Consider the following 56,759-nt stretch of genomic DNA (forward strand, 5'->3'; position numbering starts at 1 on the left):
AAGAATAATGCTCGTTTGCGCCATGACTACCCTTCCTTTTATGTATATTATTATTATCGGGCCTACAGTTGGCTGCCAGCATCCAATAATCATTACACTGAAATCGTATCATGACATTCTATTATTACGCAATGCATCCCTTTACAGCACCACATTAGTATATCATAAATAGAAAACGAGTACTCCCTGCACCTTTTTACAATAATTGTTGCATCAGCCTAGCGAATGTAACCAACCCATGCACGAACTGCCGGTAACGCAATAGGTTATTTACCAGGCTTAGCCTTGCCCGCCGCATTTTTGAGCATCTCCGCGTTCATCGGGCCGGGGTGCTTATCGCGAATGATCCCTTCCGCATCGATAACATACGTTGCAGGATAGGCGTTCACCCGATACTGCTTGCTGACGTCTCCCTGCTTGTCGAGCGGGATCGGAAACGTAATCGCCCACTCTTCAATCCAGGCTTTCACGACCGGTACGCTCACTTCCGTCGAAGTCGCATTGACGCCGAGAATGACGGTCCCTTCGGCCTGATGCGCGTCATAAAACTGTTGCATCTCCGGCATCTCCGCACGGCACGGCGGGCACCATGTCGCCCAAAAATTCAAAATAACCGTCTTCCCCCGATAATCGGACAGCTTCACTTGCTGTCCGCTCAGCAGCGTTAATTCAAAATCCGGAGCCTGCTGCCCTACCTTTAGCCCGGTCGCGTCTCCCGCTTGGATCGCTGCTCCCGGCTTGTCCCATAAATTGACGGCAAGCGATTGAACGAGTGCGTAGCTGATGAGCAGCATCACGGCCCATTGTGCCGGCGGCCTGAACTGAGCCGAAGGTTTCGTACGCAGCCACAGCACGATCATTACAGCCTGCACAATGGCCGTAACCCCATGCGTTAGTCGGTGATCCTCCCCAATAATTGTAAGCAAAGCCAAATAAACCGTGTACCCCCCAAAAATGGAGACAAGCACCGAATCGATATAATCGGGTACATTCATTTTTAGCTTGCGCGCGGAAAACAAGATGTACAGAGCGGCCACCAGCGCCGCTATCCAAGCGCCGCGTACGCCTCCGCTAAAATAGAGCAGCAACATGGGATTGCGAAGCACGCCGAGTCCTCCGAACAAGAGCAGACTCAGCTTCCAGCTTATGACCCACAGCAGCACGGCATTCACGATAACGGACCGAAAAGCCGATCCAAGTGCCGCCTGCTCCGACCGAATCCTCAATATGCCATAACCGGCTAGCGCCGCCACCACCGCGAATACGATATTTTTTTGCAATACCAGCGGTCCCCATATCCACGTGTCCATTCCGAATCGTTCACCGCTCTCTGTAAAAGTTATATTCCCATTGTGGGGCGACAGGAATTGTTTTGTCAAATGATGTCCTTGCTTGAGGGTTCCCGGTTGATCCCAATCGCAAAGCGCTCAGGCTTGTACATAAATACAACAAGAACTGCAGGAGGGATTCACTTGAAAAAACAGCTCGTTGCTTTGTTGCTCGCCGCTACCGTAACCGCAGGATTCACAGGTCTTCCGGCCGGGCAAGCCTATGCCGCCACGCCTACTGCCATCATTGTCAGCGGGGTCAACTTACGTGTACAGCCGGATGTCAATTCCCGCAGCTACGGTTTGCTGAAAACCGGTGAAAAGGTTACGATATTAAGCCAAGCGAACAGTTATTGGTATCAGGTTCGCGACAGCCAAGGCCGGACAGGTTATGTTTCGACCAACAGCAAATATATTAAAACGTCCGGCAGTACAAACGGCGGCAATAACAGCGGAGTGACCGATTCCAGCAGCGTACGCGCCCGAATCATTAGCGCCGGCAAAAAATATTTGGGGACCCCGTACGAATTCGGCTCTGACCGTTCGAATACGCGCACCTTCGACTGCTCCGATTTTGTAAGACAAGCATTCAAAGACGGCGCCGGCATTACGCTGCCGAGCGATTCCAGAGGTCAAGGCGCTTATGTCAAATCGATCGGCCGAACGACGACCAACTGGCGCAATTTGCAGCCCGGCGATCTGATGTTCTTCATGGCTTACAAAGGAACGAGCGCATCCGCTTATCCATCCAACACATCTGGACAAACAATTGCTCATGTCGGCATTTATTTAGGCAACGGCCAAATTTTGCATACGTATTCGAAAGACTCCGGCGGCGTCCGCATCGACAATATTGCCGGCAAGCATTGGGAAAGCCGCTTTATTTTCGGCGGAAGCGCTATAAAATAATCGTTACCCCTCGACGCATACCGCCTCTTCGGCTTCGAAGGGGCGGTTTTGATTTTTACATAAAGGGACGTGACCGGCTGAATGCGACATCGTGACGGCCGCAAATATGGTATGATGGACATGGTGCCTTTGATTACATACATATTGCATGGATGATACAAACCAATAGGGGGCGTTGCTTATGCTGATCGAATTGCTTGGGCGTATCGAAGAGGAGCCGGTGCTGGAACTTCTGTCGTGCGCCGTATTTCCCGATCCGGAGGCGATAGCGCGAACGGTCCAGCTTTATAAAACGGACGAGGCGATGGAACTGCTAGGCCTGGAAAAGGACGGCGCGCTTCTTGGCATCGCCGGATTTCAGACAGATCCGAACAACCGTCTCCGCCTGCAGCACATCGCCGTGCATCCGGAATACCGCGGACAAGGCTACGGAAGAGGTTTGCTGCTTGAGCTTATCGCTTTGAAACAGCCCGCTGCGATTGTCGCGGAAACCGACGAGGAAGCGGTCGACTTTTACCGCAATGTCGGTTTTGTCGTTACCAGCTTGGGCGAGAAGTATCCGGGCGTCGAACGATTTCACTGCATCTATGAAGCGGAGCCTGCCCAGGAAGCGGATGACCTGTAAACCATCCTGGGTGGCCAGCGCAAGTCAAAACCATTTATAGATTGGAAGGATCGCATGAATCGACCGTCAACGAACATTATGAACGTTCCGTTCTCCAAATTGACTTTTGTAGAGACGCTGGATCATTTGTCGGAGATGTTGGAGCAAAAAAACAGCGGCTCGCGGCCATATCATCTTATCACGGCAAATCCGGAAATCGTTATGAAATACCAGACGGACTCCGAACTGCGGACGATTATGGACGAGGCCGATCTGATTACGCCGGACGGCAGCGGTATCGTGCTCGCTTCCAGATGGCAGGGAGATCCGATCGCCGAGCGCGTGACAGGTTGCGATCTGCTGACGGGATTGCTGGAAGAAGGAAATGGGCGGGGCTGGTCGTTCTATTTCCTTGGCGCCGACGAGAACACAAGCCGGCTTGCCGTGGACAAAATCACAACGCAATACAGCCGGGTACGTATCGCCGGACGGCATCACGGTTTCTTTCCAGCGGATGAAGAAAAGGCTATCGTCGCCGAGATCTCGGCGGCTCGGCCGGATGTACTGGTGGTAGCATTGGGAGCGCCGGCAGCGGAAAAATGGATCTATCGGAATAAACAACAGCTGAACGCGAAGTTAGCTCTAGGCGTCGGAGGAAGCTTGGACATTATCGCCGGCAAGGTCAAACGTGCGCCGTTGATATGGCAGCATCTGCATCTGGAATGGCTGCACCGGTTATTATCGCAACCGTCGAGATGGAGAAGGCAGCTTATTTTGCCTGTATTCGCCATGAAGACGTTAATGGAGGGACGCCGTCGCGCCCGTTCCTAGCACGAGCATACAAAAAAGCCTTTCCCGAAGGAAAGGCTGAAAGATCGCTCAATAAGTGCCTAATATCGCATCGATCACCGGCTTTGTTTCACCGCCGGGATATAAAATATAGAGTAGGACGTACACGACCACACCGGTCGGCGCCGTCAGCAACCAGATTACGGCCGTGATACGGCCGATTTTTTTATGCTTGGCGAAACGCTTATTGAATGCATGAAGCAGCGTTACGATGCCGAAGACGGCAGCGACGGTCGCCAGCGTAATATGGAAAATCAAAAAGATATGATATGCCAGCTTCAAACTGTCCGGTCCGCCGAATGTCGTGTTGCCCACAAACAATGTACGGCTCATGTAAATCACGAAAAACGCCAGAGCAAAGCCTGCCCCCCACAGCATCAACTTCTGATGCGTGTCCCGATGTCCTTTAACAATATGATACCAGCCGAATGCGACGAATATCGCACTGATGACGATAAAGCTGGTACTGATCGTAGGTAATATCGTCACGATTAACACACCCATTCTTCATTTCGTTATTGGTTCTATCAAACTCCTATTAAACTACGCTCCATTGACATTGCCTGCCGCTTGCAAAAACGCCAAATCTTCCTCTTCTTCTTTTTGACGCTCTCTGTTGTACCAGCGGTAGAAGCAAAAGGCCAGCGCCACCCCGTATACGATCTCTTGAACGATCTTCATAATAACGCCGCCAAGCTGTTGATCGTCCAGCATCGGAAGCAGCAAGTACTGCTCGGAAACGGAAGCGTACATTTCGTACATTGGGTGTGAGGCAAAAATAATCAACGCGCAAGCAGGAGTCAGCAATATGCCATTAACGAAGATATACCCTATCTTCTTCAAATCGGACAACCGGTTATACTCCGGAAGCGGGCAAAAAATAAGGAACCACATTTGAAATGCGGCGAACAGGAAGACCGCTTTGTACAGCCACAGCATCAGTTCGCGAGCCATCAGCCAATCCATTACCATAGGAATATGGTACATGGAAAAAATAAAGTTAAAGAAGAAAAGCGCAAAGAGCGGATGAGTCAGCGCGCGCATCACACGTTTGCTGCCTTCGCTTTTCAACCCGGCCCGAAGCAGCCATCCCGGAAGACCGACAAGGAAAAACGGCGGCATGATCAGATACAAAATCGATTGTTGAAACATATGGACGCTGAAGAGATAGTGCATCCCATAAAAAGCAACCGGCGTTCCTTCCGCTATATACCATAGCGCAAGCCCGGTCCAAAAGTACAGCTTCTTCTTAAGTAGAACCGGTTCGCTCTCCGGAAACCGATCCCTCCACCGACCCACCGCAAATGTATATAAGACACCGACTACAACCAACAAGAGCAACAGACCCGGACTCCACAGCTGTGTGAACGTCGGAACGGCCTCATGGCCCGTATGTGAGACGTGTGAATTCATTGTTCATTGCGGCTCCTCTCTGTCAACCGGTATGGCTACCGGAAAGGTTTGTGTCGAATTCGTGAAAACTTTCGCAATCTTATGCAAAAGAGAGGGGCTTTCCTGATGAAAAGCCGCCTCTCCCCCTATAACTGCCCGCTGAGTCTTATCTCAGAAGAACAAACGTATATTACCACCATAGCCAGAAAACGGCCATCGCTACCGCGGTTAATGCGACAAAAGCTCCGAAACAAAGACCCAATATCGGAAAGAAATGCCCGCGGTCTTTCATATGCATCCAGTATGCCAATTGGAAAATGATTTGCACAATGGCCAGGCCAACCAGAAACATGATAATGAATGAACGATCCAATCCACCGTACAGTACGATGGCGAATGCCAGCATGGTCAGTACGATCGAAATGATGTAGGACAAATAGTGGTTTTTCGGTCCTTCTTGGCGGTGACGCTCATGCCCCACTGTTGTATGGTGTTGGCTGCTCATTTACGGACCCACCTTCCCCATCAGGTAAACTACTGTGAAGATAAACACCCACACGACGTCGATAAAGTGCCAGTACAGGCCGGCTACGTAAAACTTGGGCGCCGTTACAACCGTCAAGCCCTTTTTCATACTGGAGATGATCAATAGCGTAATCCACAAGACACCGAAAGCAACGTGCGCTCCGTGGAATCCGACGAGCGTATAAAAGGATGTTGCAAATGCGCTCTTACTGAAAGTATGCCCTTCATGGACGTATTCCATGAATTCATAAATTTCAAGACCAAGGAACCCCAGGCCAAGCAACACAGTGATGGCGAGCCAAAGCTGCACTTGTTTCAAGTTGTTGCGGTGCAGTGCCATTGTGGCAAATACGCTGGTCAAAGAACTCGTTAACAAGATAAAGGTGGACAGTGCTACAGTGCTCAGTACGAACAAATGCTGCGCCGTCGGGCCGTCCGGCACCTGGTTGCGAAGCGCGATGAACGATGCAAACAGCGTACCGAACAATACGCACTCGCCGCCGAGGAAGAGCCAGAAGCCCATTACTTTGTTCTTGCCTTCCAAAGTAGCCGTTTCCGCGTGAGGTGGCAGGGCGCCGCCTACTTCATGATGTGCTGCACTCATGCCTTAACCCCCTTATCATTCAACTCTTCAGGTTCGATATGGAAGCCGTGATCATCATATACCGAACGAAGGAACATGCAAATGAGTGTAATACCTATACCGATAATGCTGACGATATAGTTGTGATACATGAACCCGTAGCCCGAGATAAACAGGCCGACGGACATAACAAACGGAAGAATGGACGGCGAAGGCATATGAATCGAACCGATCGGCTCGGCCGGCGTCATTTCTTTGTTGCCTGCCATTTTCTCTTTCCAGAAAGCATCCAACCCGCGAACAAGCGGCGTTTGTTTGAAGTTGTATTCCGGAGGCGGCGAAGGAATCGTCCACTCCAGCGTACGTCCATCCCACGGATCGGCAGGCGCGTTCATCGGCTTGCTGTTCGTTGCGATCGCGTTGATCAGGAAGACGATCGTACCGATACCCATCAAGATGGCACCGATCGTACTGATAAAGTTACCTTGTTCCAGCCCTACGCCAGGCTGATACGTAAACACGCGGCGCGGCATCCCCATAAGTCCCAGGAAGTGCTGCGGGAAAAACGTCATATGGAAACCGATAAAGAAGGTCCAGAAGTGAATCTTGCCAAGCGTTTCGTTCAGCATGCGGCCGAACATTTTAGGCCACCAATAGTACATCGCCGAGAACAAGCTGAGCACTAACCCGCCGACGATAACGTAGTGAAAGTGAGCTACCACGAAATATGTATCGTGATATTGGAAGTCTGCCGCAGGAACCGCGAGCATAACCCCGGTAACGCCACCCATAACGAAAGTCGGAATAAAGGATGTTGCGAAAATGTTTGCCGTTGTGAAACGGATCTGCCCGCCCCACAGGGTGAACAGCCAGTTAAAGATTTTAACACCCGTCGGTACGGCAATCGCCATCGTCGCAACCCCGAAGATCGCATCCCCGACGGCTCCGATCCCTGTCGTAAACATATGGTGAGCCCATACCATGAAGCCCAGAAATCCGATCAGCGCCATTGCAAATACCATCGAACTATAACCGAACAGGCGCTTTCTGGAGAAGGTCGATACGACTTCGGAAACGACGCCGAATGCCGGTACGATCAAGATGTACACTTCGGGGTGACCGAAGATCCAGAAGATATGTTCCCACAATACCGGGTTACCGCCCTTCGATACATCGAAGAAGGCTCCCTCGAAAATACGGTCGAACATCAGCTCGACAAGACCTACGGTAATTGCAGGGAAAGCGAACAAAATCAGAAACGATGTAATAAAGGCCGCCCATGTGAACATCGGCATTCTCATGTAAGTCATTCCCGGCGCACGCATATTGATGATCGTTACCAGGAAGTTGATGCCCCCGATCAGCGTACCGATACCGGCAATCTGAAGACCGAGCACGTAGAAGTCCAAGCCTTTAAAAAGACCGGAGCTATCCACGATGCCGGACAGCGGCGGGTATGCCGTCCATCCCGCATTCGGTGCGCCACCCAGAAACCAGGAAGTGTTCATGAGCAAAGCTCCGAAGAAGAACAACCAGAAGCCCAGTGCGTTTACGAAAGGAAACGCAACGTCGCGCGCTCCGATCTGCAGCGGAATAACGGCGTTCATGAAGGCGAATATAACCGGCATCGCTGCGAAGAAGATCATGGTCGTACCATGCATCGTGGTCAGCTGATTAAATGTATCGCCGATAAATATTTTTTGATCCGGATACAGCAGCTGAAGCCGAATCAAAATCGCTTCGATCCCGCCCAACAAGAAGAACAGGCCGCCTGCGATAAGATAAAGTATGCCGATTTTTTTATGGTCCACCGTGGTTAGCCAATCCATTAGCCCGGTGTATCGTTTGACCTTGTGTTCGTGAGCCACCTTAGTTTAACCTCCTTTTTCCCTGATGCTCGTTACTTCAACTTCAGCGAGTTCAAGTATTTGACCAAATCGTTGAGCTGTTGATCCTGAAGCGGCTTCGGTCCAGTCGGGCCGAAGGCCGGCATCTGAGCGCCAGGCTTAACGGATTGCGGATCGGTAATCCACTCTTTCAACTTCGCATCGTTATGCGGAAGTATACCTGCAACCAGTTCGCGGGATGCAAAACCGTTCAAGTTCGGGCCAGCACCGAGCCCCTGTGCATTCACCGCATGACAGGATAAGCAGTTGTCTTTAAATACTTGCTCGCCGGCCCTGGCATCCGCCGGGATAACGGCAGGCGTTTTCATCTTGGCGACCCACTGATCGAATGCAGCCGAATCCATCGATTTCACTTTAAAATCCATCAACGAGTGGGACGCGCCGCAAAGTTCCGCACATTTTCCTTTGAACGTGTCCACTTCGTCCGCTTGTAAATAAAAAACGTTCGTGAGGCCCGGGTTTGTATCCATCTTACCGCCGAGCGAAGGCACCCAGAAGGAGTGCTTTACGTCTGCGGCAGTCAGTTCGAACGCGATTTTTTTATTCGTCGGAATGACTAGATCTTGCGCCGTCGAAATGCCGAGGCTCGGATATTCAAACTGCCACCAGAACGCATGCGCCGTTACCTTTACATGAAGTGCATCCTTGTTCTCGCGATGATCTTCGAGCGCCTTAAAGGTATACTGTACGGTTGGCACCGCCAAAATCAGCAAGAGGATAATCGGAATAACCGTCCAAATGATCTCGAGCGTATGGTTGCCTTCCACCTGCTTCGGAACGATATCTTTGTCGCCTTTTTTCTTTCTGAAGCGAACCAAGACATAGATGTAAATTAAAAATACGACCACGACGACCAGAAGCATGATCCCGAAGCTTAATTTCATCAGGAACAGCTGATCTCTGGCCACGGGACCTCTTGGCTTCAAGGCGGATATCGTCTCGTCTCCACACCCCGTTAATAGCATCATCATCAACCCGAAAAGCGGGATGAAGCGCCATAGATTTTGCCATCGATTCATCTTATCAATCCCACCTTAAAAGCTTTTTTTCGTACAAAAAAGGTCATTTCCTGTCAATGAACCTAATCACCATATTAACTATAAATTCGTGTCCGTTTTTTGTCAATGAATCTAGGGAAGTTCACAAAACGTTCGGAACTCCCGATTTCTCTAGGGTTTGCAGCCTCACGCCTCTACTTGTTTATTTCCATTAAGCGGGGTATTTATGCATGTTTTGCCCTCGTTCCATGCACCTGCATAAATCGCTTTTTGGGGCCCATCCTAAGACAAGAGTACACCAAGAAGGAGGTTACCACTGTGCGAACCATTCGTTATTTGCTTATCGCCGTCATGACAGGGGCTTCCATGCTCACAGCCGGCTGCTTCAGCTGGTACGATTACAACAGCGCGAGCAATTACGGCAGCAAAAGAGATTATCCGCGGCAAGATACATCCCGCGCTTATCAGACTCAGCAGCAGTATTCCCCGGTTTCCCACAAAGTAACCAAGCTGGAAATGAATCAAATGTTATCGGATCAGGTGGCCGCCATGAACGGCGTTAGCAGCGCCATCGTCATGATGGGCGACAATACCGCCTATACCGCGATTACGTTCGACAGCAGCGCTTTCGGAACGAGCGGCAGAAACGGCGTCTCCGGCAGAAGCACGGAAACCAACAATTACGGCCTCGTCAGAGGCTTGTACAATCCGGGCGACCCGCTGAACGATTACGCTAACCCGGACGATCTGATTTCCGGCGTCAGCGGCGCGCAGACGCAAATGCACCATGAACGTCTGTCCCACATGTTCAAGCAAAAGATCGCCGAGAAAATCCGTTCGCTCGATCCTTCCGTCAAGGACGTCTATATTACGGCAAATCGCGTCGTCGTCAACGAGTTTAACCGTTTCGCTCAGGAAAGCTGGCACGGCCGTTCGCTGGAACCTTATCGCGAGCAATTTATACAGCTGATGACCTTGACGTTCGGCACGAATCCGACTATACCGAATCAATCGGAAGCAAACGGTAGAGAATATTAGGAAATGATCCTCTGCACAAGGCGGCCGCCGCGTGCAGTTTCTTTTTGCTTGGGATTAAGGTAGAATGCAACTATTAAGTAGAAGGAATACATCTGAATAATGGTTCCAACAAGGAGATAATATAATATGAAGAAAAACGACTTTACCGCTCTCGGCGTCAGCGAACCGGTGGCGGAAACGCTGCGTGCGCTCGGGATTACCGAACCTACTCCGATTCAAAAGGAAGCGATTCCTGCCGTGTTCGCCGGCAATGATATTGTTGCACAGGCACAAACAGGTACCGGAAAGACGCTGGCTTTCGTGCTGCCGATGCTGGAGCAGATTAATCCGGAACTGCCGCACGTACAAGCATTGATCGTTACGCCCACTCGGGAGCTGGCCATTCAGATCGCCGAAGAGGTCAAACGGCTTGCGCCAATCAAGAAGCTTCGCGTCTTGTCGGCATACGGCGGCCAAGACGTCGAAAGGCAAATCCGGAAGCTCGAAGGAAACATACATATAATAGTAGCGACACCGGGTAGACTGCTGGATCATGTGCGCCGGGAAACGGTGCATTTGCACAAGCTTTCCATGCTCGTCCTCGACGAAGCGGATCAAATGCTGCATATGGGCTTTCTCCCCGAAGTGGAGCAAATCATTTCCGTAACGCCAAGCCGCAGGCAAACGCTGCTCTTCTCGGCCACGATGCCGCCGCGTATTCGCGATTTGGCCAAAGCTTATATGAAGCCGGCCGTCGAAATCGAAGTAAAAGCGAAGCGGATCACGCTGGATGAAATCGAACAGGTCATCGTCCAGACGACGGACCGCGGCAAGCTGGATGCGTTATGCAAAGCGATGGAAGAAGACCCGCCGTATTTGGCGATGATTTTTTGCCGTACGAAGCTGCGCGCGAGCAAACTGAATGACGAGTTGCTTGAGCGGGGCTATTCCTGCGATGAGCTTCACGGCGATTTGACCCAGGCGAAGCGCGAGCAGGTTATGAAGCGGTTCCGCGAAGCGAAAATCCAATTCTTGGTTGCGACGGACATTGCGGCCAGAGGGTTGGATGTGGAAGGCATAACTCATGTATACAACTACGACATTCCGCATGATGCGGAAAGCTACATTCACCGGATCGGGCGGACCGGACGGGCGGGGCAGACCGGCAAAGCGATCACGTTCGCCGCACCGCGGGACGCGCAATATCTAGAGCTGATCGAACGCGGGATCAAGATGACGCTGTCGAAGCGACCGGGACGCGGCCAGAGCGAACGCGAAGCGGAAGGCGCGGGGCAGGCATCCCGACGGACCGATGCAAGATCCGGCAAGCCAGCGCAAGGCGGCGGCAGACGCGGGCGCGGAGCAGCAGGCGCAGGTCCAGCGCGCGGGACAAGAGGCAAGACCGCCGCACCCGCATGGCAAGCGGCGGAGCAGGAGGGCGATGCATGGCGCGAGAACGCGCGAGCGAGCGCCGGGCGCGGCACGCGAAGCCGCGACGCGGCAGCGGGACGCGGGCGCAGCGCAGAGCAGCGAGGCGGACGACGCCCAGCCGGCACAGGCGCGGCTGAGCGCGAGGTACGGGGCAACGGCGCGGAGCCTGCGTGGAAGACGGAGCGAGGCGGCAGCGGGCAGCGCCGCAACGCCCACGCGGGCGGCGCTCGCGGCAACGGCGCCGTGTCGGAACGCGGCACCGGAAGGGTGCCGAGGGCAACGCAAGACGCCGATTGGTCTAATGCGTCGCCCGGCCGGCGGACTGACGGCGGCGAACGCAAGTCCGGCGGCGGCCGAGCGGCCGCCGGTCGTGGCGGTGCCCCACGCGGGCGCAGCGGCGAAACGTTCCGAGCCACCGAGCGAGGCGGTGCCCCACACGGCGGCAGCGAGACAGCCCGAGCAGCCGAGCGAGGCGGACGGGCGGGAAGCGCGGCGCGTACAGATCGCGGCAAGAGCCCGCGCGGGCAAAGCCGCGGCAGCGCAAAACCCGGCGGGCAAGGTTCCCGCGGAGCGACGAACAAGAGCGGCGGCAGACGCAAAAGATAAACCGCCGCTTCTCAAAGCGCTTTACCTCCTCTGCCAAAGCATGTAAAATAAAGGCAGGTTCATCGGCAAGGAACTGCACTTTCCCAAACGAAGGAGGTTTCCTATGTACGAGCTGAATGAGAAGGAACTTATTTTTGTTTTTACAGGCCCGAACGGCGCCGGTCGAAGGACGGTCGCGCAAATGTCGGGCAGTACGCTGGGGATCAAGCAGGTCATCTCGTACACGACGCGTCCTCCCCGCTCTTCCGAGGTGGACGGGCAAGATTACCATTTCATTACCGCTGAGCAATTTTCGGATGCCGAAGCGAATAATGCGTTTATCGAGGTTATTGAATTTGGCGGGAACCGTTACGGAATCAAGGAGCAAGACGTCGCCGACATGATCCAAAAGTTCGGCGCAGTGTATTTGGTTCTGAACCGGCATGGTGCCGAGCAGCTCAAGTCCACATACGGCGAACGCGTCGTGCGCATCTTCATCTACGCCGACCGGGAAACGGTCCGCCAGCGCGAAGAAGCCCGCGGCGATTCACCTCAGCTCATCGAACGCTATATGTCCCATTACGAAGAAGAAATGGCCTATAAAGATGCCTGTGAGCATGTTTTTGAGAATATCGATTTGGCTCATACCGTATTCGATCTGACCAAGACGCTGGACGATACGTACTTGCATCGCAATTTGCTCGATCTGGATTAACGCTCCGTACGACGACAACGCACAAAGGACCGACAGGCTCTGTAAGGAGCTGCGGTCCTTTTGTTTAAACTTACGCAGGAGGCGATTGCTATGCCTATCATATCCATTGAACCGACACCGAGCCCGAATACGATGAAAATCAATCTCACCAGCCGCCTGCCTGACGGCGTTAGACAAACGTTCACGCGGGAGCATGCCGGTCTCGCTCCGGAACCTGAGCTTCAAAAGCTTCTGGCGATTCCCGGAGTCAAAGGGCTGTACAGAGCCGCCGACTTTATCGCATTGGACCGGACAGCGAAGGGAGACTGGGAGCACATATTGGCGGAGGCGCGCGACATTTTAGGCGAATCGCAGGCAAGCACCTCCGCCCCTGGCAATGTGGCGGAGACTGCCGCTCCCTCCCCGGATGCCGGTTTCGGCGAAGTGAAAGTGCTGCTCCAGCATTTCCGCGGCATCCCGCTTCAAATTCGCGTATCGAACGGGGCCGCGGAGCAGCGGGCCGCGCTGCCGGCCCGTTTCAGCGATGCTGCGATCCGCGCCGCTTCCGCGTCTCCGAATCTCATCAAGGAGCGGACGCTGGACGATTGGGACATCCGTTACGGCGAGCTGAATGATGTGCTTGATGAGGTGCTGCAAGAGCTGGATGCTTCCTACAGCGACGAGCAGCTCGAACAATTGATCGTTCAAGCCGAGGCCGGGCCCGCAGCCGGAGATGCCAAAGAGCTCGCGGTCGCCGGACGCACCGAGCTCACTTACGAGCAAACGGAGCGCCAATTGGACGCTCCCGACTGGAAACAGCGTTACGCCGCGCTGCAGCAAATCAAACCTTCCGACGAGACGCTTCCGTTATTGCTAAAGGCGCTGGACGATGAACAATCGACCGTCCGCCGTTTGGCGGCTGTCTACATCGGCGATTTGAAAGATCCCGCAGTGCTGCCCTACCTGTACCGTGCGCTGCGCGACAGCTCCGCTTCGGTCCGCCGCACGGCGGGCGACACGCTGTCCGATCTGGGCGATCCCGCGGCACAGGAAGCGATGATCGGCGCATTAAGCGATTCGAACAAGCTTGTCCGTTGGCGGGCGGCGCGGTTTCTGTATGAAGTCGGTGACGCGCAAGCGCTCCCTGCGCTTCGCGCGGCGCAGGACGATCCGGAATTCGAAGTCCGGATGCAAATCCGAATGGCGCTGGAGCGAATCGAAGGCGGGCAGGAAGCGGAAGGCTCCGTGTGGCAGCAGATGACGCGACGCAACCGTACGAACAAAGAGTAACCGCGAAATGGTTTCGAATCCGTCGCCCCCGTTATCCATATGAACCCGGTCATTGCGATTATATCAACGTCTCCCCATGATTCAGCAAGTAAAGCCGCTCTGGCGCAAGACCGCGTCTCGACCATTCTGCAAGCAGCCGGTCAAGAGCCTCCCGCGGCGTATCGTTGGATAACCGGAATGCGCCGTAATGCATGGGGATAAACCGTTCTGCGCCGCAGTCGAGAAACCCCTGTACGGCCATTTCCGGATTTACGTGCTGCGGTGACATGAACCATTCCGGTTCATAGGCACCGATCGGCATGAGCGCCGTACGGATCGCGAATCGTTCTCCTACCATTTGAAATCCGGAAAAGTAGCCCGTATCTCCAACAAAATAGATGGCACACCGCCCTTCCCTTTGCAGCGCCGGCTGTATAACCCAGCCGCCCCAGTGCGACGTATTCGTATCGAACAGCGATCTACGGGTCCAGTGCTGCGCCGGTACAAAGTTGAGCTCCACGGCTTCCAGACGCACGCTTTCCCACCAATGAAGCTCGGTCACCGAATGAAATCCCTCCAAGCGCAGCTTCGCGCCAAGTCCGTGCGGCACATACAGCCGCAATCCTCTGTTCATCCTTTCAATCGCCCGCAAAGAAGGCAGGTGCATATGATCGTAATGACTGTGCGACAACAGCACCGCATGAATGCGAGGCAGCTCCGCAAGGTGCAGACCCGGTTCGGAAAGACGTGTGCCAAGCCCCATTCGCTTGGCCCATACCGGATCAGTAAGCAAGTTCAACCCGCCCATTTGGATGAGAAATGTGGAATGGCCGATCCAGGTGACGGAAGTCTCCGACCGGTTGGAGCGCAGCCAATCGACATTTTTAGCCGCATGCTGCGGAATGCGGAACGAATAATCCTTCACCTTGGCCCGCTTTTCCACATTCCATTTGGAGAGCTGTAGCAGCGTCTTTTTGTTGCGGAACCCGCCCAAATTTTCATAGCGCTTACGTCTTCCCTTCATTGACGCTCCTCCTCCCTCTCCATATAAACTGTGCTGTTTCCTCCATTATACCTTAACCACGGGAAAGCGCTCCGATGCGCAAAGTTGCACTCTTTTTTCATAAAAGCTGATATAATAACTTTAATACATAATGAAGACTGGAGAGAACGCTTTGTGTTGAACAAGAGGGCTTTTCTTACGATCGCCTGCACAGCTGCCGCCTTCCTGGCAATCCCCTGGAGTTCTCTGGCCGAAGAGTCCGCTGCCGCCCAAGCGAATACCGCTTATTCCGCCGCGGCTGTCGTTCCCAAGCTGGTCATCAACGGCGTCGTGTTTCGTCCGACTCCGGACATTCACGAGGAGCAACCGATCTATTTGGGCGGGCGCGACGGCCAAACGTTGTTCGTTCCGATCCGCAGTGTTCTGGAACGACTAGGATATACCGTATTTTGGGACGAGTCCGCGCAAGAACTCGATGCTTCCAAAGCAACCCAAACAATTCGGCACAAAATAGGAACAACCCTTTGGCGTATTCAAGAGAATACATTCCATCTGGACGATGTCTCCGTCATTCATAACGGCGCGTCATGGATGCCCGCGGAAGCGGTCGCCTCCTCCATTGGCTACCGTACCGCATGGAATCCGCTATCGCAAACGTTGTATTTGAAACCGAGTTTATCGGCATCGATCTCCGATACGCTAAACGGCTTGAACGGCCCGCTTACGTTGAACCTGTCCAAATCGAACGGTTCGCCTCAGCAAACAGGCGAGCTTCTGCTGAACGGCAGCGAGCTATGGTATGAAGGCGATCTGGCTGCCGCCAAGCCGGATGGCTTCGGGAAACTGTTCGAGGATGGAAGACTGGTGTATGAAGGGCGTTTCCGCAGCGGCCAGCCCGATGGGAGCGGTACTTATTATTACCCTGACGGGAGCCGGTATATCGGCCAGTGGACCAACGGTCTGCAGACCGGCGAAGGTAAACTGCTGTCCGGCAGCGGAGCATGGATTTATTCCGGCGACTGGATCAACGGAATCAAGCAAGGCTTCGGCCGTTTTTACCAAAGCAACAGCAAGCTCAACTATGAAGGCGGCGTCTCGCAAAACAAGCGAAACGGACGCGGCGTAGCCTTCGATGCCTCCGGCGTGAAAACATATGACGGCGATTGGCGAAACGGCGTTCGTGCCGGGCAGGGCAAAGCCTACGATGCCAGCGGCAAAATCGTGTATGACGGCGAATGGAGCGATGATGTGCGCAGCGGCTCCGGACGTTCGTTCCGCGTGGAAAGCCTGGAATGGATTTATACGGACGCGCAGAAAAGGGAAGTCAAGAAAAACGAACCCACTACTATGATAACGCAAGAAACGTATTATCAAGGCAAGCTGCTTACCCAAGGGACCACTTACGCCTATACCGGAGAAGTTCTGGAAGACGGCACTCCGAACGGAAAAGGCACACTGCGCGTGAAAACCGGGGATCGGTTTTCTTCTGTTTTCGGTATTAAAGATGCATTTCGCGACGCCTTCGAAGGTGAATACCAATCCGGCAAGCAGACGGGCTACGGCAAGCTGTACGATGACCAAAATCGGGTCATTTATCAAGGGGAACTCGTGGACGGCAAACGAAATGGACTCGGAAACGCGTTTGACAAAGGGATGCTGGTGTTCGAAGGCTACTGGGAGGACGACCGGGAAACGGGGATCGGTCGCCGGTATACTTACAACACTGGCATGACTGCCGCGTCGCTCGCGGGGCGATCGGAAGCGACAGTCGAGGAAGGCCGGTACCAAGATGGCAGACTGGCGGAGAAGCTCGGTCGGTACATCTACTCCGGTTCTTTTGCCGGGGGCATGCCGAACGGTTACGGCACGATGACGCTCATGCACGACTATGTGCACAATGACGGCCCCAAGTCGCTTACGCGCAGCAACGAAACGGGATGGATCGAATATGAAGGCGATTTCGTGAACGCGCTGCGTGAGGGGAAAGGCAAGCTGTTCGAAAAAAATAAGCTCGTCTACGAAGGAGATTTCGTGAAAGGGCGACGCGAAGGCATAGGAAAAGCATATCACTTAAGCAGCAATACGGTTTATGAAGGTGCTTTTCAAAGCGATTTGAAAAACGGCTACGGCCGCATATACGACAGCCTTAGATCTTCCCGTACGCTTTTGTTCGAAGGAAGTTTTCGCGGCGACCGGAAGAACGGCCAAGGCAAGCTGTATTATTCCGATAACGGCAATCTCCAGTATGAAGGGTCGTTCAAGGACGACTTGAAGGACGGATTCGGCAAGCTGTATTATGCCGACGGCATTACCACGTATTACGAAGGCGAATTCCGGGATGATATGACAATAGAAGAATTCCGCATGAAAAACAAATAAGGACGGGGGCAATCGGGCTATGTTGCGGAAACGGATCGTGATATTTTCCGGCGGCACGCTCGGCGAGTGGGCCGTTCAAGAAATTCGCGAGGGCGACGTGCTGGTCGGCGCGGACCGCGGCGCGCTCTACTTGATACGGCACGGCTATGCGCCGGATATGGCGCTCGGCGACTTCGACTCGGTAACGGACAGCGAAGTCGAGCAAATCCGCCATGCCAGCAGGCAGTTCGTCTCCTGCGATCCGGTGATGAAAGACTGGACGGACACGGAAATGGCCTTTACCTGGGCGCTGGAACAGGGCGTGGAGGAGCTTGTGCTATGCGGCGCGCTCGGCACGCGATGGGATCATTCGCTGGCCAACGTTCACTTGCTGCGAAGATCGCTTGATCGCGGCGTCGCTTGCCGTATTGTAGACGCCTGCAACGAGCTGATGCTAACGGACAATCGCACCGTGTTGACGGTAAGGCGGGGCCGCTTCGATCATGTCTCGCTTCTCCCGCTCAGTCTGAACGTCACCGGCATCACGCTTAGCGGATTTCGATATCCGCTTCATGAAGCAACGTTAACGATAGGTCAATCTTTGGGCATCAGCAATGTGCTGCTCGGCGAACACGGCTCCATCGCCGTCCGGGAAGGCTTGCTGCTTGTCATTCAAAGCACGGATCGGACATGGTCCTGATCTTGCTCAGCGCCCGGCATATACAAAGAAAGGCACCTTCCTTTATTTTCGGATGATGCCTTCTTTTATTTTGATAATCTACTATGAATGTTAGAGTTGAGGAGCATTTAAAGCGGTTTTTATCGTTTGCAAGTCGAACTGAATTTGCTCTTTCACGTCCCACGGATGGTAGCAAGGCTTGGTTTTCGACCAACAATTAAAAGCATTAATGCAAAAAGACGTGCAGCAGACGATGCAAGACATCGTCGATTTGCAGGCTTTATATAGTTATGCTTGATCGCCGACGCGATGACGACGGCGTGTTGGAGCGTCGATAATGCCGGAGTGAAAGACGGGGTTTTCGAGCGACTCGTGCGCCGCCAAATGTTCGTTGTTCATCATTCACTCACCTCCGAATCATACGGCAGTTGTATTTTTCAGTATTTTTGGCGAGCTTATACATGGTGTTGTTTTCATATACGCAACTCGCAGCGGGTGGATTTTATGAGGGAGAGCAGTATAATTGTTTTATGGACGATAGCATATTTTGCTAATGATCATATACTATCCCGACAACGAACTACGGAGGTCCCATGAATACTTTTCATTTTATCGGCATTAAAGGCAGCGGAATGAGTGCGCTCGCTCAAATTCTCTCGGATCTTGGACATCAGGTGCAGGGGGAAGATATCGAGTCGTTTCTGTATACGCAGGCGCCGCTGGAAGCCCGTAACATTCCGCTCTATCCGTTCGGAGAGGCGCCCTTGTCGTCCACGATGCAGGTCATTGCCTCTAACGCTTTTGACGACAACCATCCGTCCATCATCCGCTGCCAACAACTGGGCATGGCGGTTCACCGGTATCACCATTTTCTCGGCGAACGGATTAAAGGCTATACCAGCGTTGCGATCACGGGAGCTCACGGCAAAACGACGACGACCGGCATGATCACGCATGCGCTTCATGGGTGCGAGCCCGTATGCAGCCTCATTGGAGACGGAACCGGGACCGGGGTGTCGGGCGCCCGCTTATTTGTGTTCGAAAGCTGCGAGTACAAGCGTCATTTTCTGGCGTATCAGCCCGATATTGCGGTGATTACGAATATTGATTTTGACCACCCTGACTATTTCAAGGATATTGACGATGTTCGCAGCGCTTTTGAAGCCATGGCTGCTTTAACGGGCAAACAGTTGGTCGTATGCGGGGACGATCCGCAGATTCGCATGCTGCAAACGGATACGAACATTTTGTACTATGGGTTCGGTGCGGACAACGATCTCAGGGCAACTAATCTCATCGTTACGAACAACGGAACGGCCTTCGATGTTAGCTATAAAGATAAGCGCATTCATCAGTTCGACATCCCTTCGTTCGGAAAACATAATGTACTGAATGCATTGGCGGTCATTGGAGTGGCGTTGGTATTGGACCAAGATATGGATATGGTCAAATCCCGCTTGGCTACGTTTACAGGAGTGCAGCGGAGGTTTACCGAAAAGCCGTGGGGCACGAACATCGTTATTGACGATTACGCCCACCACCCGTCCGAGATTCGAGCGACGCTCGAAGCGGTAAGAAGCAAATATCCTCAGAAAAAAGTCGTCGGCATATTCCAGCCGCATACGTTCAGCCGGTTGGAAAAATTAATGGACGATTTTGCTCTCTCGCTACAAGACGCCGATGACGTGTTCCTTTGTCAAATCTTCGGATCAGCCAGGGAATCCGCCGGCACGGTCTCGATCGACGACCTGCGAACGCGAATTCCTAACGCCCGTCTCGTTTCCGATAACATCACGTCCGACATGTCCGCCTATAACGATTCCATCCTTGTGTTTATGGGGGCCGGCGACATCCAGAAATATCAAGATGTGCTGTTCCGGTCTTGATCTGCATTACTTAAGGCCATCGGGCGAAGAAGTTTTACTTCTGCCGCTAGATGGCCTTACTGCTCGTACAATGGGTTTTATTGAACCATTCGCGTTTGGACATGAAACCTGTAATATTACAGCTTATGTATGGTGTCCCGTTTCCCTTCCGACCATGAAGCCGGGTCCGACATCCATTGCACCAATAAATGGGCAACAGACTCAGGCGTTCGAAGCAGGCCGTTGTCCCGGCTTTGGCGAAAGAACGCGCTTGACGGAAATTGTTCCTCCCTCGCTTCCCGTGCCGCGGTCTGCATCGGGGTATCCATCATGCCCGGATCGACGGCGGCGACCTGCACGCCGTAAGGCAAGCCGCGCTGTTCCATGTGCAAACAACGGACTAGCATATTGAGGCCGGCTTTGGCGCTGCAGTATAAACTCATGCCTGCCATCGGGTATTCGGCGGATCCTGAAGAAATGAAAATGAGCTTTTTCGGAACGTGCAGCGGCTGAACTCGCTTTATCCAGAGCGAAGAAAACAGGACAGGCGATAGTAGATTCAGGTTCAAGCTTGCGCTGATTTCGTCCAGCGTATGACGGTCCAGATGCTTAAAGGGGGCCGCGTTCGCAGCATTATGAATCAGGCAAACGGACGTCGGTTGCACACTGCTCTTTGCGATGACTTCCATCAGCCGATCAATGCAGCCCGGCAGCTCGTCCGTTTTGGACAAATCTTGTCCAATATGCGTAAATAGACCACCGGTTTGTTCGGCTTGTCTAACAAGCGATATCGGCGATGTACGAGAAATGGACACCACGTGTTGATCCGGCCGCAGCAGCAGCCGCGCCGTTTCTATACCGAGGCCGGACGATGCGCCTGTAATGATGTAATAATGCACGAATACACTCCTCCCTATTCATATATCTTTCTAAATGCTACCACGTAAATGGCTCGCTGTCTCTCTCTTAACCGATTCTTCCTAATCGCTCATTCAATGAATGCTGCGCTTCCATTGACAAAGCTTCCCGTCACTTTGTTGTTCATACTCACCGCTCCGGCGGGCATACTAACGTGCGAATCGATCTTGAAGGAGGGTTGTGGCACTTATGTCAGAAGACAAACGCATGCAGCCGGCATCCGGTGAAGAAGTCGAAACCGACGGCGTATACGAAAATGAATGGGGCCGCGAGGAAACGTTAAAACGAGGCGATGAATTCCCCTATGACCCGGTCATGGGGCAAACGGAGTGGGAGCTCGTCAGCCTTCCTCTTGAAAGCCAGGAAGACGATATGTATAAGGATACGAAGCCGAATACGAAGAAACGGATGCACCGCGACTTCGGCACCCGCAGTCCCAAAAAATAAGCACACGATCCATATAAAGATCAGAAACGCTGTAGAAAAAGCGCCTGCTCCCATGCAATCGGAGAAGGCGCTTTGTATTGGACTTCGGCTGTTATACGTAGTCGATCTTAATGAAGTTGGTCGTTCCGGACTTGCCCGCAGGCACGCCGGCGGTGACGACTACAAGATCGCCCCGTTCCAGCAGCCCAAGACGCGAACCGCTGTGCACCGCGGAATGAAACATCTCGTCCGTTGTATCGACGCGCTCACCTTGGACCGGAATGACGCCCCAGACCAGGCACAGCCGCCGCAGCACTTCTTCATGAGGAGTTACCGCGATGATCGGTGCTTTCGGGCGGTATTTCGACACCATTCGCGCCGTAAAGCCGGTTTCGGTCGGGGTAATGATCGCCTTCGCTCCAAGTTCCAGGGACGCGCCCACCGCGGACTGACTGACGACCTCCGTAATGTCGGTCTTCTGCAAGGCGCTTTTTTGCGCCAACAGCTCGGCATATGGAATGGTCGATTCCGCTTTTTCCGCGATCGCCGCCATCGTCTGAACGGATTCCACCGGGTATTTCCCCGCAGCCGTCTCGCCCGATAGCATGATGACGTCGGTTCCGTCCAGCACGGCATTGGCTACGTCGCTCGCCTCGGCACGGGTCGGACGCGGGTTAACCTGCATTGAATCAAGCATATGCGTAGCGGTGATGACCGGCTTTCCGGCCAAATTGCATTTGTGGATCATCTGCTTCTGAATGAGCGGCACATCCTCGACCGGGATCTCTACGCCAAGATCGCCCCGCGCCACCATCAATCCGTCCGAAGCGGCCAAAATCGCATCAAGCGCTTCGACGCCCTCCTCGTTCTCGATCTTCGAGATGAGCTGAATATACCCCGCCTCGCGGCTTTCCAGCATTTCGCGAATATACAAAATATCTTCCGCTCTGCGCACAAACGACACCGCGATCATATCGATCCGCTCCTCAATGCCGAACAATATATGCTGTTCGTCCCGCTCCGTTACGCCCGGCAGCGAAGTGCGAATGCCCGGCAAATTGACGCCTTTTCGCGACTTGATGGTGCCGCCGTTTACGATACGGCAGTGGATTTCCGTTCCTGCGATTCGCTCCACCTTCAGTTCGATCAAGCCGTCGTCCAGCAAAATACTGTTGCCGACCGTCACGTCGTTCGGCAGCTCCGCGTAAGAAACGGAAATCCGGCTCGCATCCCCTTCGATACGTTCGGTTGTAAGCGTCAGCGAATCCCCGGTCTGAAGCTCGTATGCTTTTTCCTTCAGCAGGCCGATTCGAATTTCCGGTCCTTTGATGTCGAGCATAATGGCTACAGGAATACCGGTTTCGCGCGACGCCTGCCGGATGTTGCGTATTCTTGCCCGCTGCTCCTCGATTTCGCCGTGCGCGAGATTCAGCCTTGCCACGTTCATTCCTGCTTCAATCAGCTGCTTGAGTACCTCCACCGAATCGCATGACGGGCCCATCGTGCAAATGATTTTTGTTTTACGCATGTCCTGATCGCCTTCCCTGTCCCATGATCTGATTTGAATGTGCTCATTGTAACGCTGGAGGCGAAAAGTGACTATGAACTATAGTATGGCTATTGTATAATAGTATGATCATTGGAAGGGAGGGAATCGTATGCGGCTGCAGATCGATAACGTTCGGCATGATGCGGGCCCGGTGAAGTGGTATGAGGAGGCGGAGAGAGAAAGTCCGGTCTGGACACTCATTCTCGTCGGCTACGGCAAATGTCTGTATTGGGTTGAAGGAGAAAAGCTGCTGCTGGAAAAAGGCGACCTCGCCCTTATTCCGGATCATACCGTTTTTTACGGCAAAACGATTCCTTCCATATCGCACGAAAAATACGTCGTCACCTTCTCGCACGAGGATGGCGCTTCCATGCTTCCGCTGCTCGGCGCGCACCGCTACATTCGGCTGCGCACCGGCAAATACGAGCTGCTGCTGAGCCGCATGCAGTCGATGAAGGAGCAGTGGATCGAGCGTCATCCGTATTACCAGACGATGTGCCAGGCACTGCTGCTTGAGACGTTGACGCATATGAACCGGGAAGTCGACGAAGGCGAACACTCCTCCATCAAGTACCGGCATACCGAGCTGATGAAAACGTATATTCAGAACCATTACCGGGAAAAGGTGACAAAAGAACATCTGGCCGCCGTCATCGAAAAAAGCCCCAACCACGCCGCGGTCTTATTCCGCGAGGTGACGGGGCAAACGATCAGCGATTATGTCAATGCGCTGCGAATCAAAACCGCAGTGTACTTGCTGCGGCATTCGCAACGAGCGATCGCCGATATCGCCGATTATTTGGGCTATTGCGACGCGTCGTACTTTCACCGGGTATTCAAACGCGAGACGGGACGAGCGCCGTCGGCTTATGTGATGGACAGGGAACCGGCGCAGCTCTAACCCTTAAGGCCGGCTTGCCGGTCTTCTGTTTCCCTAGAAAACCTTTTGTCTTACTTTCGTCCGTAATCCGCCTTGATCTCGCCCCACGCTTTCGTGTCCCATTTTAATATCGGATTCGAGTAGCTGTTTTGCCGCAGCCAGGCTTCCGCCCGGTCCACAAGCGCCCATATTTCCTGCGTGGAGGCGTCCCTCGGCAAATTGGAAGCGACCCGTTTATTGCGCACCCAACTGAGCGCCGTCACGGAATCGCTGTAAATGGTCATATTGCTCCCTTTTTTCTTCAGGAAGGCGAGCGCATGAACGATCGCGAGAAACTCGCCCATGTTGTTCGTCCCTTTGGAGATAGGCGGATGCTCAAATATGACTTCGCCCGTCCGCGTATCCACGCCCTTGTACTCGACGATGCCGGGATTGCCGCTGCACCCGACGTCGACGGACAGGCTGTCGAGATTGGCTTCCGCCTTGGGCCTGCCGGCAGCGCTTGCCGAGGCGCGCCCGCTCGTCTTCGCGCCGCTGCCGGACGATCCGGCCGCTGTTTTCGCCGCAGCGCTGAACGCCTTCTTCCAGCCGGAGGTGAAAGCCGCTTTCGCCTCCGCTTCGCTCTCATACGCTTTGAACTTCGCCTGCGGGAACCCGTTCGTCTGCGCTTGACAATCCGCCCACGTCTTGTACACGCCGGGCTGACGCCCTTCCCATACTACATAAAACTTCGACTTCGCCACGCCGTTCCTCCTCTTGCGCTTCTATGCTTCAGCCCGCGGAAAGCTGCTTGAAAAAATCGATAAAATAGGCGCCGTACTTGAAAAACTTTGCTTCCCCGATGCCTTTGATCTTGAGCATCGCCGCCGGATTCGTCGGCTTCACCCCGCACATTTCGCGCAGCGTGCTGTCGGGAAACACGATATACGGCGGGATGCCTTCGCGCTTCGCAATTTCAGAACGCAGCTTCCGCAGCGCATCGAACAGCTCTGCTTCGACGTCCTGGACGACCGTTTCCACAGGCTTAACGCGCACCCGCTGCTCCACCCGTTCCGTTCCGGCCAACACCGCTCCGGCCTTCGGCGTAAGCCTCAGTACCGGGTACTTGCCCTCGGTCAGCTGCAGATAGCCTTCCGCGACGAGCAGCTGCATCAGATCGACGATGTCTTTCTCCGTCCGCTGCTTCATGAGGCCATACGTGCTCAGCTCGTCAAAGCCGAGCTCCAGCACCTTCTTGTTCCTTGAGCCCTTGAGCACCGAGGCGACGAGCGTCATCCCGAACCGCTCCCGCATGCGCCGGACACAGGAGAATATTTGCTGCGCCTCCAGCGTGATGTCCGTCAGCTGCAAGTCGGGACTGGAGCAGTTGCTGCACTGCCCGCAGTCGCTTCCCGTCTCGCCGCCGAAGTAGCGTACAATATACCGCTGCAAGCATTGCGGCGTATGACAGTAGTCCGCCATCTGCTGCAGCCGGCGGTATTCCTGCGCTTGGCGCTCGGGATCGGAGACCGACTGCTCGATCAGAAACTTCTGGATATGAATATCCTGCGGGGAGAACAGCAGCGTGCATTCGCTCGGTTCGCCGTCCCGCCCCGCACGGCCCGCTTCCTGGTAATAAGCTTCCATATTTTTCGGCATATTGTAGTGGATGACATACCGCACGTTCGATTTGTCGATGCCCATGCCGAACGCATTGCTCGCGACCATCACGCGCACTTCGTCGTACAGAAACTGCTCCTGCGCCTCGGCCCGCTCTTTATCGGTCATCCCGGCGTGATACTTGCCGGCGGACGTGCCTTGGCGCCGCAAATATTCGCACAGCTGGTCGACTTCCTTGCGCGTCGCCGCATAGACGATGCCTGCATCCCCGTGGTGCTCCCGAATGATGCCGGTCAGCACATCGCGCTTGTTCTCGCCTTTGACGACCGAGAACGACAAGTTTTCCCGCGCGAAACCGGTAACGTACACTCCCGGCTCGCGCAGCCGCAAATGCTTGACGATATCGTCCCGCACCTGATCCGTTGCCGTCGCCGTAAAGGCAGCGAGCAGCGGACGCTGCGGCAAATGGTCGACCAATTGGCTGACCCGCATATAGCTCGGCCGGAAGTCATGCCCCCACTGCGACACGCAATGCGCCTCATCGACGGCGATCATCGGTACAATCAGTTCCGACAGCAGGTCTAGGAATCGTTCCGATTCCAGCCGTTCCGGCGCCACGTAGAGCAGCTTGTACTCGCCGCGGGCCGCTTTGCGGATCCGCGTCTCAACCTGCGCGTACGACAGCGAGCTGTTGATGTATGTAGCCGGTACGCCGATGCTGTCGAGCCCGTCCACCTGATCCTTCATTAGGGAGATGAGCGGCGATACGACAATCGTCGTACCGCTCATCAACAAGGAAGGAATCTGGTAGCAGATCGATTTGCCTCCGCCCGTCGGCATAATGCCGAGCGTATCCCGGCCTTCCAGAATACTGGCGATGACTTTCTTCTGTCCGTCGCGGAAATCCGGGTACCCGTAATATTTTTTGAGCAGCTCTCTTGCTTCCCCCATCGTCGTTGTCAACTTCAGCTGCCTCCTTTTGCTGCAAGCCTTGATCGTATCGGCTGTCCGTCCCATAAAATTTCCGTCGGCGCTCGCCGTCCCTTCACTTCGGGTTCTTCCAGAAGAAGAAAAAAGTTTTTGGTCGGCAGCTCCCCTAACCCGTGCTTGGCGGAAAGCTTGTCGAGATAAGGCCGCATATTTTCCAAATTGCCCGACATGTTATCGCCTGCCTGGGAGAATGCATACAGCGCGCTCGCCACGGGCACCCGCTTCACCCGGCAAACGTCCGCCGCCCGCAGGAAGAAATCCCAATCCCAATAATGATACATCTCCGCGTCGAATTCGCCGAGCGGTTCATGCAACTCCCGCCGGTACAAGCAGCCGGACGCCACGAACGTGGAAAATTTCCGCATCGCGGCCACATCGTATTCATATGCGAAGACGAACCGGCTCGTCGGATGCCGCGTGCCCGCCTCGTCAAGAGCGTAGTCGAAAATTTCAACGTCGGAATACACCATGTCATAGCCTTCGACTTCCTGCAGCATCCGTTCGACATGCGAAGGCAGCAGCAGATCGTCATCGTCGCACAGCATGATATAATCCCCGCGAACGTGCTGCAGCCCCCGGTTGCGCGCATGCACGTGCTTCCGGTTGCTTTCCATGTTGACAATCGTCAAATCCAGCTCCCTGTACCATTCTCGCAGGTGGTCGACCGGTTCGCCGGCGTCGTTCACAATAATGATGTGCAAATTCCGATATGTTTGCCGCGAAAGCGACTCCAGCAGTTCAGCTAAAAAATCCGGCCGATTGTACGTTGGAATAATAACCGATACGAGCGGCTTTCCCATCGTTCATCATCGCTCCCCATTCCATCTTCTATTTCCCACTATACAAAAAAAACGGCAAAAGCGAAACCATTCCGCCGAACTAACAAAAGGAGCGAGGTTCGAGTGGAACCCGCTCCTTGCCGGCCCGCTTAAATCGGAAGCAGTTGCACCGTTTCCCGTCCTTTCAGCGATTCGACCATATCGTACCAAGCCCCCGGCTTCTGCGGCAATACGGCGTAATACCGCTCCAGAAACGCACGCACCAGCGCTGCCGGGACCGATGCCAGCTCTTCATCCGCTACAGGCATGAAGCACAAGTCGAGACCGTGCACCGCCTCCCCGTCGATTTGCCAGGACGGATGTACGTAATCAAGGTCAAGCTTCTTGTATCCCAAATGCGCGAGCACTTCGCGGCGGACATATGGATTCATCGGCTTCACGCCGCCGAACCCGAGGTCGCCAGCCAAGTACGGATTGTAAATTTCGGCAAACATGCCAAGCCATGGTCCGCCGGATTGCTTCACCACGGAACGCAGATCGCGCAGCCGCTGCTTGGCCAGAAACGGGCCGATGCCGAGCCCTTCACGGCCGATGATGGTGAAATCGGTCATCGCTACGTGCATATCGGTGTAATAGCGATACTCCGTCGCACCGACCACTTCGCCGTCATGAACGGCAACGAATACCCGAATGCCCGGGTCTTGAAGCGGTTCCGCCCACAACTCGAATTCCAGCACTTCTTCCGGCGGAAAAATCGTCTGCATCATCTCATGCATTTGACGAAAATACGGATCTTGAATATCGGTTATCCGGTGGTATAACATGCTTTATCCTCCTGTTAACAGGCGCTTGTGCCGCCCTTTATATCAATCTAATTTCAATCTGTTGCGTTGCTCCGAGCAAATACCGCTTCTCCATTATACCAGTACGCCTCGTCCGCCACCACAACGGGGGTAACTTGCGTCGATAACTATTCTACCATTTTTTACATTAATTCCCTTTGCATAAAGAACTCTTAATAGACTTGTTACATAGTTCGACAGACCCGCGAAATCCGCTCCTTTATAATTAGTTCATAAGTACTAATACTATCGAGGAGTGACGTATTGTGATGAATAAAGCAAGTTCGCTGCCGCTGACTCAAGAACTAGACGTACTGAAAATTATCGATGAGCTCGGTCTCGATCCTGACCGATTGATCGACTACTTTGCGGCAATCGAGTTCGAAGGGCTTGAATTTTTCATTTGAGCTACGGCACAGTTTCCTACATTTCTACACGACTGCCTTTCCACCCTGATGCGAACGCCGCGGCCAAGCTCCAAAGCGTTACCGTCCGGCCCCGCCTCTTCCAACGACTGCGGCATGATCCGCTCCAAACCATGCTTCCATTCCAATCGTCCGCCTCTATGGGGACTCCACATACCAAAGCAAGCCGACCTTACTCGCGGCTTCTTTGTCATATTTGCTTTGACGCAAACGGCAGCCATTATGTGAAGATGCTCGTGCATCTTCCAGCCAACCACGGTATGAACGTTTATTGCACCCCAAAAAAGCGCTTACATTTTAAGCCGTTTTCCAGTATAGTTGGAGTATCACGAACAGAGGGAGTGATCGTTATGCTGATGCGTTCCAGCGATTTTTATGAATCCCTGCCCCCGAGATGCTGTGATACTTGCGGCGAGCCGATGGAAGAATTGGCGGATTGCTATATCTGCACCTGTACCGCATGCCAGGGCATTACATTTTACCCGTTAAGCCCTGCGGTAAGCTACACACCCGGTTCTCCGCCGACAGCCGGTCCACCGGCCGCGCCGTCCGGCAACTATCCTTAGACGCTAAACCATAAACTCGATTGCAAACGAAAAACCCTCCAAAACGCCTGCCTTCCTGCGTTTATGGAGGGTTTTGTTCATCACAGCGCTTCCCGTACCTTCAAGCCGAACGAGCGTCCCGCCCGTGCCGGCATTCTCGGCTGCAGCTTCATGATCGCATCCCACGCCAGCGCGGATGACTGCTCGCAGCGAAACCGCCCGGCCTGCTCCTGCATCCGGCGAAGCCTCTCGCTGTTGAAAGCGAGTTCGAGCAGCTGGTCCCGCAGCGCCCGGTTCTCTTCCGCCCGGACCGCTACCCCGGCCCGCTCCAGCACTCCGGCGTTGTCCTCTTCCTGACCCGGGATCGGCTTGTACAACAGCATCGGCAGCTCCATCGCTACCGCCTCGGCCGTCGTCAAACCGCCCGGTTTGGTCACGAGCAAATCGGCGACAGCCATCCACTCGTGGATTTCCTCCACGAATCCTTTGACGATCACATGTCCCGCTCCGCAGCGGCGCGCTTCTTCTTCCAGCTCTCGCCGCACCTCGGCATTGTTGCCGCAAACAATAACCGTTTGCAGCTTCTCTCTAACCGCAGACGAGCGAATCAGCATCCGGATTTCGTCGCCGAACATCCCGCCGCCGCCCCCCATGACTAGCACCGTAGGCCGTTCGGGCGACAGACCGAGCGAGTTGTACAGCGAGCCGCGATCCGGCGTATCGAAAAATCGCTGCCGCACCGGAATGCCGGTCACGCACAGCCGGCTGGACACGATGCCGCGCCGGCCCAATGCTTCCGCCACCGCCTCCGAACCGATCAAATACAAATCGGTGTGCGGATGCAGCCATAAGCTGTGATCGGTATGATCGGTGATCACGGTCACGAGCGGCACGCGCAGCAGCCCTTTTTCCTTCAGCAGCGATACGGCCGCGGCGGCAAGCGGGAAGGTGCAGACGATCACGTCCGGGCGCGTCGAAGCGATCAGTTCCGTCAGCTTGCCGAGGCCGATGCTGAGGAACGAGCGAAACGAGATCGACATCCGGTCAAGCTCCCGCGTTTTTTTATATAAATAACCGTATAGCAATGGCGCCTTCTCCACGCCTCTCAGAAAAAAATATTTGATGATCGGATGAAGACCCGGATATACCTGGCGCATAAAATTAACGACTTCCGTCTGAATTCTCAGCCGCGGCAAGCCGCATGCTTCCGCCAGTGCCCGCGCAGCCTGATTATGGCCCTCTCCCAAATCTCCTGACAGCAGCAGCACACGCATTGGACGCTGATCCGCTTCGAATCGATTCATCATTCATGACTCCCTTGCTTCCGTATTCCTGCGATTCTCTATCTGTATATTAAACTATATTGTATATAAAATCTCTTGCGAAAACCTTAACAGTTCCTTAAGTATACCAATATCTCAAAAATGAAGCGGCCCGCACCCAAAAAACAATGGCATCGCTCCTTCTGGGCGAATACACTATCCCATCGTTACTATTATACGCAAGGAGGTTGTCATTGGAATATGGAACGTTATCCAAAATATACTTACTATTCCAAGGAAACGAAGTGCGAAACGCTGCCGGTCCCTTTTCCTCCCCAGCATCAGCCGCAGCAGCCGGGACTGGAGTACATGATGACGCCCCGTCCGATCTATGAGAACCCGAATTACACGGGCAGCGGGAAGCTGAAAGACAAAGTGGCGTTCATCACCGGGGGCGACAGCGGCATCGGGCGGGCGACCGCCATCGCCTTTGCCAAGGAAGGCGCGGACATTGCATTTACTTATTTGTACGAACAGCCTGACGCGGACGAGACGCAGCAGCGCATCGAAGAGCTCGGAAGGCGCTGTCTTGCCTTGAAAGTCGACATGCGCAGCAAAGCGAACTGTACGGCCGCCGTTCTGCAAGCCGTGCAGACGTTCGGGAAGCTGAATATCGTCGTCAACAACCAAGGCGTCCAGTATCCTCAGAACAGCGTGCTTCATATTACGGAAGAGCAGCTCGAACAAACGTTCCGCACGAATATTTTCGCTTTTTTCTTCGTGACGCAGGCGGCGCTGCCGCATTTGAAAGAAGGCGACGCCATCATCAATACGGCTTCCATTACCGCTTATCAAGGCGAGCCGACGCTTATCGACTATTCGTCCACGAAGGGCGCCATCGTCACCTTTACGCGGTCGCTGGCCTTGTCCATCGTAGACCAAGGCATCCGCGTCAACGCGGTCGCACCGGGGCCGATCTGGACCCCGCTTATCGTATCGAGCTATTCCGCGGAGAAAGTGAGCGTCTTCGGCCGTGAAACGCCGATGAAGCGGGCCGGACAGCCGTTTGAGCTGGCGCCGGCATTCGTCTACTTGGCGAGCGACGACTCCCGCTATGTCACCGGGGAAACGCTCCACGTCAACGGCGGCGATTTCATCACTTCTTGAGCCCGCTCGACGCCCCCGCCTCCAGCAATCCAAGGACGCTGCGAATCCGGCTGTTCAGGGCGGCCGGATCGGCCTGCGGGATCTGGTTGTCCGTCAGCCGGTAACGCTGCTTCAGCGTCAATATGCGATAGACGCTCTCTTCGATGCGCTGCATCGGCAGCGTACCTGCCTGCGCTGCATCCTTGACCGCGCGGAACACCGACAGCTCCTGCTCGCGCCCATGTCCTACGAGCAGCACGTCGCTCCCGGCGGCGATCGATTGCACCGCCGCTTTCGCGAGGTCGTAATGCTGGACGACCGCGCCCATCGTCAAGTCGTCGGTAATAACAACGCCTTCGAAGCCCATTTCTTTGCGCAGCAGGTCGGTGACGACGGCTTTGGAGAACGAAGCGGGCGCCGCCGAATCCAATTTCGGCAGCAAGATATGAGCAACCATGACGGCATCCGCACCGGCTCTTACAGCCTCGCCGAACGGCTTAAGCTCCAGCGAGCGCAGCCGGTCCAGATCGTGATTGACGATTGGCAAGCCGACATGCGAGTCGACCGAAGTGTCGCCATGGCCCGGAAAATGCTTCACGACCGGGATTACGTTCCGCGACTGAAGTCCTTTCATCGTCTGCATACCGAGCTTGCCGACCAGCTCGGCGTTATTGCCGAAGGAACGGTCGCCGATGACGGGATTGTTCGGGTTGCTGTTTACGTCAAGCACGGGGGCGAAATCCATATTCAACCCGTAGGCAGACAGCATGTCTCCCAGCGTCTGCCCGATTTGCAGCGAGACTTCCGGCTTGTTCGCCTTGCCGATCTTCTGTGCGGACGGTATTTTTACAAGCTCGTCCGGCATTCGGGTGACGCGGCCGCCTTCTTCGTCCACGCTCATCCAGAGCGGAATCCCGCTTACCGCCCGGTTCGCTTCCTTCAGCGCGCCCGTAAGCTGCTGAAGCTGGCGGCCGTCTTTGACATTGTTTTTATATAAAATAAATCCGCCGACGTGATACGTCACGATCAGTTCCTTGACAGGCTCGCTCAGCTCATCGCCGTCCAGCCCGACAAGCAGCAGCTGGCCGATCTTCTCATCCAATGTCATCTTTGCGATTTGTGCCTTGATCGAATCCTCCGGTTGCGGCGTATGAATGGTTGCGCCGCTTCCTTCGGGCGCGGGAGGCTTGTCTTTGCCGCAACCCGAGACTGCGGTCAGAACCGCCATAAGCACAACCGATAACAAGTAGGTGTTGCGGCGATTTCCGGTTCGATGGTTTGACATCGTTCACGGCTCCTTTCCAATAGGTCTGCCTACATGTTATTTTCCCCTCATAGCCCAAGCTCGTATACGGTTTAACATGTAAGCGTACACTCCCCCTTCATTACCAAACGGCGCAACAACCCGCTAAGTTGCAGGTGGAGCATGCGAAATGACCTTTAGATAAAGAAACCTCCGCTACCGCAGATCCTGTTCTGCGACATACTAAAGCCTCGCATTGCGCTGCGAAGTCCGGGGACTCATCTCGTCTAAATCCCCGGGCTTCCTGGCTTTGCCGTCCATAAACGACGACCTCGCGATATCGTTTCTTGATGACTAAAAAAGCACGAACCGCGGATCTCCGCCGACATTCGTGCATCGCCTTGCGCTGCCGTTTAGGGCAAATGATACAGCATCGTGCGCAAGCCGATCCGCGCCACAACCCCGTGTCCCGCGGCGATCGGCAGTTCCGCATGCTCCGATTCCGCTCGGGTCATCCTGCCTCCGGCTGCCTGCTGCAAGTAGAAAAAGTTCGGGTATGTCGATTCGTCGAGCATATAGGCCGATACGGTGCTGCCCGGCTTGCGGTGCCGGTTCAGCTTCGCGATGATTTTATCCGCATTTCCTATGCCGATGCCATGGCCGAAAAAAAGCTGGCCCGGCATCCGGATGACATTTTCCCCTTGCCATTCCATGACTTTCGGGTTCACATCCGGATTTTTGAAATATTGCACGTCGCCGGGGTACGATTCCGATTTGTTATATTCCGTAATGAGCCTCAAATCGCTGTCATGCTGCCATGCAAACAAATACAAATCGCCGAACAACCGATTGAAGCTGTCCGATCCGATCGTCTCCAGCACGCCTTTGTACAAAACGATGATGATCGCCGTTGCGCATTCAAACCCGTACAGTTGGCCGTTCGTATAAATGTCGCGTATCGCATCGGACGGTCGTACATTGTCGCGCAGCCGAAAGCCGCCCTCGGACGTGCGAGTCCAATAGGCGGGGTTGCAGCGCGATTTGCGGAACGTTTCGAACGCCGCGGCACTTTTGTCGAGCCCCCTGGACGCTTCGACGATCGCCTCGCGCAGCTTGAGCTCGAACCGGAGCGCCTCCAAGGAGTCGTAATTGTAAGACTTGGAGCTAGCTTGCTTCTGAGCGTAAATTTCCCTCTCTAGCGCCGTCCAACCGGAAGGGTCGACCATGACGCTTCCTCCTGCCACAATGATCATATTCGCGGTCCTCCTCAGCCTGATAGCTATATATATGCTGAAGAGGAGGAGGAACAGACCGACAAGTTAATCCATTTCGTATATTGAGCCCGACTTGCTAGCGAACAGCTCCACGTATACTTTCTCCGCATAGGCGTCGGTCATGCCGGATATATAATCCGCGATCAAGCGCGGCCACGTCCATTTGTCCTGATGCTGTTCGTAATTTTCCACCCAGTCCGGCGGCAGGATGAGCTTGCCCTGATCGGGCACTTTAAAGCTGTCCCATAAATGCCGAAGCATGATTTCGCTCCGTTTTTGCAGCCGCTGTACGCGAAAATCTTTGATCATCGTCACCCAGGCGAGCTTCTTCAATATTTCCATCGTCCGCAGCAAGTCCAGATCCTGCTTTCCGTCGCGAACGAAAGTGACGCGTTTCCACCCTTTCTTCGGGTCGTCAATGATGCCGACCTTGCCTGCGAAGTCGCTCACCCATCTTGCTTTCATTTCGCGGCGCGTCCGCGACGCTTCCTTGCCGCAATCATTATAAATTTTTTCCCACTGGCTGAGATAGGAATCGAGCACCCGCTCCACCATCGCGCGAATGTTGACCTGATCCCATCCGACTTCCAGATTCCCCTGATCGCTGACGATTTCCTGAATCAAATGTTCCACCAAGCGGTCGTCCTCGAAGAAAGTCCGGTTCATTTGAATTTTACCGGCCCGGATGCCGTCTTCGATATCGTGGGTGGAATAGGCGATGTCATCGCACAAATCCATCAGCTGCGCCTCCAGCGTGGAGCAGCCGTCCTTCATCCCCCAGCGTGTACGGAGTTCGCCGATCCCTCCGTCCCATTCCATCGTGTAAGCCCCTTTCAATCGTCCCGGGTCATCGATGCAATAAGGGTATTTGTTAATCGCGAGCAATACGGCGGCCGTCAAATCCAGCCCGCTGCCGCTGCCGGCCCGTTTCTCAAGAAACATCAGAATGCGAAAATTTTGCGCGTTGCCCTCGTACTTGAGTCCATGCTCTTCGCTGAGCAGCCGGTTCAATACTTCTTCTCCCTTATGTCCGAAGGGAGGGTGTCCCAAGTCGTGGGCCAGCGATGCGCATTCGACTACCGCCGGGTCCAGCATGAGCCCGGGGTGCTCCTTGCGCGATAAAAATTTGTACTGCTTCCCCATGCGCCGGGCGACTTCCCGGGCGATCTGCGACACTTCAATCGAATGCGTCAAGCGCGTACGGTAATAATCGCCCGATCCCGCGCCGAACACCTGCGATTTGCCCTGCAATCTGCGGAACGCCGGCGATTGGATCAGCCGCGCGTAATCGCGCTCATATTCATCCCGTTCCTCGCTGAAAGTGCCGAGCGACGGCTCGTCAAGTCGAAGTTTTCTTAAGTCCATACCCGTCTCCCCGCATCATGAATGTTATCTTATGATTTCGTCCAGCTTGCCGCCGGCTATTGTATTTTGCATTGTTTGTGTGAAATTATATCACATTCATCCTCCGAAAAGAAAAAGAAAGACGGCAAGGTCGGCGTATTCCGGCCTTGCCGTCTTTCCGGTTATTCCACTCGCTACTGCGCCTCTTTCCCGCTGGCGTTTACGATCTCGCCGTCTTCTTCTCCCGGGGGAGCTTGCGTATATACGTTAGAGCCGCTGTACTTGGCAAAGTACTGCTTGCCGAACAAATCGTCGTATTGCAGCTCCCGGTACTTCTCAACGGAATCGGCCTGCGCCGGCGGAACTTCCGTATACAGCTTATGATCGGCATCGACGACCAGACCGCGCAGCAGCCCCGGCGTCCGCTTCATCTGCTCGGCATTGTACGCCCAAGCGGCGGGCAGTTCCATCTGCAGCCGGTTCAGCACGTAAGTTCCAAGGAACGAATCGCTCAGCACTGGCACCTGTTCTTTCGGCAAATCCATATTGGACCACATGACAAACGGTACGCTGTGCATCCGCTGCTGCTCTTCCAGCGACCACTGTTCGCTTTGACCGGTATGAATGAACCCGGCTTGTGCATATACATCATAATTGTAACCAAGCATCGGCAAATGGTCTCCGTAAAAGACGATGACCGTCGGTTCATTCGATTTCTTGAAATGATCGATTAACTTCTGCAAGCTTTCGTCCGCATCGCGTGCCCCCTGGGTATAAGTTTCCAGCGTATCCCGGGCATCGTCCGTAAGCGGCCCTTCGGCACGGATCGAATTACCTCCGTCACCGTAACGGTGATCGTCGTACGGCCCGTGGTTTTGCATCGTGACCGCGTAAATGAACGTCGGTTCTTCATTATTGTCGACTTGTTCGATAATCCGGTTCGATACTTCTTCATCCGCAATAAACTGGCCTTTGAGCTTTGGACTGTCAAATTGATCCTTGCTAATGAAATTATCGAAGTTCATCTGCTTATATACGTTCTCCCGGTTCCAGAACCAACCCTCGTAGGAGTGAATGGCCGTACTTCTATAGTCCTGTGTTTTAAAATAACTGGCCAGACTTAGAATCGGTTTGCTGATATATTGCTGGTACGGAACCGAACCGGCCGGCAGGAAGCTCATCGAGTTGCCTGTCAGCACCTCATATTCGACATTGCTCGTTCCTCCTCCGAACTGGGGTGACAGCAAATAGCCGGATGTCGATTCCTTCTGAAGCCGGTGCACCGTAGGCAGCGGATCTTGCGAGAACTTCACGTTAGGCAGCAAAGTAGGGTCCCAGAACGCCTCGTTCATAATAAAGATAACGTTGGGCTTTTGCTGCATATTTGCGCTTGATGCCGTTTTGACCTGCGCAAGCTCGCTCATTTCCTGCGCCAGACCGGCCATGGAAGGCTCGCTGTAGCCAGGCGGCTTCGGCACAATCGTATTTTTCACATTCATGGTGAAGGCTAGAGATAGACCGTTATCCCCATAGTTTTGCTGCTGGTTCCATACGATCTCGGTGAAACCGGCATTGTCTGTCAATTGATTGGTCCAAGGCAATCGCACCGCAAAAGAATACAGTACGAATACGGACACAAGTCCGAGCACCGCCCGGGACGAAAGGCGCAACCCCAACCGCGGAATCCACAGTCTGCTCACGAAAATGACGATCAGCAGCGCCAGCACGATCCCAAGTCGGATTAAAGCTTCACGGCTCGTCACGAGCGGCAGGATATTCATCGTCTCCTTGTTCAGGAAAATATCCCAGGGAAAGAAGGGCTCGCCAATAAGTCGCACTTTGAAGAAACTGATCAGCGACACCAGAGACAGCAGCAGTACGCTGACACCGGTCGCCAAAACCAAAGATCCAAAGACGCAATACAGCAATAAATATACAAAGAAAGCAAGCAGGGCATTCAGGCCGAACAGCTTCGGCTGCCCTGCAATCCATTCCCAAGTATGGTCGACCGTGCCGCGTTGAATAAACTCGATGCCGAATACGAGCAGCAAAGGAATTATAATCAGTGCACTAATGATTGTAGTGTAATGAGCCGCGCTAACCTGTTTCGGCGGTGTTGATGTCGATTGTCCTTTCGTAAAAGGGCGCATCGTTCCCACACTCCTATCTGCCCGTCACCTATTATTCTCTCCATTGTTTTTGTTCTTGAAACGGGCCGTATCTATTTTTAAGCAATTGTAAATGCTAAACATTAAAAAAACATGAAAATCGTGTGAAAAGGCTAAAATTGCTACTTTTGGCTCAGTTTTTCTCACTATTTCCCGTCAAATCTACATATTTCAAAGGAGGAATTTCGAATGTATTTTTCCAAAAAAGTGATGGAACCCGTTGAACAAGAAGAAACGCCGATCTGGGCTTGCAGTCAAAATGAATGCACCTGCTGGATGCGAACGAACTTCGCCTTTGACGAAGAAAGCCCCGCTTGTCCGATGTGTCAGTCGACGATGGTGAAAGACACTCGCCTTCTCCCTTTGCTCAGCAACAATACGCGGAGAGCGTAGAGCTCCCGGTATCTGCATCCGGCCGGTTCCATCCGCCGTACACCGCTTGCCGCAAAATAAAAAAAGGCCCTGCCGCCGGTTGAATCTGCCTTCCCGGTACGCAGGGCAATTTATTGTGACCACAACCTGCCGCCGCTGGCCGGCGTCAGACGATGCTGTTCTTCGCGGCATTGCTGTCGGTCGCATCGGTATCGACGATCGCATTGAGAGGAACAAATATGACGCCGAGGTCCCCGTTCGATTCGCCGAAGCCCATATTCCGCTTAATGGACAGAAACGTATCCGTTTGCTGAACAGGACCGAAGCTGACCAAACTGCTGTGATCGATCACGTTTACCTTGAAGCCGAGCATATTGATGGCCATCGGTGCGAAAATCATCGGCAATCCCCTCCCGGTAAGAGCAATGCAGAGCGATTCAATGTAGGGGAATCGATCTGATCTTTATCGTCCACCATCATCCGGTTGCCGACAAAATCGCTGCGATCCCCGTAATTTTGACCATAACCTTGCGTACGCTTATCCGAATTCGTCCATTCCGCCAAAAAATTTTGTCCGACATTGAGCGCCGATGCATTTTCAAAGGAATTAATTTTCAAAATGAAAATATTATTAATTACAGTGGTATGTCCCAACCGTTACTCACCCCGCCGTATTCAATTTGAATAAATTCCGTTCGAGTCATTATACGTTTCTCCGGTTTATAAAAGACCTTGGCGCGGAGTTAAAGGGAGGCGAAGATGGAGCCGGATAAACTGAACAAATGGTTGGAAGTCGCCAAACAGTTTGCGGGGGGAGACTTTTGGAACGATATTTTCGAGAAGCCGGGCCTGGACCAGGTCATGGGCAAGCATCCTTATTTTCGAGGGGAGTCCGAGAGCAAGCCACCGGACGTTCGTGTCGATATTTTGAAACAGGCCGGTTACTTGATTGTGCTGCTCGATATTCCGGGAATGTCCAAAAGCGATATCGAGCTCGCGCTGGCAGGCGACCATCTGGTGATCAAAGGAACCGCGAAGCCTCTCTTTCCCCATGCCGAGGTGTTATCGACGGAGCGGTTGCAGGGAGGCTTCGAGCGGAAAATTCCGCTTCCGGAACGGGTGACGGAGCGAATGGACAGCATTCGCGCCGCCTGTCACGAAGGGCTGCTGATCGTACAAATTCCGATCCTGTCCGTTCCGCTGAAGCCGATCAAAATCGAATAATTTGTATCACGCGGTTGCCGGAAGGAAAATCCACCACGTCGGCGTCGTCTACTTTCGAAACCGGCATGACGACGGACGAGCCGTCCGAATACTCCTGCCCGAAACCTTGCTCTTTCTTGGCAGAGTTCATATTGCCAACCCGTACCGTGCTTCCGAATCGGATGCTTGACAGATGATCCGCCTGCCGTACAAGCACATATCCGAAATTTGCTTCCGACGATGCAAATTTCATTGCCGCTATTCCCCCTCCGCGCATCATCATCAGTACGCTATGACTACATTATGAGTAAGGAGTCGTTCATATGAGTTCCTTATCCGAATGGCTTCGGCAGCTGCGAACGAGGAGGCCTTCCTCATTGGAAGCACGCATTGTCCGGTTAGAGGCACAGCTTCAGGATTTAGCCAAAGAAGATCGAAGCAAGCCTGAGCCGGGCTCCGCTGTCGTCATTGAGCATGTGAACATCGAGCATCTGCACATTGCCAAGCTCGAGCACAGCAATAATTTCGGTGCATTAGGGATCAAAGAACTGGGAGGCCGATTGAATATTGGAGTCAATTATTCCGGCCCGATCACGGGAGAGGGTTGGGAGGACATGAGCGAAGCAGCGAAAAAAGCTTCGGACAGCAAGGCTGACAAAAAGGAAACGCAGCCGCACACCGCCCCTGGACAAGAAAAACAGCCCGTCTGCCATATTCGCTCCAAGCCGCTGTAACTTGGCGCGCGAACGATAGAGGCATCCGGGCCGGCAGTTGCATCGTTATAACGCCGCTCGAAGCTGAGCCATGATTTCTTCGTATTCCGCATCGCCCAGCTGCTTGTTGTCGGCAGGATTCATCTCGAACATTTTCCCCCAGGTGTAGCCGTCCTTATATTTAGGAACGATATGGAAGTGAACATGCGGCATCGTGTCCCCGAAGGCGCCGTAATTGATTTTATCCGGCGAAAACGCGGTGTGAACCGCTTTCGCCGCCTGAGCGATATCGCGCAAATACGCTTCCTGCATTTCGGGAGACAGTTCGAACAGCTCCCGTTCATGGTCGTTGAGCGCAACGATACAGCGGCCGCGGTACGTTTGCTCTCGGAACAAATACAGTGTAGACACTCGCAACGAGGCGACTTCGATCATCAGTTTGGACAATCGCTCGTCACGGGTGCAGTAAATACAGTCTTGGGACATTTGGATTCCCCTGCCTTTACATATCATTTTATGTTAACGTGTGCAAATCCCTCTATTTACCATACTAAAGCTCTCCCGGCGTTTTGTCCACTGCTGTTTGAGAGACCGCGCCGAACATTTCGAAACTTTTCTCCGGCCATTCCGTATTGATAGTCATCCCGCAAAGGAGGAATGATGATGTTCAAGCATTTGCTCCGAAAATGGTTTGGGTCCGCACTCTATCCCAAGCAGAAGCATCGCCGATATGGCAGCAGCACGACGCATCGTCCGTATGCCCCGCGACACTCTTCAAGCCATCGCTCCGGGTATGGACACAGACAGCAAGGCCACGGCTATTACAAACAGAAACATCACTCCAGTTCATAATGATCGCCAGTGAAAGCCGCCTTCTTAGCGGCTTTTTATTTTGTCAATCCTGGCTGCGGCGCCGCATCCAAATCCCGCAGCAGCGCTGCTGCGTCCGGATACGGCGCGTCGAGCTGAAGCAGCTTGCGTATGATGCGTTTGGTGCCCGGCGTGACCGCAAGTTCCTGCTCCCAGCCGGGAAGGCTCCCCGCGAATTCGCCGGACGTTCGTGCCTCGGAGGAAACCGGATAGCCCGAATACAGAAGAAACAACAAGAAGTGGCCCATCGCGTATAAGTCGCTGGCGGGCTCTGTCGATCGCCTCCGCCAGGCTTCCTCGTCCGCCTCCGGCTCCACGCGGGCCGGTTCACCGATTCGTGCGGCTAACCCGAAGTCGATCAGATGCAGCCGGTCCCCCTGCATGATGACGTTCGGCGGCCGGATATCCAAATGGACATGCTCCTGATCGTGGATAGAGCGCGCAATGGCGGTCAGACGGTGTACGATGCTTAGCGATTCCGTTTCCGAAAACACGGCCTTCCGCTCAAACAACAGCTCCTCTACCGTTTTCCCTTGTACATGACTGATGACCAGATACGGTCGTTTGTTGTGCGTGAAAGTCTCGATAAGCTGCGGAATATCGGGATGCTCCAGCTTCCCCAGAATGTTCGCCTCTCGCTGCAGCAGCTCGATCCCCAGCTCGCCTTTGCTCGGCTTATGCTGCTTGATTACGACCGTCCGCCCGGTCGAGAGCTCCCGGCACAAATACGTCAAGCCATAGCTGCCGGCGCCAAGAAACTTCTCGATGCGATACTTGCCGGCGAGCTGCTTGCCTTCCCTCAGAGGGTAATCGATCCACGCCTGATATACTTCTTTCATATAGTTCAGCAAGGCCCACCGCCCCTTCCTATCAGGAAATACGAAACTGCCGTTCCCCCGGTTGCCGATGGGCGCAAAAAACGCCGAACCTTCTCGGTCCGGCGTGTTCCATCTATCTATTTTAGGATTGCAGGATGGAATCGATCCGATCCAGCTCTTCCTTGCTGAAATCCGATTGCGCCAAAGCTTGCACGGCGTCGTCGATTTGGCTGACCTTGCTGGCTCCGATCAACGCCGAAGTGACACGGCCGCCTCGGAGCACCCAGGCAACAGCCATTTGCGACAGCTTCTGGCCCCGCTGCAGTGCGATCTCGTTCAGCTTCCGCACTTTCCCCATCACTTCATCGGTAAGCTCTTCCGGCTTCAAAAAGACGCTTTGACCGCCGGCGCGGGAATCTGCCGGAATGCCGTTCAAATATCGGTCGGTCAACATCCCTTTGGCGAGCGGCGAATAGGCGATCGAGCCGATGCCCTCTTCCTCCAGTACGCCGAATAACCGTTCCTCGGGCTGGCGCACGAACATCGAGTACCTTGGCTGGTGAATCAGACAAGGCGTGCCGAGCGACTTCAAGATCGCCGATGCCGCCTTCGCTTGCTCCGCATTGTAGTTCGAAATGCCGACATAAAGCGCCTTCCCCTGGCGTACGATCAAATCGAGCGCACCCATCGTTTCTTCAAGCGGCGTATCCGCATCCGGACGATGATGGTAAAAAATATCTACGTAATCCAGTCCCATCCGCTTCAAGCTCTGATCGAGACTCGATACCAAATACTTTTTCGACCCGCGATCGCCGTAAGGCCCCGGCCACATGTAAAAGCCCGCTTTGGTGGATATGACCATCTCGTCGCGATAAGCGGAAAAATCGTCGCGCAGCATCTTTCCGAAGTTTTCTTCCGCACTCCCCGGAGGCGGACCGTAGTTATTAGCCAAATCAAAGTGCGTGATGCCCAGATCGAATGCGCGGCGAACGAGCGCCCGTCCATTCTCGTACGCGTCCACTCCACCGAAATTGTGCCATAACCCAAGCGATATCGCCGGGAGCTTTAATCCGCTTTTCCCGCATGCATTGTACTTCATGGTACCGTATCTTTCGCTATTTGGTGAATACGCCATTGTCCCCATCCTCCCCAATCTGTATTGTTGTCCGTTTGTCCTTCTCTATTGTATCGCTTCTTTCTAGCAAAACATATGTCAGTATGGGTATAAAACATAGCATAATGTCAGATGATTAACCGATACCGTTCCAACCATATCGCCTCAAGACGACCTTTATCCGCATACGAGAATGTGCCGGGTAAACGTTCCTTTGCGGACGACACAGCGATCGCGAATCGTAAAACCGGACTGTTCGACCAGTTGGTCGATCGTATCCGTAGCAATGAGCACGGCTCGATCCGCAAGGGCGCGTGCGCTTCGCAGCATCGAAAGGAGTTCCTCCTGCGAAATGACGGAGCATAGATTATAAGGCAAATCCAGCACGGCCGCATCGTAATGCCCGGTCAATTCGTTTATGTCTTTGACGGCAACGACGTCAGGCATGCCAAAATGCGCCAGATTGGCACGCGCTCCGCGCACGGCGAGCGGGTTCAGATCGAAGCCGGCCATATCGATGCCCATCGAACGGGCTTCGATCACCACCGTGCCGATCCCGCAGCAAGGATCGACCGCCTTGATCCCTTCCGGCCTCGGCACGGCGATGTTGGCGACGGCGCGGGCGACGCGGGTGCCGAGCGCCGTCGAATACTGCTGCGGCTTCGCTTTGTGCCGCAGCCATACCGCTTCGTTCGCTGCGCATGCGCCGAACAGCCAGCGGCCGCCGGCCTGCGCCACGCCGAACAGCTGCTGCGGGCGGCGCATCTCCGCCGTGCCGCGAATGTGTGCGCCGATGGCCCGTTCGGCCTGGCGCTGCCCATCGTAATCGACCGTCGTCTCCGCTCCGGTCTCGACGAACACGACTTTGAACGTCGCTTCCGCCACGGTCACGCCGTTGACCTCCTCCGCCAGCTCGGACAGCGTCGCCGCTTCATGCGATACGGCAATGCGCTGTTTGATAAACGGGCTGCGGCTTGCATCCAGATCGACATCGCTGAGCACATAGGCCTCCTCCGGCTCGGAACCGAACAATGTCCGCAGCTCCAACCGGCAAAGCGGGCGTTCATCCTCATGACAGGCGTATGTATATAAGTAAAGCGGGCTCCCGATTCTCCCCACCTCCGATTCAAACTTCTGCTTTCCTGTAATTTTAAAAAAGCCTGACTTCCCTTATCAGGAATGTCAGGCCGTTCGGCAGCGAAAGCATAAGGCTCAATCGCTTTGCCGTTCAATGATTTCGTCCAATTCCGATTCATTGCGGTTCGCTGCCGCCAATACTTCCTGATCCGTTTCATTCGTCCCTTGAATCGCTTCAGCCGCTTCCGCCTGCTGATTCAGCTGTTCTTCCGCCTGTCCGATGCCGTGCGCGCCTTGATGATTTCTACTGGATGTCATAACCATTCCTCCGTAATTCATAGTCAAATGCTTGCCCTTGAGACAAAGGTTACTATGCTCCGGAAGTTTCCATATTATGCAAAGCGGCTTGCTGGAACCGCACGACTTTCCCTTGGTCGTTAAAGTAACATTCAAACTCGTAGCAGCCCTGCCGTTCCAGTACGCATCGCAAATATAGGTGAAGGTGGCTGATCAGTCCTTTGTTCTGTTCATCAAGCAGCCAACCTGTTTCCTTCCACGAAAGCAGCCCCTCCTCCGTTTCTTTGGGCGCATCGTACGCCAAATGTTCCGGAAGTTCCGCGACGAACAGATGGGCGCCGCTCATCGCGCCCTGCGCGGAAAACCACTTCACCCGTCCGGCGTAGTACAGTTCCCCCGCCTCGATGCCGGTCTCTTCGCGGATTTCCCGGATTGCGCCTTGCTCCGGGGTTTCACCCGGCTCGATTTTGCCGCCGACGCCGTTCCAGCACCCCATCCCGGGAGGCTTATTGCGATTGAGCATCAGCACCTGACTTCCTCTGACCAGAAAACAGATCGTATATTTCAGCATCAGCAGCGGTTCCTCCTTATCCGGCTTGAAACGCCGGTACGGCTATCATCCTTCATTCCTTCCATCGCGGTCCCGGCTCATACGGTAATCGTAATTGTTTTTGCACAACTCGAGCAAGTCCCGCTTGAGACCCCGCTTCGGCAGCGTAATCTTGACGGGCTTGCTACCCCCGACGCGCAGGGCGGCGCGCACTTTCCGCGGATCGGCGATTTTGTTCACGATGAGCTCGTCCGGCCGCTGCTCCCCGTAATGCGCGATAAGAAATGAATCGCAAGCCAGTTCGGCATAAGCGCTGACCAGTTCGTGCATCTGGAAATCCCGCAGCATCCCTTCCTGCACTTTGGCGACGAGCACCCGGTCTTCGCCGAAATACAAGACATCCTGGTCTGCGGCGCTTTCCCGGTCGACAATTTGCTTGTCCTGCTTTCGCTCCAGCAGACGGATATACCGGAGCATCCGCTGTGCCTTCTCGAATTCCAGGCGCTCCGCATAAGCTTCCATCTTCGCATACATGGCCCCGATCAGCTCTTGTCCGCGGTTCGCCAGCAATTCGGCAGCCTGCTCCGCCCGCTCCCGGTAGTCCGCTTCACTGATGTTGCCTTCGCAGATTCCGCTGCATTTGCCGATATGAAGCAGCAGGCACGCTCGCTTCGGCATCGGCTCGCAGGTGCGCAGCCCGTAATGCTCCGTAACGAATTCAAGCAGCACATCCCGGAACCTCGTGTTCTGATAAGGACCGAATCTCCGTTCCGGCCCTACCTCCGGCGCGGTCTTCCTTTCGGCCGTACGCCTTCGATCCCGGTAATATACGCTAAGCCGCGGCAGCCGTTCATTCGTCAGCTGCAAATACGCATAGCCGCTATTATCCCGTTTCAGCGCCCGATTATAGGGAGGCTTATGGATTTTGATCAAATTATTTTCGAGCAGCAGGCTCTCCGCCTCGTTATTGACCAGCACCGCTTCAATGGCGGCGATTTCGCCGACCAACTGTCGAATTCTACGGCGCGAGTGGTTTTTTGTAAAATAGGAACGCAGCCGGCTGCGCAAGTTTTTGGATTTGCCGACATACAGAATGCGACCCGCCGCATCTTTCATGATATAGCATCCGGGGCTTGCGGGATAATCGGCGGCTTGAAACACGAAGGACACGAGCGGGACCTCCTCCGAAACCGGGTATTCTATGAAACTATTGTAATATGATACAGAAGAAAAGAAAATGAGGAAACAAAAAGGACCTCCCTCCATCATGTATCCATGACTTGCGGGTTGGTCCTTTCAAAGACGCCGAGCATGCTCCTTCGCTTACTTTTTCTGCGTCGTCAACGTCTCGATTTCTTTGTTGGCCGCCTCGTTCGCATCTCTCAGGGCGGTAACGATGTCTTTCTTGTTCGTGATGATATCGGTAAACGCAGCGGCGAATTTGGCCGATGCAATCGATTCCTCCGGCGCGTACGTCCCGAGCTCGGCACGTTTCTGCGGGAACATGGCGGCAATGTTTTTCCCTTTGAACTTCGTCATCGACTCGCCGTAATGCTTCAATATTTCGCGGTTGTTGAGTACCGTCGCTCGGCCCAGCTTCGTATTTTCCAGCTGGTACTCCTCCGAAACGAGGTAAGCGACGATATCGAACGCGAGCGGTTTGTTTTTGCTCAAGTTCGTTACCGACAAATATGCGGGATACGATTGCGGCCCGATTCCCGGCGCCTGCTCATAGGAAGGTACGGTTACCGCGTCCCAGTTCATATCGTCCGGCGGCGTTCCGCCGCTGTAGTTCGTGTACATCGCGACGGTGCGATCTTTTTCGAACATGGCCCGCATCGCCGCCACCGTACTGTTCTGGTCGGTCCACTGCATCCCCGAGAACTGGAAAAACTGAACGATGCTCTGCATAAACTTCCGCCAATCCTCGTTGTCGATCTGCGCCTTTCCGGTTTTGGGATCGACGAATTTCAAGCCGAGCTGATTCGTATTCGCTTGCGAGCCGGCCGCCGTAACATAGCCGACATACTGCACCCCGCCCTCGGAGCGGGTTAGCTTTTTCGCCAAATCGTATATCTCGCTCCAGGTCATGTTATCCTTCGGGTAAGGGACTCCGAATTTATCGAAAATGTCTTTGTTATAATACAGCGCCGCCGTCGCGGTCCAAACCGGCAAAGAGTAGATCGCTCCGTTGCCTACTCTGCGCTGGAATTCAATAGTGGACGGCTCGAATTTGCTGAGGTCGATGTTTTTGGCTTTGATCAACGGGGTCATATCGTACTGGAGGCCGAAGTTTCGGAAATTGTAGGCATATCCGATCGAGTCGAACACGATGTCGATCGTCGTTCCGGCGGATAGAAGTTCCTGGAGTGTCGAGCCTTTGCCGCTCGGAATGTATTTCAGCGTAACGTCGGGAAACTTTTTGCGGATGGCGTTGCCGTACATGTCGTTGAACGCTTTCTCGTCGATCGTCCCGCCGGCCGTGTACATCGTAATTTCCTTCGGCCCGGTATTGGCCGGAGGCTCCGGCGGCTTGCTTGCAGCCGGGTCCTTCCCCTCGGATGGCGTGCCAACCGTCGCTCCGCCGTTTCCGCCGGGAACGCCGCTCCCTGCGCATGCCGTCATGAGTGAAGCCATCAAAGCCGCCGTAAGCAGCAAGCTCCATCGTTTTGTTTCCATCCTCCAGCCCCCCTATAAAATTCGCCCCATATTAAAGTAGATTCATCATTTTACTATGCGGCAAAGAATGAAAATTTGCAATTTTCCGACAATTAAAAGACAGGTTGCCTGTCCCGGACCGCATCCGGACAGTAACCTGTCTTTCCTTGCGACGGCGGCGAAGCCGCCGGTACGCATCATTTATTTGCCGGTGTACGGATATGCCGCATTCGGCCCGGTATGCATCGGATAAGCCGCCGTCGGCCCGGCGTTCGGCGCGGGGTACTGCGGGATTTGCATTGGATACGGGGCTGCCTGCATCGGTGAAGTATACATGGGAGCAGCATTCTCGGCACCGGCTGTCTCTTGCTCTAAGTACATTTTATGGCAGTACATTTTGTTCAGTCTCGGAATGTACACGATATGGCCCGGAGATAAAGCTTGCGGATGCTCGATATGCGGGTTCATCGTTTCAAGAATCGGCTGTGGGACGTTATACATGTCCGCCAGCCTTTCGTAAGAATCGCCTTCCTGGCAATGATGCTGCGCATAGTAAGTGCCGTCCCGGTCCTCTTCTCCCCGGAAAAACGGAAAAAAGAACGGAGATAAAGTGAAAAACGGAAAAAAGCTGCGGCCGGGAAAAAAGAAAGGCGCTCCGAACCCGCCAAACGGTCCGAAACCAAAGGGCCCGAAGCCGCCAAAAGGGAAAAATGCACGATCCATGTAATGCAACCTCCTGTGAACGTAGTAGGGTCATTCGACTATGTATTGTATGGGCGGCCGCCCCCATGGGTTCCATGCTTGCATTGTTATTTCCAAAAAAGAAAACTGCGGTTGTACGATGAGTCAGGCTCATGACATATGAGCCTTAATCACCATCCAACCGCAGGGTATGCCTTGCTTGATTATTGATTAAGCCCCGACTTCACCGCTTGAGCTACGGCAACGGTGCGTTTGGCTTGATGCTTCACTGCGTTCTGCACATCTTCGACCATTTTGCCGGACTGATCGATCGTCACGCTGGTGCCGTATGGATTTCCGCCGGATGCGAATATAACGGGATCCGTATAGCCTGGCGCAGCAACAATAGCGCCCCAATGATACATCGACGTATACAATTGAAGAATCGTTTGCTCCTGTCCGCCGTGCGCATTTTGCGCCGAGCTCATTGCGCTTACGACCTTATTCGCAAGCTTCCCGTGGAACCAGAGTCCGCCTGTCGTATCGAGAAATTGCTTCATTTGACCGGGCATATTCCCGAAGCGCGTCGGGACGCTAAAGATAATGGCGTCCGCCCACTCTAGATCATTCAAGGACACGGTCGGCACGTTTTGCGTCGCTTCCACATGGGCTTTCCAAGCAGGGTTCGATTCGATCGCGGCTTGTGGAGCAAGCTCGGGTACCTTTAATACTTTTACTTCCGCGCCTGCTTCTTTCCCCCCATCCGCTGCCCATTGGGAGAGCTGGTAATTCGTTCCGGTAGAGCTGTAGTAAATAATCGCGAGATTCACATTTGCCATGGATTGCACACTCCTGTTCATAATAGGTGCCGAAATTTCATCGTGGAAATCCGCTTTACACACCGGATTTATTATTACCTTCGGTGAAGGACCGCATTCTTGGAAGCCGTATCCGGCCTCCAACCGTGAAGGTGACTCAACTCTTGAAATGCATTTGAAACCAGGAAGCCGCTGCGTCCACTTCCGTATACGTCAGCTGATGACCGAAGTGCTCCCATCTTACGTCAACGGAGGCGCCGGCTGTGCCAAGAAGCTGCTGCAGCTCTTCGGTTTCCCCGGCCGAACAAATCGGATCGTTCGTACCCGCTCCGATAAACACCGGGACCCCGGTCAAATCAGGAAGAGGAATGCCTCTGCGCGGAACCATGGGATGATGAAGGATGGCGCCTTTTAACGCTTGCGTATAGTGAAACAGCAGGCTGCCGATCATATTGGCTCCGTTGGAGTAACCGACCGCCACCACGTTGCCCCGGTCAAACCCGTATTCGCTTGCAGCCTGATCAAGAAATTCATAAACTTCCTTCGTTCGGACGACCAAGTCCTCCTCGTCGAACACGCCCTCCGCGAGACGTCGGAAGAAGCGCGGCATCCCGTTCTCCAGCACATTGCCTCGAAGGCTGAGAACGGACGATACCGGAGAAATTTTGCGGGCGAGCGGCAGCAGATCGCGCTCCGTTCCTCCCGTGCCATGGAAAAGTACTAACGTCGGAGCTTCCTGGCGGGTGCCCTGCTCAAAAATATGCTTCATACCGATTTCCCCTCCAGTGCTCTCACTTCGATCGGGAGCAGGTTCGCCTCGATTTGCGTGCGGTGCGGCTCAAACCAATCGGGCAGCATCAGACGCGATCCTAGCTGATCGGCAGGTTCGTCACGGGCAAATCCCGGCGGATCGGTAGCGATCTCGAACAAGATGCCGCCGGCTTCCCGGAAATACAGCGCATTGAAATATTGCCGGTCCACGATCGGCGTCGGATGATAGCCGTACGTTTCCACGGTGCTTCTCCAATCCGCATGCTGCGGGAAATCCGAGGCGCGCCACGCAATGTGGTGCACGGTTCCCGCGCCGTCGCTGCCCCGGCTCATCGCGGCCAGTGGCACATCGATCACGTTGCCGATGTCCCCTTGGGAACGGAAGCGGGCATAGGCCGTGTCTTCCGCAACCTTTTCCAGCCCGAGCAACTGCTCCAGCGCATTCATGGTCCGCTGCGGATTGACGCTGAACAGCACAGCTCCTCCAAACCCTTTGATCGCTTGATCGGAAGTTATGCCGCCGAAAGTCCATTGGCTTTGGGCTCCTTCGGCACGTTCGACCAGCTCGAGGCGCAAGCCTTCGTTGTCGGTAAATTGAAGATATTGTTCTGCAAACCGGCTTACTTTTGCCGTCTCGATGCCGAAGCTTGCCAGCCGCTGCTCCCAGAACGGAAGCGATCCGACGGGCACCGCATATGAAGTGATGCCGACCTGGCCGCCTCCGATCGTTCCCTTACGCGAATTCGGCCAAGGGAAGAAGGTAATGATCGTTCCCGGGCTTCCCGCCTGGTCGCCGAAGTAAAGATGGTATACTTCGGGCGCATCAAAGTTGATTGTTTTTTTAACGAGGCGAAGCCCCAAAACCCCCGCGTAGAAATCGACATTCGCCTGCGGATCGCGTGCGAAAGCGGTAATATGATGAATTCCTGCCGTTTGCAGTGTCATATAAATTCCTCCCTTAAGGCATTGCGTCAAGCAATGCCGTTTATTGTAATTAGATAGCCGTTCGATTATTGAATCAGGGCATCCAGCGAATAAGAACCGGCCCCGGTCAAAGCGATCCCGACAACGACGGCGATCAGCACCAGATGGTATTCAATGCCGTTCGCGTCCGCCCATAACCCGTTTTTGCCATGCACTTTGACGATGGCGCCCAGCATGGCTGCCGCGATGAGCACCGCGGCCAGCGGAGTCACGAAGCCGGCGGCGAAGAGCACCCCTCCGACCAATTCCATGAATCCCGCGACAACTGCCATTATTATTCCTGGCTTAATGCCCACCGATTCCATCCATCCGCCCGTTCCTTTCGGACCGTAACCGCCGAACCAGCCGAACAGTTTTTGGGCACCGTGCCCGATAAACAACAAACCGACAACCAAACGAATAAGCAATAACCCTAACGCCATCATGAAAATCATCCTCCAATTATTATAATTTTAAGTATCTTTAATTTGAGACATTTGACAAAAAATCATCGCTTCTATCTATACTTCGCCCATTTACCGGCTCGTTTGATCATTACGATGATCTTCCGTCTTTCTACTGTGTTCAGCATGGACACCATCTCCTCGATATCTCAAATTCATTTATCTTGATTTAAAGATATATTATTTTTCGAATCCTGTCAACAGGTTAATCAAAAAAATGTATCCCGCAATGTCCTATTTATTTAAGAAGGGCTATGCGGCGTATGAAAGCTTCATACGGCCGCATAACTTAGCTACCTTCTCGCTCTGCGTATGATTTGAAACATGACGATGCCCGTAAATATTCCAATAAATGCAAAGAGCATGGGCAACCACACCGGACCGAATAGAACGCCGAACAGCTTCAGCTTTGCCGAATAAATGATTCCGACGGTGCCGAAGAAAGCGCCTAATACGAACGGGAGATACGCGTATGGTGCGGTCGTCCCCGCATCTTTGTAGGCATCCCACATGCCAAACATATATAGACACGGGTAAAACATGAGCCAGTGGTAATCCGTAGCATGGATGGCCCCGGCGATATCGCCGTGAAAACTGTATATAATGATAAGGTTCAAATGAGCCTGCGTGTTGATCACGAATTCCAATATGATTAAGGTAATCCCTTTTACATACTTTTTGTTCAAAAATTGGCCGAAACCGGGAAGAGCGATAGCCCACAGCAGCTTTTCGATTTTATTGGATGTGGTCATAGCGGCTTCACGGGCATTAATGAATCAAATCGGCAGATTCGGAATCTATCGACGGCTCCTGAACGGGACGAAGCGGAATGTTCATTTTTGCGGCAGACGGCTGCATCACGATATTTTTGATGCGGGATGGCATCGTTAATCGATTGGACCGGTACATGTCCAATTTTTCCCGGGTCGGCTTATTTTTTTTCGTAAGCTTACGTACGCCTCCTGCAAGAGCTCGGATAGCAAATAACGTGAAGTTGATATATGCAAAAGTTTGCAGAACGGACCATGATCTCCATTTAAACAACTTTGTCCTCTTCTCCATGATCCATTGGGCAACGGACATCGGGACGCTAAAGCATAAGCTCTTCAGGATCATTCCCAAAGGCTTCGAACGATCGGTCCATCGGACCCAGACGACGCTAAGCAGCGGATAAAACAACAGGTCATACAAAATATTGGTGTCAAAAATTTTCGGGAATGGCCGGACCGGATATTCGATTTTATTTCTTTTGATGAAAATCGAATCGACAGCGCTTGATAAAATGCCTTTGGCAAAAAATATGGTTAAATACATAGGCAAGTTTTTACGCTTCAATATAAAGGGAGCCGCCGCCAAACAAGAAACAAACAGCATTCTTATCAAGATCCGTTCCAAATTGAATTCCTCCCTGCATTGAATGGTTAACATTAGTATTCAATAGGGAAACGAATATATGTCTTGAAAAATTTACTAAGATCTACATGCCGTTCGCGGCGGACTGTATACGCGAAAGAGCACTTCCGCCGCTGACATGCGGTTGGAAGTGCTCTTCATTCTCATACTTGACGTTGCTTCATTCGGCAACAGCGTCGTTAAGGACAGGCTCAGGCTGCAAAGGAAGTATAACGGTGACAACCGTCCCTTCGTTCGGACTGCTCTTGATTTCGATTTCGCCGTCAAAGTAATCGACCAGCTTTTTCACCATAAACAAGCCGATGCCTTGACCGCCCTTCTCTTCATTGAATTTCTCATATTTGCGGAATAACAGCCCGAGCTGCTCTTTCCCGATGCCTACACCGTAGTCTCTTACAACAATATGGAGCCGCAAGTTGTCGGTATATACATGGAGAAACACGGAGCCGCCCTCATAGCTGTACTTTACCGCATTGCTAAGTATATTCGAGACGATCAGCTTAAAACCGATCGCATTGCTGAGCAATTGATCTCCATCCGAAAGCGAAATTTCGCTGACCAGTTTCATTCCTTGCGTCCGCGCCTTCACTTCCATCATCTCGGTAACTTCAGCCAGCAGCGCCTTCGGCACCACTTGCTTGCGCAGCCATAACGACTCGGTCGTAAGCAACTGCTCCGTATTGATAATATGGCTGATTTCATTATCGATCAGCATCACGTAGTCGCAAATCGCCTTTAATTTTTCGCGGTCCGCCTCGTCCTCGGCCTTCTGCATCAACAGCATGGAATACGCCTTAATCACCGTTAACGGATTGCGAACCTCATGCGATACGGCATGAACGAAATCCAGCTTTTGCTTATAAAAGTCCATTTCCGTCTCGATTTCGTACTGCGCGGAGTGTGACGGAAGCAGTTGTTTGTTGCGGTGACTGCGATACATATTGGAATGGATCATATTCTGATCCGTCATTAAGTATTCGTGGGTTTTCAGTTTCTCGTTCTGGGCCGAGGCGGGAATGGCGTTTCCATCATAGCAGCATACGGTGAAATACCCGAACTCGTCCGTTACGATCACGCGTTTGGCCGCATTCGGCGCAGCTTTTACCTGTTCCAGCGTCCAGTCCGCATGACCCCATATCCTCACCGAAAGCTCTTCTTTCCACTTGGATGGCTCTATGATTCTTTTCACGTCCGTCAGCACTTTCTCAAACTGAAAATCGTCATGTCTCCGGAAAAAATCGCCGTTGTCCACAAAATGGACGTACGTAAAATCGTTCCGAGGCCTATCCGACTTCAACCGTGCGGCAATCGACTCGAAGCGTTCCATACTGTCTATGAATATGACATGCTGACCGAAGTCCACGGCGCTCTGTATAAACGACATGGCATTGCGCAAATACCCTTCTACGGAATCATAGCTATACAGAATGCGCGCTCCGTTCTCAACATTCACCTTATGGCTCAGTTGAACCGTTTTGAAAATAGACATTATGGCCTCCGAAATCGATGGATTACTACTGTATCACTATATCAAACTATGCCTATTTTTGATATACCCTACTACATATTGTGAAAAATTGCTCATGACAAGTATGGTAATTTTTTTGAAAAAGGGTTTTGTCGATCCATGACGAATACAAACAGTTGGAACAAATCCACTCAAAACGGATAGAGAAACGAGGAGGAGAATGATGAAACATACGAATCGTCTGACCAAATTCGTCGCGATGTTTTGTTTGGCGTTGATGCTCGGATGCGCGAATCTCGCCTTTTTCGCACACGAGGTTCGAGCGGATTCCACATACAGTTACAGAACCGCTCCGAACGATACGATCGGCGTCACCCGTCCCACAATTACGTACTACTTCACGACAGACCTGGGCATGCAGCCTGTAGCTTATTCGATGTATGTGAACGGCAAAAGCGTAACGGTTGCGTATGACGGCAAAGGAACGTTAAGCTACACGCCAACCCAAGACCTCGCGCCGGGCGAATACAAGGTGGACATCTCGATTACTTATGCAGGCTATATGCCGATGGAACAATCGTGGAAGTTTACGGTTGCTGCCAACGCGCTAAAGCAGTTTCAGGCTGCTACTTCCGAGCAGCAGGACGGCTTGTCCGCGCTGAACGACTATCGGACGATCTACGGACTAAGCCCCGTCAAGTTCAACGATATGCTCAATGCCGGCGCTACCGCACACGCCAAATATTTGGAAGATAACAAGGTCAATCAAACGAAAGAGAACCGGATCAGCTTGCATGACGAGGAGCCGGGAAAACCCGGGTTTACCGGTAAAAAGCCAATCGACCGCGCCAAATATTTCGGCTATTCTGTAGGCGGCATCGGCGAGGACGCCGCCCTGCTCAAAGGAGCGGTCAAAGAGGCGATCGATGCGTTATTCGACGCACCGTACCATAGAAGCCCGCTTCTGGACCCGTCCATTCAAGAAGTCGGCGTCGGAAGAGTAGGCAATTATACCGTTATTTTATTCGGCCTGACACCGGCCAGCAGCTCGCAGCTTGTCGTTTCGCCGGCTCCCGGCGACCGGTTTGTACCTACCGATTTTGACGGGTATGAGGCGCCGGACCCGCTGCGCATGCATAGCGGAGCCACGTATCCCGCCGGTTACCCGATTATGGCGCAATATTTCGGAACCGGGATCGACAAGGTCAAACTGGTCAGCGCCGAGCTGCTGGACAGCAGCAACAAGCCGGTCGACTTTCTGGCCAATTCGCCGGACAATGACGATAGCCTGACGAATGCCATCATTTTGATTCCGCGCAAGCCGCTGGAAGCGGATGCCCGTTATCATGTGAAGCTGAAGCTGGAGGCCGTGAAAACGGACGGCACCAGCACCGCAGAGACGAAGGAATGGGATTTTACGACAGAGCCGGTCGCCTCGCTTGGCAAACAGAAGCTGCATCAAAATGCGGCAGACTATAAAAAGTATTATGTCACCGCAGCGCCGGTGGAGCGGGTAGCCGCCTTCGGCCTGGACGACACAAACTACAAGGTGGACGGCATCCCATTCCCGATGAAGAGACCGCCGCTCATTGTCGACGGCTTCTCGTATTTGTACATCCGCGATCTGGCGGCAGCGCTTGGAGCGAATGTGGAATGGGACAATGCGAAGCGCGCGGCCGTCTATACGAAGGGCGCATTGAAAGTTACGCTTTATACGAACACCAATCAGTATGAAATCAACGGCACGGTGAAAACAACAGACACGCCTGCCCGGTTAATCGACGAAAACACGATGGTGCCGGTCCGGCTGCTCGCCGAAGTGCTGGGCGCGAAAGTCGATTACGTTGAAGCGACCCGCACCGTAAAGATCGCCTATTAAGGATTCGACCGTCAAGGAGCTTTTGGCCCAGGAGCCAAAGCTCCTTTTTGTTGTTTGCCGTAAGGCCGGTATCCTGTGTTCAAGCGGCCGATGCCTCCATTCCGCACTATCGCTCCTCGAGAACAACCTCCGCTCAGCTTTATGATGTGGATATATCAACTTGTGGATATGTTGACAGCTGCTTGTCGGTTTATGCACAGCAAGCGGTTGCAAGCTGTGAATATTGTGTATAATTTTGTGGATATTCTTACAATTCAATGTTTTTGCACAAATTATGAAGACCGCGGCTCTGCTTTTCCATCGACATCTCCCCAGCGGCCAGACAGCTAGATTCGATAGTTATGCCGGAACAACGAGGGAGCCATTCCGGTCTTGGCGCTGAACACGCGGCTCAAATAAGACCCGTTCTCGAACCCGCAGCGGCAGGCAATGCCGTCAAGCGTCTCGTCGGTTTCCAGCAGCAGCCGCTTCACTTCTTCGAGGCGCAGCCTCGTTACATATTCCACGGGGGTAGCTCCGTATGCCGCGCAAAAACGCCGGGTCAGCTGTGACTGGCCGATCCCCAGCTTCTCGGCGATTTGCTTCATGCTCATGTCCTCGAACAAATGCCGATGCATATACCCGGCCGCAAGCTGCATGAGCGGGTCGCTCGAATCTTTACCCGTGACGGCGAATTCCCGCTCCATCTCTCCGGCTTACGCTACGCCTTATACCCGTATCATTCAACGATGGATGATGCGGCTCTTGGAGGAACAACGGAAGCAAAAGCGCCTATATCCAGCGCAACTTCTTGCATAACATGCTCATGCAACTTGAAGCTTCCTACCGACACGATGGCTTATAAAAGAAAAAGGAACTCAGCGGATGTGCTGAGCTCCTTTTTCTTGTGTAGAGTAGTCCTACCGTACTTTTATAACGAACAGCTACCCACATCTTCATAGCAGAACACAGCCGCAACTTCCGGCGATTCTGGACGAAGACATATAGCTAGGATTGGTTCGAAACGGATGGCTTCGATTTTTGTGCGGCGGTCACCATGAGCAAAATGCCTGTAATCAAGTGCAAGATCCAGCCCAGCAGCGGAATCCAGGCTAATACCGAGGTGATAATCCCTAAGATGGAGCCATAAAACGGTTCTTTATTTTTGGCGGAGAGAATTAACGTAATCACGTGCAGAATGAACATCACTCCTAAAGCGGTGTAAGCGCTCCCCAACACTACGGCAGCGCCAACAACAGGAATTG

Annotated in this window: 60 protein-coding genes and 1 pseudogene (2 of these 61 only partly in view); 20 read left to right on the forward strand and 41 right to left on the reverse strand. The window is 53.6% G+C overall.

The annotated features are described in order from the left end of the window. Together ACFQI7_RS28575 and ACFQI7_RS28580 are read right to left on the reverse strand one after the other, a co-directional pair. A protein-coding gene (locus tag ACFQI7_RS28575; RefSeq protein ID WP_218100888.1) for an NAD-dependent malic enzyme crosses the window boundary here: on the reverse strand, positions 1-24 show its 5' portion. The gene continues 1,380 nt to the left of window position 1, outside the view; the window shows 24 of its 1,404 coding nt (coding positions 1-24); the start codon lies at positions 22-24; its stop codon lies beyond the left edge, outside the window. A gap of 242 nt (positions 25-266) precedes the next feature. Beyond that, the gene (locus ACFQI7_RS28580; protein ID WP_218100889.1) at positions 267-1,310 is read right to left on the reverse strand and encodes a peroxiredoxin family protein; all 1,044 of its coding nucleotides are present in this window, start codon (positions 1,308-1,310) and stop codon (positions 267-269) included. A 162-nt stretch (positions 1,311-1,472) separates the two neighbouring features. Between ACFQI7_RS28580 and ACFQI7_RS28585 the strand changes: the two genes are divergently transcribed. The 3 genes from ACFQI7_RS28585 to ACFQI7_RS28595 all read left to right on the forward strand — a co-directional run bounded on the left by ACFQI7_RS28585 (position 1,473) and on the right by ACFQI7_RS28595 (position 3,672). After that, positions 1,473-2,237, forward strand: a complete 765-nt coding sequence (locus tag ACFQI7_RS28585) for a C40 family peptidase (RefSeq protein WP_218100890.1) — start codon at positions 1,473-1,475, stop codon at positions 2,235-2,237. 181 nt (positions 2,238-2,418) lie between these two features. Then, on the forward strand, positions 2,419-2,862 hold the full coding sequence (locus tag ACFQI7_RS28590) for a GNAT family N-acetyltransferase (RefSeq protein ID WP_218100891.1): 444 nt from the start codon (positions 2,419-2,421) through the stop codon (positions 2,860-2,862). Positions 2,863-2,916: 54 nt separating this feature from the next. Then, entirely contained in the window at positions 2,917-3,672 is a 756-nt protein-coding gene (locus tag ACFQI7_RS28595) for a WecB/TagA/CpsF family glycosyltransferase (protein ID WP_218100892.1), read from the forward strand. A gap of 48 nt (positions 3,673-3,720) precedes the next feature. On the opposite strand, the gene ACFQI7_RS28600 is transcribed toward ACFQI7_RS28595, so the two are convergent. The 6 genes from ACFQI7_RS28600 to coxB form a co-directional block, all read right to left on the reverse strand. Then, the gene (locus tag ACFQI7_RS28600; protein WP_218100893.1) at positions 3,721-4,194 is read right to left on the reverse strand and encodes a DUF420 domain-containing protein; all 474 of its coding nucleotides are present in this window, start codon (positions 4,192-4,194) and stop codon (positions 3,721-3,723) included. 39 nt (positions 4,195-4,233) lie between these two features. Further along, positions 4,234-5,103, reverse strand: a complete 870-nt coding sequence (locus ACFQI7_RS28605) for a cytochrome c oxidase assembly protein (protein ID WP_218100894.1) — start codon at positions 5,101-5,103, stop codon at positions 4,234-4,236. Between the two features lie 169 nt (positions 5,104-5,272). Continuing rightward, entirely contained in the window at positions 5,273-5,587 is a 315-nt protein-coding gene (locus ACFQI7_RS28610) for a cytochrome C oxidase subunit IV family protein (RefSeq protein ID WP_218100895.1), read from the reverse strand. Beyond that, entirely contained in the window at positions 5,588-6,211 is a 624-nt protein-coding gene (locus ACFQI7_RS28615; RefSeq protein ID WP_218100896.1) for a cytochrome (ubi)quinol oxidase subunit III, read from the reverse strand. It lies immediately after the preceding gene. Then, complete coding sequence (gene ctaD / locus ACFQI7_RS28620) at positions 6,208-8,019, reverse strand: cytochrome c oxidase subunit I (RefSeq protein ID WP_218100989.1); 1,812 nt, start codon at positions 8,017-8,019, stop codon at positions 6,208-6,210. Before ctaD ends, ACFQI7_RS28615 begins: the two co-directional genes overlap by 4 nt. Before the next feature lie 71 nt (positions 8,020-8,090). Further along, positions 8,091-9,116, reverse strand: coding sequence for a cytochrome c oxidase subunit II (gene coxB / locus ACFQI7_RS28625; protein WP_218100897.1), 1,026 nt, complete (start codon positions 9,114-9,116; stop codon positions 8,091-8,093). Positions 9,117-9,413: 297 nt separating this feature from the next. Between coxB and ACFQI7_RS28630 the strand changes: the two genes are divergently transcribed. The 4 genes from ACFQI7_RS28630 (at position 9,414) to ACFQI7_RS28645 (ending at position 14,112) form a co-directional block, all read left to right on the forward strand. Then, positions 9,414-10,133, forward strand: a complete 720-nt coding sequence (locus tag ACFQI7_RS28630; RefSeq protein ID WP_230415279.1) for a YhcN/YlaJ family sporulation lipoprotein — start codon at positions 9,414-9,416, stop codon at positions 10,131-10,133. Positions 10,134-10,259: 126 nt separating this feature from the next. Next, a complete protein-coding gene (locus ACFQI7_RS28635; RefSeq protein WP_218100898.1) occupies positions 10,260-12,149 on the forward strand; it encodes a DEAD/DEAH box helicase in 1,890 nt (629 codons plus the stop codon). 103 nt (positions 12,150-12,252) lie between these two features. Continuing rightward, a complete protein-coding gene (locus tag ACFQI7_RS28640) occupies positions 12,253-12,843 on the forward strand; it encodes a guanylate kinase (RefSeq protein ID WP_218100899.1) in 591 nt (196 codons plus the stop codon). Between the two features lie 90 nt (positions 12,844-12,933). Continuing rightward, complete coding sequence (locus ACFQI7_RS28645; protein ID WP_218100900.1) at positions 12,934-14,112, forward strand: conserved virulence factor C family protein; 1,179 nt, start codon at positions 12,934-12,936, stop codon at positions 14,110-14,112. A 58-nt stretch (positions 14,113-14,170) separates the two neighbouring features. On the opposite strand, the gene ACFQI7_RS28650 is transcribed toward ACFQI7_RS28645, so the two are convergent. After that, positions 14,171-15,115 carry an MBL fold metallo-hydrolase gene (locus ACFQI7_RS28650; protein WP_218100901.1) on the reverse strand — a complete coding sequence of 315 codons (945 nt, stop codon included), beginning with the start codon at positions 15,113-15,115 and terminating at the stop codon, positions 14,171-14,173. Between the two features lie 153 nt (positions 15,116-15,268). On the opposite strand from ACFQI7_RS28650, the gene ACFQI7_RS28655 reads away from it, so the two are divergent. The 4 genes and pseudogenes from ACFQI7_RS28655 (at position 15,269) to murC (ending at position 20,017) form a co-directional block, all read left to right on the forward strand. Next, complete coding sequence (locus ACFQI7_RS28655; protein ID WP_218100902.1) at positions 15,269-17,473, forward strand: stalk domain-containing protein; 2,205 nt, start codon at positions 15,269-15,271, stop codon at positions 17,471-17,473. Positions 17,474-17,492: 19 nt separating this feature from the next. Then, positions 17,493-18,152, forward strand: a complete 660-nt coding sequence (locus tag ACFQI7_RS28660) for a thiamine diphosphokinase (protein WP_218100903.1) — start codon at positions 17,493-17,495, stop codon at positions 18,150-18,152. A 172-nt stretch (positions 18,153-18,324) separates the two neighbouring features. Further along, positions 18,325-18,429 (forward strand): annotated as a pseudogene (locus ACFQI7_RS28665) (spore gernimation protein GerQ); the annotation flags it as partial. A 295-nt stretch (positions 18,430-18,724) separates the two neighbouring features. Continuing rightward, complete coding sequence (gene murC, locus ACFQI7_RS28670) at positions 18,725-20,017, forward strand: UDP-N-acetylmuramate--L-alanine ligase (protein WP_218100904.1); 1,293 nt, start codon at positions 18,725-18,727, stop codon at positions 20,015-20,017. Between the two features lie 116 nt (positions 20,018-20,133). Here murC and ACFQI7_RS28675 read toward each other — a convergent pair whose 3' ends face one another. Continuing rightward, positions 20,134-20,895: an SDR family NAD(P)-dependent oxidoreductase gene (locus tag ACFQI7_RS28675; RefSeq protein WP_218100905.1), complete on the reverse strand. Its 762-nt coding sequence runs from the start codon at positions 20,893-20,895 to the stop codon at positions 20,134-20,136. 208 nt (positions 20,896-21,103) lie between these two features. Between ACFQI7_RS28675 and ACFQI7_RS28680 the strand changes: the two genes are divergently transcribed. Beyond that, a complete protein-coding gene (locus ACFQI7_RS28680; RefSeq protein WP_218100906.1) occupies positions 21,104-21,361 on the forward strand; it encodes a hypothetical protein in 258 nt (85 codons plus the stop codon). Positions 21,362-21,452: 91 nt separating this feature from the next. Here ACFQI7_RS28680 and pyk read toward each other — a convergent pair whose 3' ends face one another. Further along, complete coding sequence (gene pyk, locus ACFQI7_RS28685) at positions 21,453-22,868, reverse strand: pyruvate kinase (protein ID WP_218100907.1); 1,416 nt, start codon at positions 22,866-22,868, stop codon at positions 21,453-21,455. Positions 22,869-22,998: 130 nt separating this feature from the next. On the opposite strand from pyk, the gene ACFQI7_RS28690 reads away from it, so the two are divergent. Then, positions 22,999-23,790, forward strand: coding sequence for a helix-turn-helix transcriptional regulator (locus tag ACFQI7_RS28690; protein WP_218100908.1), 792 nt, complete (start codon positions 22,999-23,001; stop codon positions 23,788-23,790). Positions 23,791-23,840: 50 nt separating this feature from the next. Here ACFQI7_RS28690 and rnhA read toward each other — a convergent pair whose 3' ends face one another. From rnhA to ACFQI7_RS28710, 4 genes are all read right to left on the reverse strand, one after another. Further along, positions 23,841-24,512, reverse strand: a complete 672-nt coding sequence (gene rnhA / locus ACFQI7_RS28695) for a ribonuclease H (RefSeq protein ID WP_218100909.1) — start codon at positions 24,510-24,512, stop codon at positions 23,841-23,843. Positions 24,513-24,540: 28 nt separating this feature from the next. Beyond that, positions 24,541-26,319: a DNA helicase RecQ gene (recQ, locus tag ACFQI7_RS28700; RefSeq protein WP_218100991.1), complete on the reverse strand. Its 1,779-nt coding sequence runs from the start codon at positions 26,317-26,319 to the stop codon at positions 24,541-24,543. A 14-nt stretch (positions 26,320-26,333) separates the two neighbouring features. Then, the gene (locus tag ACFQI7_RS28705) at positions 26,334-27,158 is read right to left on the reverse strand and encodes a glycosyltransferase family 2 protein (RefSeq protein WP_218100910.1); all 825 of its coding nucleotides are present in this window, start codon (positions 27,156-27,158) and stop codon (positions 26,334-26,336) included. A 128-nt stretch (positions 27,159-27,286) separates the two neighbouring features. Continuing rightward, on the reverse strand, positions 27,287-27,961 hold the full coding sequence (locus ACFQI7_RS28710; protein WP_218100911.1) for a GNAT family N-acetyltransferase: 675 nt from the start codon (positions 27,959-27,961) through the stop codon (positions 27,287-27,289). Positions 27,962-28,245: 284 nt separating this feature from the next. On the opposite strand from ACFQI7_RS28710, the gene ACFQI7_RS28715 reads away from it, so the two are divergent. Together ACFQI7_RS28715 and yhfH are read left to right on the forward strand one after the other, a co-directional pair. Continuing rightward, the gene (locus ACFQI7_RS28715; RefSeq protein ID WP_218100912.1) at positions 28,246-28,386 is read left to right on the forward strand and encodes a hypothetical protein; all 141 of its coding nucleotides are present in this window, start codon (positions 28,246-28,248) and stop codon (positions 28,384-28,386) included. Between the two features lie 374 nt (positions 28,387-28,760). After that, positions 28,761-28,970 carry a protein YhfH gene (yhfH, locus tag ACFQI7_RS28720; protein ID WP_230415293.1) on the forward strand — a complete coding sequence of 70 codons (210 nt, stop codon included), beginning with the start codon at positions 28,761-28,763 and terminating at the stop codon, positions 28,968-28,970. Between the two features lie 80 nt (positions 28,971-29,050). On the opposite strand, the gene ACFQI7_RS28725 is transcribed toward yhfH, so the two are convergent. Then, entirely contained in the window at positions 29,051-30,256 is a 1,206-nt protein-coding gene (locus ACFQI7_RS28725) for an MGDG synthase family glycosyltransferase (protein ID WP_230415281.1), read from the reverse strand. A 216-nt stretch (positions 30,257-30,472) separates the two neighbouring features. Between ACFQI7_RS28725 and ACFQI7_RS28730 the strand changes: the two genes are divergently transcribed. Next, entirely contained in the window at positions 30,473-31,378 is a 906-nt protein-coding gene (locus ACFQI7_RS28730; protein ID WP_218100914.1) for an SDR family oxidoreductase, read from the forward strand. On the opposite strand, the gene nagZ is transcribed toward ACFQI7_RS28730, so the two are convergent. The 4 genes from nagZ to ACFQI7_RS28750 form a co-directional block, all read right to left on the reverse strand. After that, positions 31,368-32,642: a beta-N-acetylhexosaminidase gene (gene nagZ, locus ACFQI7_RS28735; RefSeq protein WP_218100915.1), complete on the reverse strand. Its 1,275-nt coding sequence runs from the start codon at positions 32,640-32,642 to the stop codon at positions 31,368-31,370. The genes ACFQI7_RS28730 and nagZ overlap by 11 nt on opposite strands. Before the next feature lie 371 nt (positions 32,643-33,013). Then, positions 33,014-33,853 carry a protein-glutamine gamma-glutamyltransferase gene (locus tag ACFQI7_RS28740; protein ID WP_218100916.1) on the reverse strand — a complete coding sequence of 280 codons (840 nt, stop codon included), beginning with the start codon at positions 33,851-33,853 and terminating at the stop codon, positions 33,014-33,016. A 66-nt stretch (positions 33,854-33,919) separates the two neighbouring features. Further along, on the reverse strand, positions 33,920-35,239 hold the full coding sequence (locus tag ACFQI7_RS28745; RefSeq protein WP_218100917.1) for a deoxyguanosinetriphosphate triphosphohydrolase family protein: 1,320 nt from the start codon (positions 35,237-35,239) through the stop codon (positions 33,920-33,922). 173 nt (positions 35,240-35,412) lie between these two features. Then, positions 35,413-37,368 carry an LTA synthase family protein gene (locus tag ACFQI7_RS28750; RefSeq protein WP_218100918.1) on the reverse strand — a complete coding sequence of 652 codons (1,956 nt, stop codon included), beginning with the start codon at positions 37,366-37,368 and terminating at the stop codon, positions 35,413-35,415. A gap of 207 nt (positions 37,369-37,575) precedes the next feature. Between ACFQI7_RS28750 and ACFQI7_RS28755 the strand changes: the two genes are divergently transcribed. Next, the gene (locus ACFQI7_RS28755) at positions 37,576-37,779 is read left to right on the forward strand and encodes a cold-shock protein (RefSeq protein WP_218100919.1); all 204 of its coding nucleotides are present in this window, start codon (positions 37,576-37,578) and stop codon (positions 37,777-37,779) included. Between the two features lie 145 nt (positions 37,780-37,924). Here ACFQI7_RS28755 and ACFQI7_RS28760 read toward each other — a convergent pair whose 3' ends face one another. Then, the gene (locus tag ACFQI7_RS28760) at positions 37,925-38,158 is read right to left on the reverse strand and encodes a hypothetical protein (RefSeq protein WP_218100920.1); all 234 of its coding nucleotides are present in this window, start codon (positions 38,156-38,158) and stop codon (positions 37,925-37,927) included. Continuing rightward, the gene (locus ACFQI7_RS28765) at positions 38,155-38,412 is read right to left on the reverse strand and encodes a hypothetical protein (protein WP_218100921.1); all 258 of its coding nucleotides are present in this window, start codon (positions 38,410-38,412) and stop codon (positions 38,155-38,157) included. The genes ACFQI7_RS28760 and ACFQI7_RS28765 overlap by 4 nt, the downstream gene beginning before the upstream one ends. A 105-nt stretch (positions 38,413-38,517) precedes the next feature. Between ACFQI7_RS28765 and ACFQI7_RS28770 the strand changes: the two genes are divergently transcribed. Continuing rightward, positions 38,518-38,982: an Hsp20/alpha crystallin family protein gene (locus tag ACFQI7_RS28770; protein ID WP_218100922.1), complete on the forward strand. Its 465-nt coding sequence runs from the start codon at positions 38,518-38,520 to the stop codon at positions 38,980-38,982. Here ACFQI7_RS28770 and ACFQI7_RS28775 read toward each other — a convergent pair. Beyond that, positions 38,969-39,214, reverse strand: a complete 246-nt coding sequence (locus ACFQI7_RS28775) for a hypothetical protein (protein ID WP_218100923.1) — start codon at positions 39,212-39,214, stop codon at positions 38,969-38,971. The two genes, ACFQI7_RS28770 and ACFQI7_RS28775, sit on opposite strands and share 14 nt — an antisense overlap. Before the next feature lie 124 nt (positions 39,215-39,338). On the opposite strand from ACFQI7_RS28775, the gene ACFQI7_RS28780 reads away from it, so the two are divergent. Continuing rightward, positions 39,339-39,695, forward strand: a complete 357-nt coding sequence (locus ACFQI7_RS28780) for a hypothetical protein (RefSeq protein ID WP_218100924.1) — start codon at positions 39,339-39,341, stop codon at positions 39,693-39,695. 45 nt (positions 39,696-39,740) lie between these two features. Here ACFQI7_RS28780 and ACFQI7_RS28785 read toward each other — a convergent pair whose 3' ends face one another. The 16 genes from ACFQI7_RS28785 to ACFQI7_RS28860 form a co-directional block, all read right to left on the reverse strand. Further along, positions 39,741-40,160, reverse strand: coding sequence for an HIT family protein (locus tag ACFQI7_RS28785; RefSeq protein WP_230415283.1), 420 nt, complete (start codon positions 40,158-40,160; stop codon positions 39,741-39,743). Positions 40,161-40,561: 401 nt separating this feature from the next. Then, a complete protein-coding gene (locus ACFQI7_RS28790) occupies positions 40,562-41,395 on the reverse strand; it encodes a serine/threonine protein kinase (RefSeq protein ID WP_218100925.1) in 834 nt (277 codons plus the stop codon). 109 nt (positions 41,396-41,504) lie between these two features. Beyond that, on the reverse strand, positions 41,505-42,497 hold the full coding sequence (gene mgrA / locus ACFQI7_RS28795) for an L-glyceraldehyde 3-phosphate reductase (protein ID WP_218100926.1): 993 nt from the start codon (positions 42,495-42,497) through the stop codon (positions 41,505-41,507). 156 nt (positions 42,498-42,653) lie between these two features. After that, a complete protein-coding gene (locus tag ACFQI7_RS28800; protein ID WP_230415285.1) occupies positions 42,654-43,595 on the reverse strand; it encodes a TRM11 family SAM-dependent methyltransferase in 942 nt (313 codons plus the stop codon). Positions 43,596-43,688: 93 nt separating this feature from the next. Then, positions 43,689-43,871 (reverse strand): hypothetical protein, encoded by a 183-nt coding sequence (locus tag ACFQI7_RS28805; protein ID WP_218100927.1) that lies wholly within the window; start codon positions 43,869-43,871, stop codon positions 43,689-43,691. 52 nt (positions 43,872-43,923) lie between these two features. Next, positions 43,924-44,421 carry an NUDIX hydrolase gene (locus ACFQI7_RS28810; protein ID WP_218100928.1) on the reverse strand — a complete coding sequence of 166 codons (498 nt, stop codon included), beginning with the start codon at positions 44,419-44,421 and terminating at the stop codon, positions 43,924-43,926. Positions 44,422-44,466: 45 nt separating this feature from the next. Further along, positions 44,467-45,570 (reverse strand): GIY-YIG nuclease family protein, encoded by a 1,104-nt coding sequence (locus ACFQI7_RS28815; RefSeq protein WP_218100929.1) that lies wholly within the window; start codon positions 45,568-45,570, stop codon positions 44,467-44,469. Positions 45,571-45,723: 153 nt separating this feature from the next. Beyond that, complete coding sequence (locus ACFQI7_RS28820; protein ID WP_218100930.1) at positions 45,724-47,079, reverse strand: ABC transporter substrate-binding protein; 1,356 nt, start codon at positions 47,077-47,079, stop codon at positions 45,724-45,726. 180 nt (positions 47,080-47,259) lie between these two features. Continuing rightward, positions 47,260-47,781 (reverse strand): LysM domain-containing protein, encoded by a 522-nt coding sequence (locus tag ACFQI7_RS28825; protein ID WP_218100931.1) that lies wholly within the window; start codon positions 47,779-47,781, stop codon positions 47,260-47,262. Positions 47,782-47,963: 182 nt separating this feature from the next. Then, the gene (gene wrbA / locus ACFQI7_RS28830) at positions 47,964-48,578 is read right to left on the reverse strand and encodes an NAD(P)H:quinone oxidoreductase (RefSeq protein ID WP_218100932.1); all 615 of its coding nucleotides are present in this window, start codon (positions 48,576-48,578) and stop codon (positions 47,964-47,966) included. A gap of 136 nt (positions 48,579-48,714) precedes the next feature. Next, positions 48,715-49,326, reverse strand: coding sequence for an alpha/beta hydrolase (locus tag ACFQI7_RS28835; RefSeq protein ID WP_218100933.1), 612 nt, complete (start codon positions 49,324-49,326; stop codon positions 48,715-48,717). Next, positions 49,323-50,273, reverse strand: a complete 951-nt coding sequence (locus tag ACFQI7_RS28840; RefSeq protein ID WP_218100934.1) for a ring-cleaving dioxygenase — start codon at positions 50,271-50,273, stop codon at positions 49,323-49,325. Before ACFQI7_RS28840 ends, ACFQI7_RS28835 begins: the two co-directional genes overlap by 4 nt. A gap of 65 nt (positions 50,274-50,338) precedes the next feature. Next, on the reverse strand, positions 50,339-50,737 hold the full coding sequence (locus tag ACFQI7_RS28845; protein WP_218100935.1) for a DoxX family protein: 399 nt from the start codon (positions 50,735-50,737) through the stop codon (positions 50,339-50,341). A 311-nt stretch (positions 50,738-51,048) separates the two neighbouring features. Further along, on the reverse strand, positions 51,049-51,507 hold the full coding sequence (locus tag ACFQI7_RS28850; protein WP_218100936.1) for a hypothetical protein: 459 nt from the start codon (positions 51,505-51,507) through the stop codon (positions 51,049-51,051). Positions 51,508-51,523: 16 nt separating this feature from the next. After that, positions 51,524-52,150, reverse strand: coding sequence for a CBO0543 family protein (locus ACFQI7_RS28855; RefSeq protein ID WP_218100937.1), 627 nt, complete (start codon positions 52,148-52,150; stop codon positions 51,524-51,526). A gap of 178 nt (positions 52,151-52,328) precedes the next feature. Next, entirely contained in the window at positions 52,329-53,657 is a 1,329-nt protein-coding gene (locus ACFQI7_RS28860; RefSeq protein WP_218100938.1) for an ATP-binding protein, read from the reverse strand. A 199-nt stretch (positions 53,658-53,856) separates the two neighbouring features. On the opposite strand from ACFQI7_RS28860, the gene ACFQI7_RS28865 reads away from it, so the two are divergent. After that, on the forward strand, positions 53,857-55,515 hold the full coding sequence (locus tag ACFQI7_RS28865; protein WP_377518017.1) for a stalk domain-containing protein: 1,659 nt from the start codon (positions 53,857-53,859) through the stop codon (positions 55,513-55,515). 326 nt (positions 55,516-55,841) lie between these two features. Here the strand turns inward: ACFQI7_RS28865 and ACFQI7_RS28870 are convergent, their stop codons facing one another. After that, positions 55,842-56,201 (reverse strand): helix-turn-helix domain-containing protein, encoded by a 360-nt coding sequence (locus ACFQI7_RS28870; RefSeq protein ID WP_218100940.1) that lies wholly within the window; start codon positions 56,199-56,201, stop codon positions 55,842-55,844. A 301-nt stretch (positions 56,202-56,502) separates the two neighbouring features. Then, on the reverse strand, positions 56,503-56,759 hold the 3' portion of the coding sequence (locus ACFQI7_RS28875) for a hypothetical protein (RefSeq protein ID WP_218100941.1). 55 nt of this gene lie beyond the right edge of the window; the window shows 257 of its 312 coding nt (coding positions 56-312); its start codon lies beyond the right edge, outside the window; the stop codon is at positions 56,503-56,505.

The sequence above is a fragment of the Paenibacillus allorhizosphaerae genome (genome assembly GCF_042659105.1).
GTDB lineage: Bacteria > Bacillota > Bacilli > Paenibacillales > NBRC-103111 > Paenibacillus_G > Paenibacillus_G allorhizosphaerae.

Coding starts and splice junctions, on each gene's coding strand:
- ACFQI7_RS28845 (WP_218100935.1), bottom strand. CDS start 50,737: ATGATGGCGTTAGGGTTATTGCTTATTCGTTTGGTTGTCGGTTTGTTG.
- ACFQI7_RS28730 (WP_218100914.1), top strand. CDS start 30,473: ATGGAACGTTATCCAAAATATACTTACTATTCCAAGGAAACGAAGTGC.
- ACFQI7_RS28590 (WP_218100891.1), top strand. CDS start 2,419: ATGCTGATCGAATTGCTTGGGCGTATCGAAGAGGAGCCGGTGCTGGAA.
- ACFQI7_RS28650 (WP_218100901.1), bottom strand. CDS start 15,115: ATGAAGGGAAGACGTAAGCGCTATGAAAATTTGGGCGGGTTCCGCAAC.
- ACFQI7_RS28610 (WP_218100895.1), bottom strand. CDS start 5,587: ATGAGCAGCCAACACCATACAACAGTGGGGCATGAGCGTCACCGCCAA.
- ACFQI7_RS28600 (WP_218100893.1), bottom strand. CDS start 4,194: ATGGGTGTGTTAATCGTGACGATATTACCTACGATCAGTACCAGCTTT.
- ACFQI7_RS28605 (WP_218100894.1), bottom strand. CDS start 5,103: ATGAATTCACACGTCTCACATACGGGCCATGAGGCCGTTCCGACGTTC.
- nagZ (WP_218100915.1), bottom strand. CDS start 32,642: ATGTCAAACCATCGAACCGGAAATCGCCGCAACACCTACTTGTTATCG.
- ACFQI7_RS28690 (WP_218100908.1), top strand. CDS start 22,999: ATGCGGCTGCAGATCGATAACGTTCGGCATGATGCGGGCCCGGTGAAG.
- coxB (WP_218100897.1), bottom strand. CDS start 9,116: ATGAATCGATGGCAAAATCTATGGCGCTTCATCCCGCTTTTCGGGTTG.
- ACFQI7_RS28705 (WP_218100910.1), bottom strand. CDS start 27,158: ATGGGAAAGCCGCTCGTATCGGTTATTATTCCAACGTACAATCGGCCG.
- ACFQI7_RS28580 (WP_218100889.1), bottom strand. CDS start 1,310: ATGGACACGTGGATATGGGGACCGCTGGTATTGCAAAAAAATATCGTA.
- ACFQI7_RS28640 (WP_218100899.1), top strand. CDS start 12,253: ATGTACGAGCTGAATGAGAAGGAACTTATTTTTGTTTTTACAGGCCCG.
- murC (WP_218100904.1), top strand. CDS start 18,725: ATGAATACTTTTCATTTTATCGGCATTAAAGGCAGCGGAATGAGTGCG.
- ACFQI7_RS28745 (WP_218100917.1), bottom strand. CDS start 35,239: ATGGACTTAAGAAAACTTCGACTTGACGAGCCGTCGCTCGGCACTTTC.
- ACFQI7_RS28755 (WP_218100919.1), top strand. CDS start 37,576: ATGTATTTTTCCAAAAAAGTGATGGAACCCGTTGAACAAGAAGAAACG.
- ACFQI7_RS28710 (WP_218100911.1), bottom strand. CDS start 27,961: ATGTTATACCACCGGATAACCGATATTCAAGATCCGTATTTTCGTCAA.
- recQ (WP_218100991.1), bottom strand. CDS start 26,319: ATGGGGGAAGCAAGAGAGCTGCTCAAAAAATATTACGGGTACCCGGAT.
- ACFQI7_RS28860 (WP_218100938.1), bottom strand. CDS start 53,657: ATGTCTATTTTCAAAACGGTTCAACTGAGCCATAAGGTGAATGTTGAG.
- ACFQI7_RS28805 (WP_218100927.1), bottom strand. CDS start 43,871: ATGACATCCAGTAGAAATCATCAAGGCGCGCACGGCATCGGACAGGCG.
- pyk (WP_218100907.1), bottom strand. CDS start 22,868: ATGCGTAAAACAAAAATCATTTGCACGATGGGCCCGTCATGCGATTCG.
- ACFQI7_RS28615 (WP_218100896.1), bottom strand. CDS start 6,211: ATGAGTGCAGCACATCATGAAGTAGGCGGCGCCCTGCCACCTCACGCG.
- ACFQI7_RS28810 (WP_218100928.1), bottom strand. CDS start 44,421: ATGCTGAAATATACGATCTGTTTTCTGGTCAGAGGAAGTCAGGTGCTG.
- ACFQI7_RS28725 (WP_230415281.1), bottom strand. CDS start 30,256: ATGATGAATCGATTCGAAGCGGATCAGCGTCCAATGCGTGTGCTGCTG.
- ACFQI7_RS28865 (WP_377518017.1), top strand. CDS start 53,857: ATGATGAAACATACGAATCGTCTGACCAAATTCGTCGCGATGTTTTGT.
- ACFQI7_RS28770 (WP_218100922.1), top strand. CDS start 38,518: ATGGAGCCGGATAAACTGAACAAATGGTTGGAAGTCGCCAAACAGTTT.
- ACFQI7_RS28635 (WP_218100898.1), top strand. CDS start 10,260: ATGAAGAAAAACGACTTTACCGCTCTCGGCGTCAGCGAACCGGTGGCG.
- ACFQI7_RS28835 (WP_218100933.1), bottom strand. CDS start 49,326: ATGAAGCATATTTTTGAGCAGGGCACCCGCCAGGAAGCTCCGACGTTA.
- ACFQI7_RS28850 (WP_218100936.1), bottom strand. CDS start 51,507: ATGACCACATCCAATAAAATCGAAAAGCTGCTGTGGGCTATCGCTCTT.
- ACFQI7_RS28785 (WP_230415283.1), bottom strand. CDS start 40,160: ATGTCCCAAGACTGTATTTACTGCACCCGTGACGAGCGATTGTCCAAA.
- ACFQI7_RS28680 (WP_218100906.1), top strand. CDS start 21,104: ATGTCAGAAGACAAACGCATGCAGCCGGCATCCGGTGAAGAAGTCGAA.
- ACFQI7_RS28820 (WP_218100930.1), bottom strand. CDS start 47,079: ATGGAAACAAAACGATGGAGCTTGCTGCTTACGGCGGCTTTGATGGCT.
- ACFQI7_RS28825 (WP_218100931.1), bottom strand. CDS start 47,781: ATGGATCGTGCATTTTTCCCTTTTGGCGGCTTCGGGCCCTTTGGTTTC.
- ACFQI7_RS28595 (WP_218100892.1), top strand. CDS start 2,917: ATGAATCGACCGTCAACGAACATTATGAACGTTCCGTTCTCCAAATTG.
- ctaD (WP_218100989.1), bottom strand. CDS start 8,019: ATGGATTGGCTAACCACGGTGGACCATAAAAAAATCGGCATACTTTAT.
- ACFQI7_RS28645 (WP_218100900.1), top strand. CDS start 12,934: ATGCCTATCATATCCATTGAACCGACACCGAGCCCGAATACGATGAAA.
- ACFQI7_RS28775 (WP_218100923.1), bottom strand. CDS start 39,214: ATGAAATTTGCATCGTCGGAAGCAAATTTCGGATATGTGCTTGTACGG.
- ACFQI7_RS28750 (WP_218100918.1), bottom strand. CDS start 37,368: ATGCGCCCTTTTACGAAAGGACAATCGACATCAACACCGCCGAAACAG.
- wrbA (WP_218100932.1), bottom strand. CDS start 48,578: ATGGCAAATGTGAATCTCGCGATTATTTACTACAGCTCTACCGGAACG.
- yhfH (WP_230415293.1), top strand. CDS start 28,761: ATGCGTTCCAGCGATTTTTATGAATCCCTGCCCCCGAGATGCTGTGAT.
- ACFQI7_RS28760 (WP_218100920.1), bottom strand. CDS start 38,158: ATGATTTTCGCACCGATGGCCATCAATATGCTCGGCTTCAAGGTAAAC.
- ACFQI7_RS28740 (WP_218100916.1), bottom strand. CDS start 33,853: ATGATCATTGTGGCAGGAGGAAGCGTCATGGTCGACCCTTCCGGTTGG.
- mgrA (WP_218100926.1), bottom strand. CDS start 42,497: ATGGCGTATTCACCAAATAGCGAAAGATACGGTACCATGAAGTACAAT.
- ACFQI7_RS28870 (WP_218100940.1), bottom strand. CDS start 56,201: ATGGAGCGGGAATTCGCCGTCACGGGTAAAGATTCGAGCGACCCGCTC.
- ACFQI7_RS28660 (WP_218100903.1), top strand. CDS start 17,493: ATGTTGCGGAAACGGATCGTGATATTTTCCGGCGGCACGCTCGGCGAG.
- ACFQI7_RS28840 (WP_218100934.1), bottom strand. CDS start 50,273: ATGACACTGCAAACGGCAGGAATTCATCATATTACCGCTTTCGCACGC.